Below are 56,540 nucleotides of genomic sequence, written 5' to 3' on the forward strand. Positions count from 1 at the left end.
GCGCCTACACTTATCGGTTGTCTTTTCTGTTAAAGATCAGTTGCTTTCTGAATCAGAACCCGGTAACGTCAGCGGTTTGTTTCGCTTCGTTTCGTCGTCTGCGTCAGCAGCAGAGATGCGAACTATACGCACCACCCCCGAAACCGTCAACACCCTGCAACACACTTTTTTGCAGAAAAATGCGAAAAACACGACAAACCACTGAATTTACAGTGAATCTTTTTTGAAGATTTTTGCAAAAAACTGCACCTACCCGGCGAATTCTCGCAAAACACCGCAGCAAAACTTCTTTCAGCACGGGCAATTTTTTGCTCGAGACGGCAAAAATCGGCAAAACGGTAAGGTTTTGGTTGTCCGACTGCGCGATTTCCCCTCCCGCCGCCGCTTGCCCCTCATTTTTTGCCTCGATATAATCATTGGCACTGGGGACGTAGCTCAGCTGGGAGAGCGTCGCGTTCGCAATGCGAAGGTCGGGAGTTCGATCCTCCTCGTCTCCACCAAACAGAACACCCTTTAAGAGCTGCTCACAAAACTCAGCGCAGCGATCTTGGCCAGGCGTGTGACCGCAGACAGTACAAACAAGTACGGCAAGGTCACACAACAACGCCAGGAGGATTTTGTGAGCAGCGCCAAGCCCGATGCCGCCGCATCGGGCTTTTTCTTGCCCAGTCCCGATTTATTCCTTATATATGTAAAATCCGCCACTCATCGCCCGGCATCGGCCTAATGGGCGATTTTTCCCTTGGCCAGCAAACAGATAGGCGGCTCCACCCCAGCGCCGGGCTGGAGTATACTTGTCGGCTTGACTTTATTTTGCGCTGCACAACAGGACGCACACCCATGATCGAAACTGAAATCCTCAACCAGATCGACGCCAAACTGACTGATCTCGCCGCCCGCAACGACGAGATCCGGAGGTATCTTTGACTACCCTGGCAAGAAGGAACGCCTGGAAGAAGTCTCTCGCCTGACCGAAGACCCGGATATCTGGAATGACGCCAAGCGCGCCCAAGATCTGGGTCGTGAGAAAAAGGCGCTGGAAGATGTGGTGCTGGTGATCGACACGCTGACGCAAACCCTGGACGACAGCCGCGAGCTGTTCGAGATGGGCAAGAGCGAAGAAGACGACGACACCATTCTGGCCGTGCAGGATGATCTGCTGGGGGCGGAAAAAACCCTGGAGACGCTGGAATTCCGCCGGATGTTCTCCAACCCGATGGACCCGAACCACTGCTTTATTGATATCCAGGCCGGCGCTGGCGGCACCGAGGCGCAAGACTGGGCGTCGATGCTGCTGCGCATGTATCTGCGCTACTGCGAGCGCAAGGATTTCAAGGTCGAGGTGCTGGAAGAATCCGAAGGTGAAGTCGCCGGCATCAAGAGCGCCACCATCAAGGTGGATGGCGATTATGCCTACGGCTATCTGCGCACCGAAGTGGGCGTGCATCGCCTGGTGCGCAACAGCCCGTTTGACAGCAATAACCGCCGCCAGACCTCGTTTGCCAGTGTGTTTGTCTACCCGGAAGTGGATGACTCGATCGAAATCGACATCAACCCAGCCGATTTGCGCGTGGACACCTACCGTGCGTCCGGCGCTGGCGGCCAGCACATCAACAAAACCGACTCGGCCGTGCGCATCACCCACATGCCGACCAATATTGTGGTGCAGTGCCAGAACGACCGCTCGCAGCACAAAAACCGCGCCGAGGCGATGAGCATGCTGAAGGCGCGTCTGTATGAGCTGGAGCTGCGCAAGCGCAACCAGGAAAAACAAGCGCTGGAAGACAGCAAGACCGACGTGGGCTGGGGCCACCAGATCCGCAGCTATGTGTTTGACCAATCCCGCGTCAAGGATCTGCGCACCAATGTGGAAGTGGGCAACGTCAAGGGCGTGATGGACGGCGACCTTGATGGCTTTATCGAAGCCAGCCTGAAACAAGGCGTATAACGCCAAGACACCCCAGCGGGCCGGCCCGACGCCGCCGGCCCGTGCCTGACTCTATTGATTGTGACTGACGACATCATGACCGAACCGACGCAAAACCCGGAACAACACCACGACGAAAACCAGATCATGGCCGAGCGCCGCCACAAGCTGGCGGCGCTGCGCGAACAAGGCCCGGCCTTCCCCAATGACTTTCGCCGCAGCCACCAGGCTGGCGCACTGCACGCCGCCTACGACGACACCGACAAGGACGCCCTGACCGCCGAGCCAATCGAAGTGGCTGTGGCCGGACGCATGATGCTCAAGCGGGTGATGGGCAAGGCCAGCTTTGCCACCCTGCAAGACGTCAGCGGCCGCATTCAGCTGTACATCACCAATGACATCACTGGAGCCGACACCCACGCAGCTTTCAAGCACTGGGACATGGGCGACATCCTCGGCGCGGTGGGCACGCTGTTCAAAACCAAAACCGGCGAACTGACGATTCAAGTCACCCAGCTGCGCCTGCTGACCAAGTCGCTGCGCCCGCTGCCGGACAAGTTCCACGGCATGACCGACCAGGAACAAAAATACCGCCAGCGCTACGTTGACCTGATTGTGGATGAACACTCGCGCAGCACCTTCATCAAGCGCTCGAAGATTGTGCAGACCGTGCGCGAATATATGGTGAAGGAAGACTACCTGGAAGTGGAAACGCCGATGATGCACACCATCCCCGGCGGCGCCACGGCCAAACCGTTTGTCACCCACCACAACGCCCTGGACATGCCGCTGTACCTGCGCATCGCCCCGGAACTGTATCTGAAGCGCCTGGTGGTCGGCGGCCTGGAGCGGGTGTTTGAAATCAACCGCAACTTCCGCAACGAAGGCATGAGTACCCGCCACAACCCCGAATTCACCATGATGGAGTTCTACGAAGCCTACTGTGGCTACGAACGCATGATGGACATGACCGAGGGCGTGATCCGCGCGTGTGCGCAAGCGGTGTGCGGCACCACACAAATCAGCTACAACGGCCAGCCGGTGGACCTCAGCAAACCGTTTGACCGCTTCACCATCGTCGGCGCCATCCAGCACTACAACCCGAACTACACCGACGCGCAACTGGCCGACGCCGACTGGCTGAAGGGCGAAATCCAGCGCCTGGGCGGCAAGCTGCCCCCGGCGCCTGGCCTGGGCAGCCTGCAACTGGCGCTGTTTGAAGAATGCGCCGAAGGCCGGCTGTGGAACCCGACCTTCATCATCGACTACCCGGTGGAAGTCTCGCCGCTGGCCCGCGCCTCGGACAGCAACGCCAGCATCACCGAGCGCTTCGAGCTGTTTGTGGTGGGCCGTGAACTGGCCAACGGCTATTCCGAGCTGAACGACCCGGAAGACCAGGCCGACCGCTTCCACAAGCAAGTGGCGCAAAAAGACGCTGGCGACGACGAAGCCATGCACTTTGACGCCGACTACGTGCGCGCCATGGAATACGGCCTGCCGCCGACCGGCGGCTGCGGCATCGGCATCGACCGTCTGGTGATGCTGCTGACCGATGCGCCGAGCATCCGCGACGTGATTCTGTTCCCGCAAATGCGCCTGGAGTGAATCCCCGCTGAGTCAGGGCAAAAAACCGCGCTGCACGGCGCGGTTTTTTTATGGGCGGTCATCACGACGGACAAAGCGCCCCACCCGTCTGAAAGTACTCAAAAATAAAAACGTAACACCCCACACATGCCCAAACTGCATGCCCATACCACAATACGCCGCACCTCCTGCGCAAAATCCCGCTGACAATTTGCGCCCACTGGCAAACCTCCCGTATAATCGACGGTTTTCGCAACCCTTGCCTTCCCGCTACGCATGGCGGAAGGCTGCAAGCCAAAAGGAGTTCACATGCGGCATTACGAAATCGTGTTCATCGTCCACCCTGACCAAAGCGAGCAGGTGCCGGCGATGATCGAACGCTACAAGGGCATGGTGCTCGGTCGTGAAGGCAAGATGCATCGCCTGGAAGACTGGGGCCGTCGTCAACTGGCTTACCCGATCCAGAAAATCCACAAAGCTCACTATGTTCTGATGAACATCGAGTGCGACTGCGAAACGCTGGAAGAACTCGAACACGCATTCAAATTCAACGACGCCGTGCTGCGCCATCTGACCGTGAAGATGGACCGCGCCGTGACCGAACCTTCCCCGATGATGAAGGAAGAGAAGGCCAAGAATCTGCTGGACACCGCCGCCCAAGAAGGTGCTGCCGAAGCCCCGGCCGCAGCCGAGTAACTGGCTGAATCAGGTTGCGCTGACCGGGCTTGCCCGCGTCACCGAGGCCCTGCGCTACACGCCTGCCGGCGTGCCGGTGCTGGAGCTGACGCTGGAACATGGCTCGCGCCAAAGCGCGGGCGGGTTTGAGCGCGACGTGCGTTGCGTGGCCCCCGCCCTGCTGGTGGGCCCCAGCGCCAGCGAGCTGGCCAACCGACTGGATGGCCGGGTGATCACCGCCCATGGCTTTCTGGCCGCCCGCAGCCTGCGCAACCCGAAACTGGTGCTGCATATCCAACACGTTGAATTTGAAAAAGGTAATTAACATGGCACGTCAACTGTTCAAGCGTCGCAAGTTTTGCCGCTTCACCGCCGAAGGCATCAAGGAAATCGACTACAAGAGCGTCGATCTGCTGAAAGACTTCATCGCCGAAAACGGCAAGATCATCCCGGCCCGCATCACCGGCACCAAGGCTCGCTATCAGCGTCAGCTGTCGACCGCCATCAAGCGCGCCCGTTTCCTGGCCCTGATGCCGTACACCGACCAGCACTAAGATTTAGGAGCCAAGCAACATGCAAATCATTCTTCTGGAAAAAGTGGCCAACCTGGGTCAGCTGGGCGACATCGTCAAGGTGAAGGACGGTTACGCCCGTAACTTCCTGATCCCGCAAGGCAAGGCCAAGCGCGCCACCGAAGCCAACCTGAAGGAATTTGAAGCCCGCCGCGCCGAGCTGGAAAAGCAACAGGCCGAAATCCTGGCTGCTGCCCAAGCCCGTGGCGAAAAGCTGGAAGGCGCCACCGTTGTCGTCGCCCAGAAGGCTGGCGTGGACGGTCGTCTGTTCGGCTCGGTCGGCAACGCCGACATCGCTGACGCCATCACCGCCACTGGCGTGGAAGTGAAAAAGGCTGAAGTGCGCCTGCCGGAAGGCCCGTTCAAGGCCATCGGCGAATACTCGGTGGAAGTCGCCCTGCACCACGACGTGGTGGTGACCATCACCCTGCAAGTGACCGGCGCAGCTTAATTCGCGACGCTTCACGAAAAAACCGCCAGCGGACTCCGCCGGCGGTTTTTTTATGCCTGTTCCTGTTCTCTTCGCCATCCCCCTGCCAAAATAGCAGCCTGTCTGTTGCGCGCTGAACCGCTATGCTGAAACGAATTGTTGTAGTGCTGTTGCTCTTGCTGGGCCTGAGCGCCGGCGGCGCCTGGATGGCGCTAAGCCCATACCAAGCGGCCAATCTGCCGGTGGAATTCACCATCCAGCCCAATCAGGGCTTAAGCGACATTGCCCACACCCTGGAAGACAGCGGCGCCATCCGCCATGCCGGACTGTTCATGCTGTGGGCCAAGCTCAGCGGCAACGCCGGCCGGCTGAAAGCGGGCGACTACCGCATCAATCAGGCCATGAGCATGCCGGGGGTGATGGACAAACTGGTGCGCGGCGAAACCAGCCTGCAATCGGTGATCATCCGCGAAGGCTGGACCTTGCGCCAATTCCGCGCCGAACTTGACCGCCACCCGGCGCTGCGCCACGACACCCGCGACTGGAGCGAAGCCGAGCTGCTGGCCAAACTCAAGCTGGACGCCCGCCACGGCGAAGGCTTGTTTTTTCCCGACACCTATATGTTTTTGCGCGGCAGCAGCGATATTCTGGTGCTGCGCCAGGCGGCGCAAAACATGCGCCGCGAGCTGGAGCGCGCCTGGGCGGCGCGCGGCCCCGACCTGCCTTACGCCTCGCCATACGAAGCGCTGATCATGGCCAGCCTGATCGAAAAAGAAACCGGCCAGGCCGCCGACCGGCCGATGATCGCCCGGGTGTTCGTCAACCGCCTGAAGCTGGGCATGCGCCTGCAAACCGACCCCAGCGTGATCTACGGCCTGGGCGAAGCATTTGACGGCAACCTCACCCGCGCCCATCTGCAAACCGACACCCCGTACAACACCTACACCCGCGCCGGCCTGCCGCCCTCGCCGATAGCCCTGCCCGGCCGCGCGGCGCTGCATGCCGCCCTGCACCCGGCCGATGGCGGCGCGCTGTATTTTGTCGCCCGAGGCGATGGCAGCTCGCAATTCTCCCTCACCCTGGAAGAACACAACCGCGCAGTGCGCCGCTATATTCTGGGCAAGAAAGACTGAACGACATGGCCTGTTTCATTACCCTTGAAGGCATCGACGGCGCCGGCAAAACCTCGCACCTGCCGGCGATTGCCGCCCTGCTGGCCGAACACGGCATCGACGCCCTGCTCACCCGTGAACCCGGCGGCACGCCGCTGGGCGAACGCCTGCGCGCCCTGCTGCTGGACCCGGCCACCCAGGCCACCCTGGACACCGAAACCCTGCTGATGTTCGCCGCCCGCTGTGAACATGTGCAAACCGTCATCCGCCCGGCGCTGGCCAGCGGCCGCTGGGTGGTGTCGGACCGCTTTACCGACGCCACCTTTGCTTTTCAGGGCGGCGGGCGCGGCGTGGACAGCGCACGCATCGCCACGCTGGAAGACTGGGTGCAGCAAGGCTTGCAACCCGACCTCACCCTGCTGTTCGACGCCCCCACCGAAGTGGCGCACGCGCGCATGGCCGGCGAACGCCAGCTGGACCGCTTTGAACAAGAAGCCGCCGCTTTTCACCAGCGCGTGCGCGCCGCCTACCTGGCGCGCGCCGCCGCCGACCCCACGCGCATCGTGCTGATCCGCGCCGACCAGCCGCTGGCGCAGGTGCGCGCCGACGCGCTGGCGGCGGTGGCTGCGCTGCTGGCGGCGCAAGGGGCGCGCGCATGAGCCTGCTGCCCTGGCAAGACGCCGACTGGACGCGCTTTGCCGATCAATTTGCCCGCCTGCCGCACGCTTTGCTGTTTACCGGCGCCGCTGGCATCGGCAAGGACGTGTTTGCCCGCCATGTGGCGCAGGCGCTGCTGTGCGAACACCCGCGCGCCGACCAACGCCCCTGCGGCCAGTGCGAAGCCTGCCACTGGTTTGCCCAGGACGCCCACCCGGATTTTCGCCTGCTGCGCCCCGACCACGACGAGCCCGCAGCCGACGGCAAACCCGCCGCGCGCAAGCTGGAAGTGATCAAAATCGAGGCGGTGCGCCACACCATCGACTTTGCCTACCTCAGCTCGCATCGCGGCGGCCGGCGGGTGGTGCTGATCGACCCGGCGGAAAGCATGAACCTCAACGCCGCCAACGCCCTGCTGAAAGTGCTGGAAGAACCGCCGGCCGATGTGGTGTTTTTGCTGGTCAGCGACGCGCTGCAAAAGCTGCTGCCCACGCTGCGCAGCCGCTGCCGGATTTTTCCGCTCACCGCGCCCAGCCAGGCGCAGGCGCTGGCCTGGCTGGACGCCCACGGCGAGGCCGACGCCGCCGTCGAGCTGGCGCACGCTGGCGGCGCGCCGTTTGCGCTGGACGACCCCGCCTGGCGGCCCCTGCGGCGCAAGCTGCTGAGCGCGCTGGCGCAGCCGGGCATGACGGCGATTCTGGACGCCGCCGGCGCGCTGGACACCGCCAAGCTGCCGCTGGCCGCGCCAGTGGGCTGGATGCAGCGTTGGCTGCACGATTTGCTTGGATTGAGGCTGGCCGGGCTGATCCGGTATTATCCTGATGAACGCGCGGCGCTGGCCGCGCTGGCGCCGCGCCTGAATGTCGCCAGGCTGCCGGCCTTCGAGCAGTCCTTGTTGCACGCCTCGCGCTTTGGCCACCACACCCTTAACGTGCGCATGCAGCTGGAACAGCTGCTGCTGGCCTACCAAGGCCTGTTTGCCGCCGCCTGACCTTCACGAGCCCCCTATGCTGGTTGACTCTCACTGCCATCTGAACTTCCCCGACCTGGCCAGCCGCATGGACGACGTGCGCGCCAATATGGCCGCCAACGCCGTCAGCCACGCCTTGCTGATTGGGGTAAACCGCCCGGATTACCCGGCGGTGCGCGCACTGGCTGAGCAATACGACAATTTTTACGCCACCGTCGGCGTGCACCCCGATGTGCAGGACAGCCCGGACTTCAGCGAAGACGAACTGGTGGCCGAAGCCCAGCACCCGAAAGTGGTCGGCATTGGCGAAACCGGGCTGGACTACTACTGGTGCAAAGGTGATCTGGAATGGCAGCGCGAGCGCTTTCGCCGCCATATCCGCGCCGCCCGGCGCAGCGGCCTGCCGCTGGTGATTCACACCCGCGAATCGGCGCAAGACACCCTGGCGGTGATGCGCGAAGCCGGCGCCGAGCAGGCCGGCGGGGTGATGCATTGCTTTACCGAAAGCTGGGAAGTGGCCGAGGGCGCGCTGGAGCTGGGGTTTTATATTTCGTTTTCTGGCATTGTCACCTTCAAGAACGCCACCGCGCTGAAAGAAGTCGCCCGCCGCGTGCCGCTGGAGCGGCTGCTGGTGGAAACCGACTCGCCGTATCTGGCCCCCATGCCGCATCGCGGCAAGACCAACGAACCGGCCTATGTGCGCCATGTCGCCGCCCATGTGGCCGAGCTGCGCGGCATGGCGCTGGAAGACCTGGCCGCCGCCAGCACCGACAACTTTTTTACCCTGTTCGCCAAGGCGTCGCGTGGACATTGAGCTGACCATTCTGGGCTGCGGCTCCAGCTCGGGCACCCCGGCCATTGGCTGCGACTGCCCGACCTGCGCCTCGCCCGACCCGAAAAACCGGCGCACCCGCGCCAGCGCGCTGCTGCGCGCCAATGGCGTCAATTTCCTGATCGACACCGGCCCGGATTTGCGCCAGCAAGCGCTGCGCGAAAACCTGCGCCAGGTGGACGCCGTGCTCTACACCCACCCGCACGCCGACCACCTGAACGGCATCGACGACCTGCGCGCCTTTTGCTACCTCAAGCGCGGGGCGATTCCGCTGTTTGGCAGCCCGTTCATGATGGGCAATATCCGCGAGCGCTTTGGCTACGCGCTGCACGCCGCTGGCGCGCAGTGGGACAAACCGGTGCTGGAAACCCACGCAGTGGAAGGCCCGTTCAGCTTCTCTGGCGTGACAGTCACACCCATCCCGGTCATGCACGGCCCCTGGCCGATTCTGGGCTGGCGGATTGGCGATGTGGCCTACCTCACCGATGTCTCGGCGATTCCCGACGCCAGCTGGCCCTTATTGGCCGGCGTGCGCCTGCTGCTGCTGGATTGCCTGCGCCGCACGCCTTACCCCTCGCACCTGAGCGTGACCCAGGCGCTGGCGCTGGCCGCGCAACTGGGCGCCGCGCGCACCGTGCTGATTCACATGACCCACGAGCTGGAGTACCACAGCCTGAGCGCCGACTGCCCACCTGGGGTAGAAGTGGGCTATGACGGCATGCGCTTGCAGCTATCCTACGGCTGATAAAACCCTCCTGGCTTTGTTGCACGACCTTGCCGTACTGCTTGTACGGTCTGCGCTCACACGCCTAGCCAAGATCGCTGCGCAGGGTTTTGTAAGCGGCAATACAGCACAACCCGGACTGTTTCTGCCTTGCTTGATTAGGTATTTCTACTTAATCTTAGCACGGGTACATTTGAGACATCACTTGCCCAAACGCCAAACCATGCAGATTGACTTGTTGGTTTGACGAGACAATGCCACAAGGCTATGCTGGCGCGCGCATACACAAGTCTCATGCAAAGCAGCCTTGGCTAGCACAGCACAAGCTACGGCTAGGTCACACAACAACACTAGGGCGTTTTGTTAGCTGCTCTTAAGCATGGCTAGCAGCTAGCACGCTACCCCGCCATCAAGCCTGATCCTCTCGGAAAATCAACTATGTTCAATCAAAAACTGAAGCAGGAAATCAGCGCACTGCAAGCCCAACTTCAGGCGCTGACCGCTCAGGAAAGCGCGGTATCACGCGCCATGGCGATGATCCGCTTTGATCGCGATGGCAAGGTGGTCAACGCCAACCCATTATTTCTGCAAACCATGGGCTACAGCCTGGCCGATCTGCAAGGCAAGCCGCACAGCCAGCTGTGCTTTCCCGACTACGCCAATAGCGCGGATTACCGCGCCTTCTGGGATCGCCTGCGCCGGGGTGAGCCGTTCAGCGACCGGGTGCGCCGCCGCACTGCCGACGGCCGGGAAATCTGGCTGGAAGCCACCTACTGTCCGGTGCGCGATGCTCAGGGCCAAATTGAATCGTTCAGCAAATACGCCTCGGACATCACCGCCAGCGTGGAAGCCGAAGCGCACAACCAAGCCCGGCTGAACGCCATCAACCGCGCCATGGCGGTGATTGAATTCACCCCGGACGGCACGGTGCTGGACGCCAATGAGAATTTTCTGAATGTGCTGGGCTACCGGCTGGACGAAGTCAAAGGCCGCCATCATCGCCTGTTTTGCGACAATGAATTTGCCCAATCGCCAGAATACCAGGCGCTATGGCGCCAGCTGGCACGCGGCGAGTATTACTCTGGCCAGATCAAGCGCCAGGCCAAAAACGGCGCGGTGCGCTGGCTGGAAGCCAGCTACAACCCGGTGTTTGCCCCGGACGGCAAGACGGTGATTGGCGTAGTCAAATTTGCCACCGACATGACTGAACGGGTGGAATCGCAACGCCAGGAAAGCGAAAGTGCGCGCTTTGCCTACGAAGTGGCGCAAGAAACCGAAGCGCTGTCCAGCACCGGCGCCGACAATATCCGCAACAGCAGCGACGAAATCGCGCAAATGGCCGGCAGCATCGAAGAAGCCGGGCATAGCGTGCAGGCGCTGGGCGAGCGCTCGCAGCAAATCACCTCGATCGTGCAAACCATCAAGGACATTGCCGACCAGACCAATCTGCTGGCCTTGAACGCCGCCATTGAAGCCGCCCGTGCTGGCGAAACCGGCCGTGGCTTTGCCGTGGTGGCCGACGAAGTGCGCAAACTGGCCGAACGCACTGCCGCCTCCACCGCTGAAATCAGCAAGATGGTGTCCGACATCCAGACGCAAACCCAGGTGGCGGTGCACAATATGAGCGAAATCCGCGAGCAGGCCACGCAAAGCGTCAACCGCACCCGCGAAGCAGGCCAGACCATGGACCAGATCATGGAAGGCGCGCGCTCGGTGGTGAAAGCCATCAGCCAGTACGCCGCCGGCCAGCGCGCATGAGCGCCAGCCTGCGCCTGGCCACCCCGGCCGACATCCCGGCGCTGAGCGCCTTGCTCAGCGTGCTGTTTGCCCAGGAGGCCGACTTTCAGCCCGACCCGGCCAAACAAGCGGCCGGGCTGGAGCTGTTGTTTGCCCGCCAGCTGGGTGACATTCTGCTGGCGGAGGCCGATGGCGCGGTGCGCGGCATGGTGTCGCTGCTGTACACCGTCAGCACCGCGCTGGGCGGGCCAGTCGCCTGGCTGGAAGACATGGTGATCGACCCGGCCTGGCGCAATGCCGGCCTGGGCGGCCTGCTGCTGGACGCCGCGCTGGCGCACGCCCAACAGCAAGGCTGTCTGCGCGTCACCCTGCTGACCGACGCCGACAACCACGCCGCCCAGCGCTTTTATCAGGGGCGCGGCTTTAGCCCATCGGCCATGCAGCCCTGGCGGCGGGTGTTTGCAGCGCCGCCTGCACCTCATCCAGAAAACGGCTGACCTTGGGCGGGGTGAAGCGGCTGCGCGGCCAGGCCGCCCATACCGCATCGCGCAGGGTGTAACGCTCCAGCACCGGCATCAGCTCGCCGCGCGCCAGCGCCTCGTCCACATAGTAATCTGGCAATTGCACCAGCCCCATCCCCGCCAGCGCCGCCGCGCGCAGCGCCACGCCGCTATTGCAGCGCAAGGGCCCGCTGACATGCACCTCCCGCACCTGCCCGCTATCCAGAAAACGCCAGCTTTCCACCGTGCCCACCAGACAGGCGTGCTGGCGCAGCTCGGCCAGCGTCTGCGGCGCGCCGTGGCGGGCCAGATAGGCCGGCGAGGCGCACACATGGTGCACGCGCACCGCCAGCTCGCGCAGCATCAAGGAACTGCCGTCCATCGGCCCCAGGCGAATCCCCAGATCAAAATTTTCCGCCACCAAATCCACCTTGCGGTTATCCAGATTCAGCTCGGCGCTGACCGCCGGGTGATGGGCCAGATACTGCAAGAGCAAGGGCGCAATCACCGTCTCGCCGTAATACACCGGCGCGGTCAGCCGCAAATGGCCGCTGGGGTGGGCCTGGCTGAGCGACAGCGCCTGCTCGGCGGCCAACAGGCCATCCAGCAGCGGCCGGCAGTGCTGGTAATACAACTGCCCGGCCTCGGTGACGCTGACCTGACGGGTGGTGCGATACAGCAAACGGGTGGCCAGCCGCGCTTCCAGCGCCGACACCTGGCGGCTGACCTGCGCCACCGACATGCCCAGCTTGCGCGCTGCGGCAGTAAAGCTGTGCTGCTCGGCCACGGTGACGAACTCAACCACGCCTTCCCAGGGCTGGATTGTTTCCATAGAGTAATAATGTCTTTCCGTAAACGGGGATTATCGCGTGCAGGGCAGAGATTACAATACTGGCATGCTGCGCGCCGCTACGCCCGCGCCCAACCCCTTTGATTGCCTTCGCACAGGATACCGCCATGACCATGATCAAAACCCGCGCCGCCGTCGCCTGGGCGCCGAACCAGCCGCTGACCATCGAAGAAGTGGACCTGATGCCGCCGCAAAAAGGCGAGGTGCTGGTGCGCATCGTCGCCAGCGGCGTATGCCACACCGACGCCTACACCTTGTCCGGCAAGGACTCCGAAGGCGTGTTCCCCTGTATTCTTGGCCATGAAGGCGCTGGCGTGGTGGAAGCCATCGGCGAGGGCGTCACCAGTGTGGCGGTGGGCGACCATGTGATTCCGCTGTACACCCCGGAATGCGGCGAGTGCAAGTTTTGCAAATCCGGCAAGACCAATCTGTGCCAGGCCATCCGCGCCACCCAGGGCAAGGGCCTGATGCCGGACGGCACCACCCGTTTTTACAAAGACGGCAAGCCGATTTACCACTATATGGGCACCTCGACCTTCTCCGAGCGCACCGTGCTGCCAGAAATCGCCCTGGCCAAGATCAATAAAGAAGCCCCGCTGGAAGAAGTCTGTCTGCTCGGCTGTGGCGTCACCACCGGCATGGGCGCGGTGATGAACACCGCCAAGGTGAAGGCCGGCGACACGGTGGCGATTTTTGGTCTGGGCGGCATTGGCCTGTCGGCGGTGATTGGCGCGCGCATGGCCGGCGCCAGCCGCATCATCGGCATCGACATCAACACCAGCAAATTTGACCTGGCCAAGCAACTGGGCGCCACCGACGTGATCAACCCCAACGACTTCAGCAAGCCGATTCAGGAGGTGATTGTCGAGATGACCGACGGCGGGGTGGATTTTTCGTTTGAATGCATCGGCAATGTGCATGTGATGCGCTCGGCGCTGGAATGCTGCCACAAGGGCTGGGGCGAATCGGTGATTATCGGCGTGGCCGGCGCTGGCGAAGAAATCGCCACCCGCCCGTTCCAATTGGTTACCGGCCGGGTGTGGCGCGGCTCGGCGTTTGGCGGCGTGCGCGGCCGCTCCGAGCTGCCCAACTATGTCGAACGCTACCTGAAAGGCGAATTCCGCCTGGACGATTTCATCACCCACACCATGCCGCTGGAAGACATCAATACGGCGTTTGATTTGATGCACGAAGGCAAGTCGATCCGCACGGTGATTCACTTTGACGCCAAGTGAGCCGCCAATGAGCGCCACGCTTGAATTAGTGTCCAGCCAGCGCTGCTTTGGCGGCTGGCAGCGCCGCTTTCGCCACGCCAGCGCCAGCACCCGCTGCGAGATGACTTTTTCGGTGTACCTGCCGCCGCAGGCGCAGGCCGGCGCGCGCGTGCCGGCGCTGTACTGGCTGTCCGGGCTGACCTGCACCGACGAGAATTTTTCCACCAAGGCCGGCGCCCAGCGCGCCGCCGCCGAGCTGGGGCTGGCGCTGGTCATCCCCGACACCAGCCCGCGCGGCGCGCACGTAGCCGACGCCGAGCGCTACGATCTGGGCCAGGGGGCCGGGTTTTACCTGAACGCCACGCAAGCGCCCTGGAGCGAGCACTACCGGATGGAAGACTATATCGTCGATGAGCTGCCGGCGCTGCTGGAAGCCGAACTGCCGATTGGCCCGCTGCGCGCCATCAGCGGCCACTCGATGGGCGGCCACGGCGCGCTGACCCTGGCCATGCGCCACCCTGGCCGCTATGTCTCGGCGTCGGCCTTCGCCCCCATCGTCAATCCGGCCGACACCCCGTGGGGCCAGCAGGCGTTTGCCGCCTACTTGGGCGAGGCGCGCGAGGCCTGGTTGGCGCACGACGCCAGCCAACTGATGGCCACTGTGGCGCATCGTCTGCCCTTGCGGGTGGACCAAGGCGGCGGCGACAGCTTTTTGCCGGAACAGCTGCAACCCGACGTGCTGTGCGCCGCGGCCAAGGCGCATGGCTGGGCGCTGGATTACACCCTGCACCCGGACTACGACCACAGTTATTACTTCATCGCCAGCCTGATTGAGGCGCACCTGCGCTTTCATGCCGGGCATCTGGCCCGGGCTTGAGCCTGTACGGATGACAATCAACCGCCGGCTTGCCGGCGGTTTTTTTATTGCCGCGCGCCCAACTCGCGCACCAAGGCCAACAACGGCGGGGCAATGCGTTCGCGCATGGCGCTTTCGGTAAACAAAAACGCCGGGCCGCTGGCGTTCAGGCTCATCCAGGGTTGGCCGGGGGCCAGCGGCGGCACGGGGGCGGCCACGGCGAACACTTCTGGCTGAAACTCGCCAAACGAGCTGCAATAGCCGCGCTGTTGATAATCCGCCAGCGCGGCGTCCAGGCTGGCGGCAATCTGCGGCCAGTCGGCGCCGTATTGCACCGCCAGCGCCGGCATCAGCGTGTTGCGCTCGGCCGCCGGCATGGCGGCCAGGTAGGCGCGGCCAATCGCCGTGGTGGCCAGCGGCACGCGCGAGCCCACGCTCAGTTGCACCGTCACCCGCGCGCGACTGCGCACGGTTTCCAGATACATCATGTCCAGCCCTTCGCGCACCGCCAGGCTGACCGACACGCCATGCGCCTCGGCAAATTGCTGCATTTTTGGCGCAATCACCCGGCGCGCGTCAAAGCTGGCCAGGGTGGCGGCGGACAATTCCAGCACCGCCAGGCCCAGTTGATAACGGCCACTGGCCGGGTCTTGATCCAGATAACCCAGTTGCGTGAGCGTGTAGGTCAGCCGCGACACCGTGCTTTTGGGCAGGCCAGTGCGGCTGGCCAGGTCTTGATTGGACAATTGCGGCTCGCCGCCGCGAAACGCCGCCAGCACCGCCAGCCCGCGCGCCAGCGCGGTGACAAACAGGCGGTCCTTGCTTTCAGATTCTGTTGATTCCATAGGGTGTCCATACGTCGGGCGCGCTGTGTGGCGCGCGCAAAGTGACCATGGCGCAGGCTGACATCTGCCCGCGCACTTGGCCATGCGTCATCCTGCCACTTTACATCAGGCTAAGGTTTGGCTAAAGTGTTCTGCATTGTAGAACATTATTCCGCAAAGCGGAACAACAACCACCCGATGCGCCAGCACACCCCGCCCGGCGCACCCGACCCGACTGATTGCAAGGAGACCCGTCATGTCCAATTCTCGCCCGGCGTTTCAATGGGACGATGCCCTGCTGCTGGATGCGCAACTCACTGAAGAAGAGCGCATGGTGCGCGACAGCGCCCGCGCCTACTGTCAGGACAAGCTGCTGCCGCGCGTGCTGACCGCCAACCGCGAAGAGCGCTTCGACCGCGAAATCATGAGCGAGATGGGCGAGCTGGGCCTCTTGGGCTGCACGCTGGACAACTGGGGCTGCGCCGGCCTGAGCCATGTGGCCTACGGCCTGGTGGCCCGCGAAGTCGAGCGGGTGGATTCTGGCTATCGCTCGGCGATGAGCGTGCAAAGCTCGCTGGTGATGCATCCGATTTACGCCTACGGCACCGACGCCCAGCGCGACAAATACCTGCCCAAGCTGGCCACCGGCGAGTGGGTGGGCTGCTTTGGCCTGACCGAGCCGGACGCCGGCTCCGACCCGGCCGGCATGAAAACCCGCGCCCGCAAGGTGGACGGCGGCTGGACGCTGAACGGCAGCAAGATGTGGATCACCAACAGCCCGATTGCTGATGTGTGCGTGGTGTGGGCCAAGGACGACGAGGGCGAAATCCGTGGTTTTATTCTGGATCGCGGCATGCCGGGCCTGAGCATGCCGAAGATTCACGGCAAGTTCTCGTTGCGCGCGTCGATTACCGGTGAAATCGTCATGGACAATGTGTTTGTGCCGGACGACAACCTGCTGCCGAATGTCAAAGGCCTGAAAGGCCCGTTCGGCTGCCTGAACAAGGCCCGCTACGGCATCGCCTGGGGCGCCATGGGCGCGGCGGAATTCTGCTGGCACGCCGCCCGCCAGTACACGCTGGACCGCAAGCAATTCAACCGCCCGCTGGCTGCCACCCAATTGGTGCAACTGAAGCTGGCCAATATGCAGACCGAAATCACCCTGGGCCTGCAAGCCGCGCTGCGCGTGGGCCGGCTGATGGACGAAGGCCAGGCCGCGCCGGAAATGATCAGCCTGATCAAGCGCAATAACTGCGGCAAGGCGCTGGACATCGCCCGCGTCAGCCGCGACATGCACGGCGGCAACGGCATTGCCGACGAATTCCACGTCATCCGCCATGTGATGAACCTGGAAGCGGTGAACACCTATGAAGGCACGCACGATGTGCATGCGCTGATTCTGGGTCGGGCGCAGACCGGCATTCAGGCATTTGGCTAAACGCAGCGGCGCCGGTCAGCCGCCAGCGGATTAACCCGAGGCCCGGCCGCCCTTGCGCCGTCGGGCGTCAGCAAGATCATGCGCGGTCGAGGGAGTTCCCTCCATCATCTTTGCCCGGCCTGCCTCAGGTCCGGGCGTTTTTTTCGGTTTTTTTTGCGAGGCTCCCTCATCCCCCTTGGCTAAGAGTGGCGAACAAAACTCAGCGCAGCGTTCCTGGCTAGGCGCACGACCGCAGACAGTACGGGCCGGGCAACAACGCCAGGAGGGTTTTATTAGCCACGCTAAAACAGACAACACGGAGCGGGTGAGTGAGTCTGAAGAGGAGTCACCATGGCTGGAGCATTAGACGGCATCAAAGTGCTGGATTTGTCGCGGGTGCTGGCCGGGCCTTGGGCCAGCCAGTTGCTGGCGGATTTGGGCGCCACCGTCATCAAAGTAGAAAAACCCGGCGCCGGTGACGACACCCGCCACTGGGGCCCGCCCAATCTGCCGGATGGCACCGCTGGGTATTTTCTGGCGGCCAACCGGGGCAAGCAGTCGATCACCGTGGACATCACCCAGCCGGAAGGGCGGGCGATTGTGCAGCAACTGGCCGCCGAAGCCGATGTGTTGCTGGAAAACTACAAAGTGGGCGGCCTGAAAAAATACGGGCTGGACTATCCCACCCTCAAGGCCATCAACCCGCGCCTGGTGTATTGCTCGATCACCGGCTTTGGCCAGACCGGCCCCTACGCCAGCCGCCCCGGCTACGACTACATTGTGCAGGGCATGAGTGGGCTGATGAGCATCACCGGCCCGGCCGACGGCGAGCCGCACAAGGTGGGCGTGGCCGTCACCGACCTATTTACTGGCCTGTACGCCAGCAACGCCATCTGCGCCGCCCTGCTGGCGCGCGAGCGCAGCGGTGAAGGCCAGGCGATTGATCTGGCGCTGTTTGACTGTGCGCTGGCCATGCTGGCCAATATCAATATGAACTGGCTGGTGGGCGGTGAAACCCCGCCGCGCCTGGGCAATGCCCACCCGAACATCGTGCCGTACCAGGTGTTCGCCACTTCCGATGGCCATTTTATTCTGGCCTGCGGCAATGACAGCCAGTTTGCCCGCATTGCCGAGCTGTGCGGCCATGCCGAATGGGCCGCCGACCCGCGCTTTGCCCGCAACGCCGACCGCGTGGCGCATCGCGCCGAGCTGGTGCCGCTATTGGCCGAGGTGTTTGTCACCCGCACCCGCGATGAATGGCTGGCCGCGCTGGACGCTGCCGGCGTGCCCAATGGCCCGATCAATACCGTCGACCAGGCGTTTGCCGATCCGCAAATCGTCGCGCGCGGCATGCGGCTGGATTTGCCGGATGCTCAGGGCGCGCCCGTGCCGCAGGTGGCGTGCCCGATTCAACTGTCCGGCACGCCAGTGGTGTACCATGCCGCCCCACCAGCCTTGGGGCAACACACCGAGGTGGTGTTGACGACCCTGGGGAAAAGCGCCGAAGAGATTGCCCAACTGCGGCAAAACGGCGTGGTGTAGCCCGCGCGCCGCCACGGCGTGACATCCGGCGCGGCCGATGGCACGCGCCCACTTCCCCTGCGTCACCGGCAAGCTGTGGCATGCTTGCCGCACGAGGAACCCGGCTCGGGTCAAATTTCAAACGACCGTTTGACCCGCCGGGCATTTGCATGCATGATTCGCGCAACACACCCTCAAAAAAACAGCTGTTGCGGCGGATGACAAGGAGACTGCGGTGGAACGCGAATATATGGAATACGATGTGGTGATTGTCGGCGGCGGCCCATCCGGACTGTCGGCGGCGATTCGCCTCAAGCAACTGGCCGAGCAACACGGCCGCGAACTCAGCGTTTGCCTGCTGGAAAAAGGCTCGGAAATCGGCGCCCATATTTTGTCTGGCGCCGTGCTGGAGCCCACCGCGCTCAATGAACTGATTCCCGACTGGAAAGACAAAGGCGCGCCGCTGAACACCCCGGCCGGCGAAGACCGCTTTTTGCACCTGACCGAAACCGAGGCCACCCGTCTGCCCACGCCGCCGCAGATGAACAACCACGGCAACTACATCATCAGCCTGGGCAATTTCTGCCGCTGGCTGGGCGAGCAGGCCGAGGCGCTGGGCGTGGAAATCTATCCGGGCTTTGCCGCCGCCGAAGTGCTGTACCACGAAGATGGTTCGGTCAAGGGCGTGGCCACTGGCGATATGGGCGTGGGCCGCGATGGCGAACCCACCGATGCGTATCAGCCGGGCATGGAGCTGTGGGCCAAGCAGACCATTTTTGCCGAAGGCTGTCGCGGCTCGCTGACCAAAACCCTGTTCGAGCGTTTTGACCTGCGCGCCGAGTGCGATGTGCAAACCTACGGCATCGGCATCAAAGAACTGTGGGAAGTCAAACCCGAGCATCACCAGCCGGGCAGCATCACCCACACCACTGGCTGGCCGATGGACAGCAAGACCTATGGCGGCTCTTTCCTGTATCACCTGGAAAACAACCAGGTGGTGGTCGGCTTTGTGATTGGCCTGGACTACGAAAACCCGCATCTGAGTCCGTACGACGAGTTCCAGCGCTTCAAAACCCACCCGGCCATCCGCAAGGTGTTCGAGGGCGGCCGGCGCATCAGCTACGGCGCGCGCGCCTTGTCTGAAGGCGGCATTCAGAGCCTGCCCAAGCTGACCTTTCCGGGCGGCGCGCTGGTGGGCGACACCGCCGGCTTTTTGAATGTGCCCAAGATCAAGGGCACGCACACGGCAATGAAATCCGGCATGCTGGCCGCCGAGTCGATTTTTGCCGCGCTGGGCGAAGACGCCCCGGTGCGCGAAATCAGCAGCTACACCACGGCGTTTCGCCATAGCTGGCTGTTTGACGAACTGTGGCGCGTGCGCAACATCCGCCCGTCTTTCCACTGGGGCTTCTGGCCGGCGCTGGTTTACTCGGCCATCGACACCTATGTGTTCAAGGGCAATGCGCCGTGGACGCTGCACCACAAGCGCGCCGACCATGAGTGCCTGAAGCCGGCGGCAGACATGCCCAAGATTCAGTACCCGAAACCCGACGGCGTGCTGACCTTCGACAAGCTGTCCAGTGTGTTTATTTCCAACACCAACCACAGCGAGGATCAGCCGATTCACCTGCGGCTGAAAAACCCGAATACGCCGATTCAGGTCAATCTGGCCCAGTACGACGCGCCCGAACAGCGCTACTGCCCGGCCGGGGTGTACGAGATTGTCCGCGAGGGCGACACCGCGCCGCGCTTGCAGATCAACGCCCAGAACTGCGTGCACTGCAAGACCTGCGACATCAAAGACCCTACCCAGAACATCACCTGGAGCACGCCGGAAGGCGGCGGCGGGCCGAACTACCCCAATATGTAAAGTGCTGGGCGCATCGCCCCGTCACACCGCGCGCCCGGCCCTGCCGGCGCGCGGTTTTTTCTGTACGGGCAGACGGATGGCAGTGGGATGCTGCGCTGCACTGTCACATCCATGCCATATTGTGGCAAGAATGCAACAATCGGCAATTTACAAAAAAACCAATTTTATTCATAGACTTGTTGATTGACGTCAGCGTAATTCCGCCCTGCGGAAGCCAACTATTCGGGCTGTGTTTGTATTTTCACAACGTCAACGACTATATTCGCCTCCATGACGTCGCCGTCTCTTGCGCGATGCACAGACGTTCTTTCTGGGCGGCCAGGCCGCGACCAACTGAACTTTGACTGACTTGAAAGGATTTTCCCCATGAAAAAACTGATCGCTCTGGCAGTTGCTGCCCTGCCGATGGCCGCCATGGCCGACGTGACCCTGTACGGCACCGTCGAAGCCAGCATCGAAAACGGCAAGGCCCTGACCTACACCGGCGGCGCCAAGAAGTCCACCACCCGCATCGATGACACCGGTTCCCTGATCGGTTTCAAGGGCAGCGAAAACCTGGGCAACGGCCTGAAGGCTATCTGGCAAGTTGAGCAAGCCCTGTCCATCGACGGCACCAACGTCAACGGCAACAACACCTGGGCTACCCGCGACAGCTTCGTGGGCCTGACCGGCAACTTTGGTACCGTGCGTCTGGGTAAGCTGAGCACCTACCTGAACTCCGACATGGAAAAGTTTGACGCCTGGATCTACGGCGCTGGCGTGAACGGTGCTACCGTGACCACCGCCAACACCCTGGACGGCCGTCTGAACAACGCCATCCGCTACGACAGCCCGAACCTGAACGGCTTCAAGTTCACCGCTGCCTACGGCTTTGACGAAGCTCGCACCACCATCAACGGCAACCGCTCCAACAAGGCCGTGTGGAACCTGGGCGCTGGCTACGAAAACGCTGGCTACTTCGTTGACGCTGGCTACGTGGCTTTCCAAGACACCGACGCTTCCGGCTCCAAGGATGGCAACTACTGGCGTCTGGAAGGTGGCTACAACGCCAACAACCTGCTGGTGGCTCTGGCCTACGGCCAATCCAAGCTGTACAGCGGTGCTGTGAACGCCACCAAGGCTAAAGAAGCCGCCCTGACCGTGGGTTACACCATCGGCGCCCTGACCCCGAAGTTCACCTACGCTCACGTGTGGGACACCAAGACCAACGGCGTGAAGGCTGACGACGGCATCAACCAATACGTGATCGGTGTGGACTACGCCCTGTCCAAGCGCACCACCGCTTACACCTCCTTCGGCTATGTCAAGCACGACAACGTGATCGTTGCCGGCACCGACGAGCGCAAGGAACGCACCCTGGCCGTGGGCGTGCAACACAAGTTCTAATTCGGGATTTTCCTGAATCGAACAAAAAAGGTGGCTTCGGCCACCTTTTTTTATGCTCTGCGCCAACGCACCTGAGCACACATCCTGTCCAGCCTGATCGGCGCAAGCCGCCCTCCGCCATTCCTGGCATGACATCCTGCTGTTTACCTTCAGAATCTTGCACCCAGCTATCCGTGTGCATGATCAGTTCTATGCCACACTCAGGCAAAAATCGGCCATTTATCACTAAAAACAAGCAGATACGCTATTTAGCGTATTGACCCATGCCAATCGCTGCCGTAGCGTAAGCGTCCGCGCCATCAGGCGGAATACGTCCTGTGCCAGGCCATGGCCAGAAAACACAATGGCCCACGATCAACATCGTGGGCCATTGGGCACAAAACAGGGGGCGTGTTTCGCGCGAGTCGGCAAGCGCTTGGAGTCGCGAGCATTCGGGACTTACTTTAGAACCCTGCGCAGGATTTGCCAATGTGGCATTTCGTCGCAGCCCCCTGTACTGGCACTGCTTCTGTCACATGTCAATTTTGTGAAGTGTCATCGAAACGAAAGACTCACCATGAACGCCCTGAAAGTTTCCACCCGTCTGTATCTGCTGACAGGCGTACTGCTGGCGGTGTCCGTCGCCATCGCCCTGTTGGGCCTGCGTGGCATGGAACAGGTGGTGGCCGGGCTGGACAGTGTGTACAAAGACCGGGTAGTGCCGCTGCGCGACATCAAACTGGTATCCGACGCCTATCTGGCGCTACCCGGCCGCCTGGTCAGCCAGGTGGAAAGCCGTGAACAATCTGGCCCACAGGCGGCGCAGGCGCTTACCCAGCAACTCAAGCGGGCCCGCCAGCACTGGCATGACTACCTGGCCACCTATCTGGTGGAAGACGAGCAGCGTGAAATCGCCAAGCTCAAACCGCTGCTGGCCGAAGCCGACCGTCAGCTGGATGGCTTGGTGGTGGTGTTGAACCAGCAAAACCCGGCCACGCTGACTGATTTTCCGCATCAGGACCTGGAGCGCACCCGCAACGCCATGCAAGGGCCCTTGGATCGCTTGGTGGCGGTGCAATTGGAAGTGGCCAAAGCCGAGTACGACAACTCGCTGGCCTTGTACCACGCCAGCCAGCGCAACAGCCTGATCCTGCTGGCGCTGTCGCTGCTCTTGGGCGTGGGCTTTGTGCTGTGGATGGCGCGTACCTTGGGCCGGCAACTGGGCGCTGAGCCGCAGGAAGTGGCCGAGGTGGCCGCGCGCATTGCCGCCGGCGACCTGCGCACGCCGATTATCTGTCAGACGCCGGGCAGCGTGATGCAGGCCATGCAGAAAATGCAAAGTAGCCTGCAACACCTGCTCGGCCAAATCCAGTCCGGCGCGGAACACCTGGCCAGCGCCGCCGCCAGCCTGGCAGCCACGGTTGAACAAGTGGCCGGCAGCACCAGTACACAAAGCGAATCCACCGCCTCGATTGCCGCCGCGGTCGAAGAGCTCACCACCAGCATCGGCCATATTTCCACCAGCGCCCAGCAGGCCGCGCACACCGCCAGCGCAGCGGGCGCACTCAGCCAGGAAAGCGGCCAGGCCACTCAGGCAGCCATCAGCGAGGTAAACAATATCACCACCGCCGTGCACCATAGCGCTGGCGCCTTGGCCGAGCTGGACGGCAAATCACGGGAAATCTCGCAAGTGGTGAATGTCATCCGCGAGATTGCCGACCAGACCAATCTCTTGGCCTTGAACGCCGCCATTGAAGCGGCCCGCGCCGGTGAGTCTGGCCGTGGCTTTGCCGTGGTGGCCGATGAGGTGCGCAAGCTGGCCGAACGCACCGCCGCCTCCACTGGCGAAATCAGCGCCATGGTCAACGCCATTCAGGCCGATGTGGAACACGCCAGACAGCGCATGAGCGACGGCGTCAGCCAAGTGGAAAGCGGCGTCGAGCGCGTCGCCACGGTGGGCGAGGTGATGCACAGGCTGGGCGGCGGCATCGACCAAGCGCTGAAGGCCATCCGCGACATCGCCAACTCGCTGACCGAACAAGGCAACGCCAGCAATACCGTGGCGGCCAATGTGGAAAAAGTCGCGCAAATGACCGAAGAAACCTCCGCCGCCGGCCACACCCTGCGCGACGCCGCCGAAGGGCTGAACCAACTGGCCGCCAGCCTGCGCGCCACCGTGGGCCGCTTTCAGCTATGAAGCACAGCGGCGCAGCACGCGCCGCGCGGCGCTTCAACGCTGCCAGTAGGTTTTGACATTGACAAATTCATACAAGCCAAACTCGGACAGCTCGCGGCCATAGCCCGAGGCCTTTACCCCGCCAAACGGCAGGCGCAAGTCCGAGCTGGTGTGGCGGTTGATGAACACACTGCCGACTTCCAGCTCGGCGGCCAGCGCCTGGGCGCGTTCGACGTCGGCGCTGTAAATGCTGGCGCCCAGGCCAAACGGCGTGTCATTGGCCAGGCGGATGGCGTCCAGGTCTGAGTGGGCGCGCAGCACGCTGGCCACCGGGCCAAAGGTTTCTTCGCGCCACACCCGGCAGGCGGGGCTGATCTGATCCAGCACGGTGGCCGGGTAGAAAAACCCCGGCCCGTCGGGCAGTTCGCCGCCCAGCAGGCAGCGCGCGCCGTGGGCGCGGGCGTCGATCACTTGTTGGTGCAGGGCGTCGCGCAGGTCGGCGCGGGCCAGCGGCGCCAGCGTGGTGGCCGGGTCGCGCGGGTCGCCAGACTGCAAGCGGCGGGCGACATCCAAAAACGCCTGCAAAAAATCCTCGGCAATCTCAGGGGCCAGCACCATGCGCTTGGCGGCGTTGCACGACTGGCCGGCGTCCCGAAAACGCGAATGCGCGGCTTCTTCGGCGGCCAGGGCAATATCGGCGTCGGCCAGCACGATGCAGGGGTTGCTGCCGCCCAGCTCCAGCACGCTTTTCTTGATGTGCCGGCCGGCCAGCTCGGCAATGCGCCGGCCGGTGTGGGTCGAGCCGGTAAACGCGACGGCATCCGAGGCGGCAATGGCCGCCTCCACCTGCGGGGTGTCGATCCAGGCCACGTCCAGCGCGTCGATGCCGGCGGCGCGCACCAGCGCCAGCAAACGCTCAGTGGTCAGCGGCACCGACGGCGCCGGCTTGACCAAACAGGCATTGCCGGCAGCCAGCGCCGGCACGGCAAAGCGCAGCACCTGCCACACCGGGTAATTCCACGGCATCACCGCCAGCACCAGACCCAGGGGCTCAAAGCTGACGCCAGAACGGCTGGCCAGGGTGGGGATTTCCTGCGTGGCCAGCAGCTCGGGGGCGAGGTCGGCGTAGTAGTGGCACAGCTTGGCGGATTTTTCCACCTCGGCGCGGCACTCAGCCAACAGCTTGCCCACTTCGCTGGAAATCAGCCCGGCCAGTTCGTCGGCGTGGGCCAGCAATTGCTGACTGAGCGCGCGCAGTGCGTGGCCGCGTTCGGCCACTGGCAAGCGTCGCCAGGCGGGCTGAACGGCGCGCAGGGCGGCAATGCTGGCGTCAAGTTGCGCCGGCGTCCACGCCGGGCGGGAATAAAACCCGACGCCGGTGGCCGGGTTGCAGCTGGAGAAGGTCATGGTCGGAAAGCATAAAACAAAGCCGCCTGATACGCAGCATGTTTAACAAATTAAACAAGTCTGCGCATCAGGCGGCGGTCACGGTCGGAGGGGCGAGATGGCGGGGTTTACGCAGCCAGATTGGCCGGCTTCACACCAGTCAGCAGGTAGTCGATCAGTTCGCGCGCGCTGCGGATGGCGTGGCCAAACGGCAGGCTTTCCGAGCCACGGAAGAACAGGCCCTTGCTGACTTCGCCACGGAAGGCGGAGGACAGTTTCAGGTCGATGCAGAACTGCCCCACCTTGGACAGGCCATCGCGCAGGCCGCACACGCTCAGGCAGTCCAGGCCCTGGGTGCAGCGCTTGGGGTCGGCCTTGGCGTTGGCTTGCAGAATGCTTTCGCGCTTGAGGTAGCTCTTCAGGAACGGCGTCATCACCCCGCGCGCCGGCAGGCCGGCCACGCTCATGAATTCGACGATGTCTTCCGGCTTGGCGTCGGCCAGCACTTTTTTGAAGTTGGGGTGGGCGTCGCCCTCGTGGGTGACGGCAAACGCGGTGCCCACCTGCACGCCGGCAGCGCCCCAGCCCAGATAGGTTTTGACTTTTTCATAGCTGTTGACCCCGCCGGCAACGATCAGCGGAATTTTTTCCCGCTCCAGGCCCAGGGTTTTGAACAGCTCGAAGGTTTCGTCCAGCACGCGCTTGAACTCAAAGCGGTCGTTGTCGATGTCTTCTTTTTTCGCCGCGCCCAGGTGGCCGCCAGCGTACTTGGGGTGCTCGATCACGATGGCGTCGGGCAGGCGGTTTTTCTTCATCCAGCGCTTGATGACAATGCCGATGCCGCGCGACTCGGACAAAATCGGCAGCAGGGCGACATCCGGATAACCCTGCACCATTTCCGGCAGGTCCAGCGGCAGGCCGGCACCCATGGTGATGGCTTGCGCACCCGACTCGCAGGCCTGGCGCACATAGGCCGCGTGGGAATCCACGGCCTTCATCACGTTCACCGACACCATGCCATGACCTTGGGCGATGTCCAGCGCGGCCTTGACCTCACGATCCAGCGCAATCAGGTTCAGACGATCGTAATCGGCTGCTTCGGTGAACTTGGCTGATTCTTCCACCAGATCGGCGTGCAGATGGCGCAAATCGACACTGGCGATAGTGCCCACTCCCCCCTCCTTGGCCACCGCGCCAGCCAGCCGGTGCGCCGACACGCCCACGCCCATGCCGCCTTGGACAATGGGCAAAAGGGTGCGGCCTTTGATGATCAGGGGAGAAAAAGCATGCTCGGTCATGGTGGGTCTGGCTCAAAAAGGAAGTCGCAAGTGTGGCCGGGAAGGCCCCTGGCGCGCGTTGACGTGGGTCAACAGCGCAGACGAATTATAAGGTTAGCCCGGTCGGAAGTCTCAATCGTTCGATTGTTTCATTGCCGGCTTGCCCAGGCACCACGCAGGGTGGAATGCCCCTTGGCGTCAACTTATGCCATCACAATTCAAAAAAACAAACCATATGCTCACGGCACGCTGCAATCACTGCTCCTAACCGCGTCACACTTTACAAGAACTTAACATTTCAAACGCATACTCTATGGCAAACCCCTTCCAGACAGGTGAAGCCATGCGCACACACTCGGCCCTGCGTTCGCACGCCGACATGATCCGTCGAGATCTGCACGAGGCCTGCGAACGACTTGACCAACACCAGCAACGCTTGCGTGATTTGCTCGACGCCATCGGCCATACCGATACCTACACCGACGATGCCAACCAAGAGGAAGATGCCGAATGCGTCTGACCATCCGCCACAAACTGTATATTTTCAGCGTGGTGGCTATGCTGGCGCTGGCCGCCATGGGCGCGCTGGGATTGATGGCCGGCTATCTGGCCGACGCGCAACTGCACCGGCTGCGCCATGATCACGGCCAGGCGCTGGCGCGGCTGAACCAAATGGACAGCGCCTTGCGCGCCACGCCGCAGCCGGCCTGGCCCGTGCTGAGCGAATTAAGCACACAAGCACCCGAGCTGTTCACCGAAGCCACTTTGCAGCCGGCATGGCAAGCCTGGCTCACGGCCGCCACACAACATGATGCCGCAGCTGCCCTACACAGCTGGCGCGCACTGGCACAAGCCACCCAGCAGTTGATCGACCGGGAGCAAAGCGAACAAGACCAGTTGCGCCATCTGTTGTTTCAGGTGATTTTGTGGGGTGGCGCAGCGCTCAGCATCGGCCTGCTGGCGCTGGCGCGCTGGATCATCCGCACCATTGTCCGCCCCTTGCGCACCCTGGAAGCCACCGCCAGCCAAACCGCCAGTGACCTTGACCTGACCCGCCGCTGCCAACTGCGCGGCCATGATGATGAAGTGGCTCACAGCATTCAGGCTTTCAATGCCCTGCTGGATGCCATCGGCGACAGCTTCCGGCTAGCAGAGACAGCCAGCAGCCAGGTGGATGGCAGCGCCGAAGAAGTAGCCGGCGCCTCACAGCAGATTGCCCGCGCTGCCGAAGCACAAAGTGAATCCACCCTGAGCATGGCTTTTGCCATCGAGCGTTTTCAGATTGGCGTACGGCAAAGCCGCGAAGAAGCCCACTTTGCCCTGGAGTCCGCCAGCCTGGCCGAGCGGCTGGCCAGCGAAAGCGATCAAGTGATCGTCAAGGCAGCGTTGGACATTCAGGACATGGTTGCCGCCATCCAGCGCTCGGCCCAGGATGTGTCGCAGTTGGCCGAGCGCTCGGAAGAAATCAACCGCGTGGTGCAATTAATTGCCAATGTGGCCGACCAGACCAATCTCTTGGCGCTGAACGCGGCAATTGAGGCCGCCCGCGCCGGCGAACAGGGCCGTGGCTTTGCCGTGGTGGCCGATCAGGTGCGCATGCTGGCAGAAACCACGCGCAGCGCCACCCGCGAGATTGGCGGCTCGATTCAATGGGTGCAAGAGCAAACCCGCCATGCTGCCGACAATCTGCTGCAAGGTGAAAAACTGGTGAGCTTTGGCGTGGAGCTGATGCACGGCCTGGCCCGCCCACTGGAAGAAATGCGCGACAGTGCCCGCACAGCCCACGACAAGCTGGATCATCTGATGGAAACCCTGGCCCAGCAACAGGAAGCCAGCGATACCATCGGCAAGGACATCGAAGCCTTGACCGTCATCAGCGAACAAAACAGCGCCGCCGCCAGCCAGAGCGCCAATGCGGCACTGACCTTGCACGAAGCGGTGCGCACACTCGGCAGTCAATTGGCGCGCTTCGGGTTTTAAGCGTCGCGCCCAAAACCCGCTGGCGTTGTTGTGTGAACTTGCCGTACACCCATACAGTCTGTGGTCACCCACTTGGCCAGTGGTCGCTTCGCTGAGTTTGCCAAGTCACGCTAAACAGCCACTCACCGCCAGTGACGCGATATTGTCCGGCTTAGTCCCAGGCAAAAAGCCCGTCATGATATCGCGCTGTTTTTTATCTCATTTTGTTGATAATGGTTTTTCTTTTGAATTTTTCTTGCGCCGCTCGGCGTGTGTGCGGCAGATAGTGCTTGCCTTGCTTCATGAAACCGTCTTAACTTGGTTTTACAATTCAGTATTTCTACGGTTTCTTTCTGCAAGAGTAGGTGCAGCCCATGAAGATTTCCCACCGCCTGGCCCTCATTATTTTGTGCGCCGCAACAGGCTTTGTCATTCTCTGCGCCTACTCTTTGTATGTGGTGCGCGACTCGATGATCTCCGAGCGCAAAGCAGCCACTGAAATTCACGTGCGCATGGCCGGTAATTTGATTGCCCAATTCCAGGCCGCCGAAAAAGCCGGCAAGCTCAGCCGGGAAGAAGCTCAGCGCCAGGCGGCACAAGCCATTCGCGGCATGCGCTACCAAGGCGATTACATGTATCTGCGCAGCTTTTCTGGCTTATCTATTGTGCACCCGGACAAGCGCAAAGAAGGCAAGACAGATGGTGGGGGCACCTTGTCAGACGGTCGCACCCTGATGCAGGGATATCGGGATGTGCTGGCAAACAGCGATTTTGGTTACGTGTCTTTGTACACAAAGCGTGTGAACGGCAACGTGGACGTGCCAAAAATCAACGGCGTGCTGAAAATTGCGGATTGGGACTGGATTGTTGGCACAGGGGTATTTCTGGACGATATCGATGCCATCTTCTGGAAGCGGGTATGGCAGTTTCTTGGCATTGGCGTGGTCGTACTGAGCTGCGTCATTGGTCTGGCGGTGTGGATGTCCCGGTCGATCTACCGGGTGCTGGGCGGCGAGCCCGCCTATGCCGCACAAGTGGCGCAAGCGATTGCCGCCGGCACGCTGAATCAGCGCATTGATGGCCAGGCCAGCACCGACAGTCTGCTGGGCGCCATGGCACGTATGCAGGAACAGCTGCGCAGCATGGTCAGCCTGATCCAGCACAATGCCAGCCAGCTGAATCACTCGGCGCATGGCATCAACCAGCAGATGGTTGACATGACCGATATGGCCAATCAGGCCTCGGATGCCGCCACCTCGACCACGGCGGCAATTCAGCAACTGTCGAATAGCGTGTTGCACATCTCGGACAACGCCCAACGTACGCAAACCCAATCCGCACGCGCCGCCACCCTGGCTGCCGACGGCGGGGCGCTGGTCAATGATGCGGCCAGTCACATCCAGCATGTTTCCGAACAGCTGGAGCAGGCATCCAGCCAGATTGCCGCGCTGGATCAGCGCGCGGCCGAGATTGGCGGCATCGCCGGGGTGATCAAGGACATTGCCGACCAGACCAATCTCCTGGCACTGAACGCGGCCATTGAGGCCGCACGCGCCGGCGAACAAGGCCGTGGCTTTGCCGTGGTGGCCGACGAGGTGCGCAAACTGGCCGAGCGCACCACCGAAGCCACCACGCAAATTTCCAGCATGATCGACGCCGTACAGCGCGACACCCGCGAGGTGGTGGGCAGTATGGGCGCCGCCGCGCCGCAGGTGGAAAGCAGCGTCGGCAAGGCGCAATCGGCCGCACGCGCGCTGGAAGAAATCCGCGCCGGCGCGGCGCTGACACTGGACAATATCCGCGATGTGGCCAACGCCACCCAGGAACAAAGCGCCGCCAACCAGAGCGTGGCCGACCATATCGAGCGCATTGCCAGCATGGTGGAACATTCAGCCCGCACGGCTGCGCAGGCCCGGCAGAGTGCCACCCAGCTGGAAGCCTTGGCAGGTGAATTGAATGCCGCCGTGGCAAGGTTTCAGGTGTAAGCGCCACAACCCCCATCCCACTTCACACAACGGCGCGCACCGCTTTGGGCGCGCCGTTTTGCTGCGTCATGCCCCCATCAGATTTCTACTGATTTTTACCCCCCGCCACGTAATAGCACCAAGGCATAATTTGCTTGCCTAAAATCTCGCAGCAGCATTATCATCGCTATGGCACACACTCCACAAAAGCAATAAAAAATTCATTTAAATCAGCACAATAAAACATTTTGACGCATCCTTGACCGGCCATACCCATGTCGAGGAGCCTCATGCACATGCTCATGCACGCCATAAAATCAGTATTTCTACGTAGCATATTTCACCGTGGATGCGTCTCATGAAAATATCCCATCGTCTGGCCCTGATTGTGCTGTTTGCCGCGGCAGGGTTCATCGCCCTTTCGGCCTATTCACTGTACGTGGTGCGCGACGCCATGCTGTCCGAGCGCAAGGCCGGCATCGAAACCCATGTGCGCATGGCCGGCAACTTGATCGCCCAGTTCCAGGCGGCCGAAAAAGCCGGCAAGCTCAGCCGAGAAGAGGCCCAGCGCCAGGCGGCGCAAGCCATTCGTGGCATGCGCCACAAGGGCGACTATATGGTGCTGCGTGATTATTCCGGCCTGTTCATTGCCCACCCGGACAAGCGCAAAGAAGGCAAGATTGATCCGGGCGGCAAGTTGCCGGATGGCCGCACCACCATCGAAGGCTACCGCGAGGTGCTGGAAAAAAGCGACTTTGGCTATGTGCTGTTTTACACCCGCCGACCGGATGGCGATGTGCAATACCCCCGGCTGAATGGCGTGCTGAAAATCCCGGAATGGAACTGGATTCTGGGCACTGGGATGTTTCTGGATGATATCGACGCCTTGTTCTGGAAGCGCGTCTGGCAGTTTGTCGGCATTGGCGCGGCGGTGTTTATCTGCATGGTGGGCATTGGTGTGTGGATTTCTCACGCCATTTACCGCGCGCTGGGCGGCGAGCCTTCGCACGCCACCCGCGTGGCGCAGGCCATCGCCAGCGGCCAGCTGAACCAGCGCATTGACGAGCGGGTGAACGACGCCAGCCTGCTGGGCGCCATGGCGCGCATGCAGGAGCATCTGCGCGGCATGGTGCAGCAAATCCAGCACAACGCCAACCAGCTCAACCAGTCTGCCCATGGGATTAACCAGCAAATGGTGAATATGGCCAGCATGGCCAGCCACGCCACCGACGCCGCCACCTCCAGCACAGCGGCCATCCAGCAATTGTCCAGCAGCGTGCAGAATATCTCGGGCAACGCCCAGCGCACGCAAACCCAATCGGCGCGCGCCGCCACCCTGGCCGAGGACGGCGGCGGCCTGGTGAACGACGCCGCCAGCCATATCCAGCAGGTGTCTGAGCAGCTGTCGCACGCCTCCAGCCAGATTGCCGCGCTGGACCAGCGCGCCGCTGAAATCGGCGGCATTGCCGGGGTGATCAAGGACATTGCCGACCAGACCAACCTCTTGGCGCTGAACGCGGCGATTGAAGCCGCCCGCGCCGGCGAGCAAGGCCGGGGCTTTGCCGTGGTGGCCGATGAGGTGCGCAAGCTGGCCGAGCGCACCACCGACGCCACCACACAAATCGCCAGCATGATCGACGCCGTGCAGCGCGACACCCGCGAGGTGGTGGGCAGCATGAGCGCTGCCGCGCCGCAGGTAGAAAGCAGCGTGGGCAAGGCGCAATCAGCAGCGCGCGCGCTGGAAGAAATCCGCGCGGGCGCGGCGCTGGCGCTGGACAATATCCGCGACGTGGCCAGCGCCACCCAAGAGCAAAGCGTGGCCAACCAACGGGTGGCCGAGCATATCGAGCGCATCGCCAATATGGTGGCGCAGTCGGCAGACACCGCCAGCCAGGCGCGGCACAGCGCCCAGCAGCTGGAAGCGCTGGCTGACGAGCTGAATGCCGCCGTGGCCAAGTTCCAGGTGTAAGCCTGGCCGGTTGGTCCGTCATGCAAAACGGCGCGCCCAGTGGGCGCGCCGTTTTTTATGCTTGATCCCCGCCACCGACTCACGCCAGGCGAAAGTGCGCCACCTCGCCATCCAGCCGGGTGACCACGCCCAGCAGCATATTGGCGGTGTCAGCGGAGCCGCGCGCTACCGCGCCAAACTGTTCCGCCGCGTTGGCCACCCGTTCAACATGGCTGCCGATATGGCGGGCAGCCTGGCTTTGTTCTTCCAGCGCGGAAATCAGCTCGCCCAGCTCTCGGCGGGTGTCGCCTGCGCCTTCGCGCAGTTGGCGCAGCGGATCGACCAGTTCGCGCACCAGCGTCACGCCAAATGTCACCACCTGCTCACCTTGCAATAAATTCTCGGCCGCCAGCTCGGTTTGTTGCTGGATACTGCGGATCATCTCGTCAATTTCGGTCGTGGCGCGGGTCGTGTGCTCCGCCAGCTTGCGCACTTCATCGGCCACCACAGCAAAGCCCCGGCCTTGCTCGCCCGCGCGAGCAGCTTCAATCGCCGCATTCAGCGCCAGGAGATTGGTTTGATCGGCGATGTCGTTAATTACGCCAACAATACGGCCGATTTCATGTGTACGCCGAGCAAGTTGCGCCACATCCTGGGCCGAATTGTCGATGGTGTCGATCATCCGGTTGATTTCAGTGGCGGCCTGACTGAGTAGATGGTCACTATTCCCCGCCAAGGCCTCTGAGCGCTCAGCCACTTCTTGCACACGCACCGAGGTGCTGGAAAGCGTTTCAATATTTCCCACCAATTCTTCTACCGCAGCGGCCATAGTGGCTGTGGACTGGCCTTGTGTCATCGCACCAACAGAAATTTGCTCGCAAGAGGCGGAAAGGTCTCGTGCCGCCGCACCAACTTCCAAGGAAGCGCCATGTACATTGCCGATCAAGGCACTCAAGCCGGCACGCATGGCGGCCAGTTTGCCCAACAAGCTTTCTGGCGCAGCGTTAAGTAAGCTCGCTTGTATGGTTAAATTGCCCGAAGCAATATGCGACATTGCATCACTGACCACACGGGGATCCCCGCCTAGCGGCCGCGTGACACTGCGCACGATCCATATGCCTGCGCCAATCGCCAAAACGGCCGCCGCCACAGACAGCCCCGCCAGAATCGTTTCCAGTTGTCGGGCTTTTTCGCTGGCGTGCTTACCATTAGCATCCAGCTTCTGGTGCTGAATATGCTGGAAACGATCCATGGTTTGTGAATACAAGACCAACGCCGGCAAGCAACGTCGCTGAAACTGATCACGGGCCTGTGGCGTTTCTCCGGTATCCAGATGCTTCAATACCTGCTCGACACTGCTGACAAACTCAGTCCTGCGTCCGGCCAGTTCATTGAGTATCTGCCGCTCTTCTGACTCAGTCACCAACGCCAGCAATTCACTGCGGCGCTGACTCATGATCGACAGTTTTTCGGGCAAGCCTTGTTTGAATTTTTCATAACGCTCGGGCTGATCTTCTTCCACCAAGAGATAAAGTTCAGTCGCCATCTGACTCAAGATAGAAGCGACATCGTTCCCCAGGCTGACCTTGCGGGCATCCACTTGCGCCATGCGCTCAATGGTTGCCCGGTTGTCCCGGACGCCATGCCAGCCAGCCGCAGCCAGCGCCAGCAATAACGCAAATAATGCCGCAATGCCAAGCATCACCCGTTGCTTAAGCGTCAGCGGAGTGAACTTCATGTCGTCTTTACCTTAACGGTTCGTTGGCGATAAAAAAAGCCGACAATGCAGCCGGCCGAAGTAAAACATGCATTTATTTTTCATTGACTACGAGGCACAGAGGGTGCGGGCAATTGCTGACATACACGCGCCATTTCAGCGCGCAAGCTCGCCATCGCTTCGCAGAGGCGAGTCAATTGCAGACTGATGCGCTGAGCACAGAACGGAGCCTGGGCATTCATAAAAGGCTTTCTTGATTGTCGTGGTAACCAGATGCTTGCTATCAAGCAAATTGAGGAATTTAGGCTCATGACACACCATAGTATGCAGAAATGACGTTACAACGGGATGACTCAACGATGGGAGCCTGAGCTCACGCACACAGTCCTCTAGTCTCCTGAGATGCCCATCATTTGTGCACTTCGAGGAGCGCAAATTGACTGAGCGCACCGCGTATAGCACTGGCGATATTTGCGGGTCAACGCACTGACGATGCCTTGCAGGCCATCGCCAGCGTCCATGCATGCGTGCGCGAGGCGGATGCCGCCGGCACCGCACAAGAAATCGCCCTGATGGTGGATCAGCAAGCCACCACCGCCCAAGACATCGCCAGCGGCATGGAAACCGTCAACGCCATGAGCGAGCAAAATCCAAGCGGGGTCCGCCGCATTACCGAGGATGCACGTCAGTTGCGCGGTGCCGCGCAAGCGCTGCATGAGTTGGTGGCGCATGTGGCCGCCTATCCAGCATGACGCCAGCCCGGCGCGCACAAGGCGCGCCGGGCTGGCAAAGGCAGGGCATACGCCCTGCGGGGGAAGATGGCAGGCTTAGTTGACGATCTGACCAAAGCCTTTCCAGACGCTGGTGGTGCTATCGCCACCTTGCACACAAATCCAGCCAGCATAGCCTCCTACAGCGGGGGCCGTGCTGTACACCACATCCCCTTGCACGGCCGGTGCGCTGGCCAACACCGAAGCACCCGGCGTATGGAAATGCTGGATGCGTTGCATCTTGTCACCGCCGCTATCCTTGCCCAGCAAGCGGTTAAAGCGTTGTGGCGGATCGTACACAATGGTTTCGGCACCATTGATGATCAGTCGCCCCAGCACCACCGAACTGGTCAGCGGGTTGCTGCCCGCCGTATCAATGGCGCAGTTGCCCACAAATACAGCCTGGATATTGGATGTCCCGGTGTTGTTGGCCTGGGTCATGCGGGTATCGGTGATGATCATCAAGCCATTGCTGTAGCCCAGCTTGGCCGTGACGGTGTCCACCTGGCACTCGGTCAGCTTGACGCCCGCACTGTTATTGCCAAAGTCCAGCAGATACCAGCTTGAGTGGGTGTACACCTGGCCGTTGTAGTCCAGGGCATCGGTAAAACGGCAACGGGTAAACTGGGTGGCACGACCACGTTCGGTGGTGGTTTCGGCAAACGGGGTCACCACTTGTCCTGCCAGGGTGCAATCCGTGAAATGCACACGCGGGCTATTGGGCTGGGCGGCGTAGGACGAGGTGCCGATGAGCGTGCTGGAATAAATCGACAGATCCGAGCTGTTGGTGCCGGTGGAATAAAAACCGGGGCCAACGTTGTCGATCATTTCGCAGTCCATGAACACCCCTTGATTGACAAAGGATGTGCTGTCCGGCACCACGGCCACCCCGGCCGACACGGCAGAAGCAAACACACCACGGCCACTGAAATTAAACTGGCAATTCATGGCGGTCAGGCCACTGCCGCCCTCCAAACGCAGACCATTGCGCGCATTGCGCAGACAGCGCACATCGTGCAGCGTCACCGGCTTGCGCAGGGTTTCCTGAGTGGCATTGGTGGCAGCCACCGAGACGCCATCCAGGCCTTGGTCATGAATGTGCAGGTTTTCCAGCAAGATGGATGCGTTATCCTTCAACCACACACCGGTAGCATTCAGACTGCGACCCACTTGAGTCCCCCACTGCCCCCCCAAGATCAGTTGGTCGGCATTGCCATCCAGCTCAAGATCGCTGACTGCGACCCCACCAGTATTGCCTTCCAGATGAATCATCCGATAGGCATGGCCGGCATGATCGGCATCGGTATAAGGCAGCGAAGGCGTCACCGCGATACCCGTCACCGGGTCAAAAGCCCCCAGCTTCAGGCCGTTGGCAATGGAGAGCACGGCGCCATTGCCTTCAATAATGACCGGCTGGCTGCAATTGGTAATTTTGATGATGGGGTCAGCTCGATAGGCGTAGCCCAGCCCGGTCTGGCCGGCCAGGGTTTGTGCACCAACCACATAATGCCCGGCCGGGATACGCAAGGTTCCCCCTCCTTGCGCGCTTAGCGCCAGACTGGCAGCGGCAAATGCGGCAGTGTCATTGGTGACGCCATCACCCACGGCGTTGTACGGCGCATCTTTGACATTGATAATGTTCTGCATGATTGAACTCCAGAAATAAATCATGAAAGGCAGTGAGAGACAGCTCAGCTGGCAATGGTGGCAAAAGCTTTCCAGGTGCCCGGGCTACCGCTGCTCACGCACACCCAGCCAGCCGGCGCGCCGGAAACCGCATCGGAATTGAACACGATGTCGCCAAGCTGCGCGCTGTTGCTGCCCAGGAAATCTGCCGGGCTGGAGCCATAGCCGATATGTTGCTGGCTGCCACCGCTGCCGTTATTGGCCCAGAGTTGTTGACGGCGCTGCGGCATATTGGTGGTTTGCGGATATTCAGTGCCATTCCAGCTGGCACGCCCCAGCACCACGGATTGATCCAGCTGTGCCAGCGACCCGCTATTGAGCACGGTATCGCCCACGCAGATGGCGCGGAAGGCGCTCTCCGTGCCACTGCCGGTGACTTGCTGATAAAACTGGCAATTCGTTGCGGTCACCGTGCCATAGTTGGACGAGTAACCAATGCGAGTGGTCGCGGCATCAATCACGCAGGCATCCAGCTTCACGCCGGCGCCACTGACGCCAAAATCCACCAGATAGCTGGTGCTGCCGGGCGCATATACCTGGCTGTTGTATTTGAGCTTGTCAGTGAACAAGCAACGGCTGAACTGGGTGGCGTAACCTTTGCTGTTGACGGGGTCGGCATAAGCCCGCACGGTAATACCCGAGAAAGTGCAATCGGCAAAGTGCATGCGCGGCTTGCTCGGCCAGGCGCAATAGTAGGTTGTCCCCAGGAAAGTGCAGTTGATAAAGCTGACATCCGCAGAATCCCCACTGTCGGCGCCCATGCCCAGACCCACGTTATTGATCATCTCGCAGTTGATGAACAAGCCATTGCGCACCAGCGCACCACCCGAAGCTTCGATATCCACCCCTGCCTGTGGTGAAGAGCCGAAGGCTGCACGGCCGGTGTGATTGAACTTGCAGCCAATGGCAGTCACCCCGCCGCCGCCCACCCAGGAAAAGCCCTGGCGAGCATTAAATTCGCAGCGGACATTGATCAGCGTGGCAGGCGTGCGCGGCGTGGTGGCCGTGGCATTGGCTGGCGACTGAGCGATGTAAAGCCCATCCAGGCAATGATGATGGGAGTACACATTGCTGACGCGCAAATTGGGGCAATCCTTGGTGTACAAACCGTAGGCTGCCAGTTGATAACCCTGATCCCCCCAGCTTCCGCCCAGTACAGCACTGTTGATGCTGCCGTCCAGCTCCAGATTGCGCACCAACACCTGTGACGAGTTATTCGACAAGACGACCATGCGACCAATGCCGGCTGCGTAATTGACATTGGTAAACGGCATGCTCGCCGGATAGTAAGGATTGCCGGTGATCGGGTCGAAGCTACCGAACTTCAGATTCGGCACAATGCGCAGCACCGCTGCACTGCCTTCAATAATGACCGGCTTGGTGCAATTGCTGATCGTGATGATGTCGGTGGCGCGATAGGCATAGCCCTGATTGGCCTTGCCGGCAAAATCCTGCTTGCCCACCATGTATACCCCGGCCGGAATCAGCAAGGTGCCACCACCTGCCGCAGTCAGTGCTGCACTGGCGGCAATAAATGCATTGGTATCATTTTGAATACCATCACCGTACGCGCCATAGTCTTTGACGTTGAAAATAGCCATGAGATTGCCTCTGTCAATATCGTGATTTCAAAGTGTGAGCCAGGATTGAAGAATCAGCTGGCAATCAGACCAAACGGCTTCCAGGTCCCTGGCGTGCCAGTCACTGTGCACACCCAGCCCAGATAGCCCCCAGGGGTGGGTGCGGTGTTGTACACAATGTCGCCTTTGGTCCCGCCACCGAATGCACTGGCAAATGCGGTGGCGCTGTAGCAATAGCCCACACTCTGCATGCGGCCGCCGCTGCCGGTATTGGCATAAAAACGCAAGCGACGCTGCATTTGGTCGTATTGCAGTTGCTCAGCGCTATTAAACAGCATGCGACCCAGGATCAAGCTGGTGCTCAGATCGTTGCTACCGGAAGTATCAAAGATGGTGTCGCCATGAAAATTGGCCACAATCGCAGAAGCCCCGCTACTGGTCTGGCGGAAGCGGCAGTTGCTGGCAGAGATGGCGCCATTGGTCTGGCCAAGCACGCCGGTGGCTACCTCAACCGAACAACGATCCATCTGCACCCCCAGGCTGCCGGCGCCCCAGTTCAGCAGATTGCCACCCGTGCTGATAAACACTTGATTGTTGTACTTGTGCAGATCTGTCAGCCAGCAGCCGCTAAAACGGGTGGCATCGCCATCAGCCTGGGACACACCAGCACGCACCACACTGCTTTGACCTGCCAGGGTGGAATCCACAAAGTGCACACGGGCGGCCGATACGGCAAAGGGTGCTGCCGTGGTGCCCACCAGCGAACAGCGCTCGACCTTGATGTCGGCAGCAGTGCTGGAGGCCAGCACCCCTTCACCCACGTTGTTCAGCATTTCGCTGTTCAGGAAATGGCCGTTGCGTGCCCCCTCCTTGATCATGACACCCACTGCCGGCGCGGTGGCAAACGTGGCCCGGCCGCTGTGACTAAACTTGCAATCCACCGCTTGCAGGCCGTTCCCCCCCTGCCAGAACAATGCCGCACGTGCGTTGTATTCACTACGGCACAGCAAGAGTGACAGCGGAGCGCGCGGACTGTTGGCACTGGCCGTCACACCATATGCGGCCAGGCCATCATGGCCATGGTGGTGGCTATAGATGCGTTCCAGGGCAACCTGATCGGCATTCTCGACCACGATGCCATCAGCAGCCAGATCATAACCACTGGAGCCCCACTGGCCACCCAGCGACAGTGCGCTGGCGTTGCCATTAAGCTCCAGGCCTCGCACCACCACATGGCCCGGATTGTCTTTCACCACCAGCATGCGCCCGACACTGGCGGCATAGTCTGCATCGGTAAACGGCAGGCTGGCCGGGGTATAGGCCGTTCCGGTAGACCAATCAAAACTGCCAAATTTCAGACCGTTTGCCAGGGTCAGGGTCGCACCGGTGCCTTCGATCACCACAGGATGGCTGCAACCGCTCAGGGTAATGATGTCCTCACCCAGATAGGCATAACCCTGATTGCTTTGGGTGGCACGGACTTGTCGGCCCACCGTGTAAGTGCCAGGCGGAATCAACAAGGTGCCGCCCCCGGCAGCACACAGCGCGGCACTGGCATCAATGAAAGCCTGAGTCGCATTGCTGACGCCTGTGTTGTCTGCCGCATATGGTGCAGCCGTCACATCAATCGTGATGGGAATAGGAGTGGTCATGGCATCCTCCTTTCAGGATGGAAACAAAATAGAGAGCGTTGCCTCCAGGCAAGCCCAGAAAAATCAACAAATCACCATGGATCGCAGATCATCATTCCACAGAGAGATTTCTAACCCGATGCTGAGCAATGTCAGCATCAAGCCGGTGCAGCAAAAAAACTCAGGCTAAATCACAGGGCAATCGGGCCAAACGGCTTCCAGATGCCAGGACTGCCGGCTTCTACGCAAATCCAGCCGGCATAGCCTCCCGGCGCCGCGTAGGGGTTGTAGACAATGTCGCCACGATTGGCCTGGCCGGCGCCCACAGCGGCTTCTGGAGAGTAGGCATAGGCAATGCTCTGACGGACGGCATATGCACTGCCGTTATTACCTTGCAGACACTGCTTGCGCTGGATGCCTACGTATTGCGGCGCTTCTTCGCCGTTGACCAGCAATTGCCCCAGCACACGCGCCATGCCCGTGGTGAAAGCACCAGGCGGACTGAAGGCCAGGTTGTAGCCCACATAACACGCACTGAAGGTGCTCTCGTGGCTGGTGGTCTGCGTCAACCGGCAGTCGCGCAGGGTGATTTCTCCAGCGGTGTAGATCAGCGGGCCGTGCTGGGTATCCATGCTGCAACGATCAAACATCACCCCCTGACTGCCACCGCCCAGATCCAGCAAATACCAGCCGGGATACAAATGAACCTGACCATTCCAGTTGAGCTGATCGGTAAAGCGGCAGCCGGTAAAGCGGGTGGCATTGCCGTCGCCAGGCGTTTGCTCGGCGTAGACATTCACCAATTGGCCGGCAATGGTGCAATCCAGAAAATGCAGACGCGGCTTGCGCGGCCACAGCGGGTAGTTAGTGGAGCCAATAAAGGTGCAACGCTGAAAGGTAATATCCGCGCTGTCACCGCTATCCGCCCCCATGCCGGGGCCGACGTTATTGATGACTTCGCAATTGATAAACAGCCCATTGCGCACCACGCCATCCTCGGCCTCGATGTCGATGCCGGCAGCGGGCGAGGACGACAGCGCCCCCCGGCCGGTGTGATTGAACTGGCAGTCAATCGCCGTCAAACCATTGCCGCCGGTCCAGCTCAAGCCTTGACGGCCGTTGTATTCGCTGCGCACACGAATCAGCGTGGCTGGCGTGCGCGGCGACTGCGCGGTGGTGCCCACCTGCGACACCAGGATGCCGTCCAGGCCATGGTGGTGGGTATGGACGTTTTCCACCTGCAAGGTGTTGTTATTCAGTGCATACACCCCATAGGCGTTAAGCTGACGGCCGAGATCCCCCCAGCCGCCGCCCAGAATCAGCGTGTCCGACGCGCCATCCAGTTCCAGATCGCGCACCAGCACATGGCGGTTATTCGCCAGCACCAGCATGCGATAAGCGCCGGCAGCGTAATCCGGATCAATAAACGGCATGGCGGCCGGGGCATAGGGCTCGCCCGACACCGGGTCGAAACTGCCGTAGCGCAGGCCTGGTGCCGCACGCAGCACGGCATGGTTGCCTTCAATCACCACTGGCTGCTGACAATTGACAATCGAAATGATGTCCGTGCTGCGATAGGCATAGCCCAGGCCAAGCTGCCCAGCCAGTGTTTGCTCGCCCACCACATACACCCCTTGCGGAATGCGCAACACACCCCCACCGTGGGCACTCAGCGCCGCACTGGCGGCGATAAACGCCTGGGTATCATTACTGACACCATCGCCCAATGCGCCGTAATCCTTGACATTGAATTCCATGTGCTATCTCCAAAAGCCGGCATACCGAGCAAGCCCCGCTCACTGTCGATCAGACACATGGCATGCCGGCGCCATGGCGGGACAACACAGCATGCAGGCCGACACCACCGCCGCGCAGTTGACCGGGGTCAGCCACCGGCAGGTGCACTGTCAAGCATTCTTCACACAAATTTGCGGCACATCGCTTGTCGCCGTTGCCCGGCTCAAGGAAAATCGCCGCCACGCGCGGGCCCACCGCGCGACGCAACCCTGAACAAGAAAAAATGATCGACGACTACCCCGCCCCGAATACCCGTCCCCACCTGAGTAAATGGCTGTTGATCGCCACAGATCTGGCCATGCTGCTGCTGGCCAACCGGCTGGGCTTCTGGCTGGCCGAACGTGTGCGCATCTGGCGTGACCTGCCGGCCTTTGTCGCCAGTGCCGACAGTGGCCTGCGGCTGACCGTCTGGCTGATGCTGGTGCTGGCCGCCATCAGCTGGTTCTGGCTGGTGCGCGGCCATTACACCCAGCGCCGGCCGTTCTGGGACGAAACCCGCGATGTGGTCATCGCCATGCTGGTGCTGGCGGTGGTGGACGCCGCGCTGATGTTCATGCTCAAGTCGCCGTTCTCGCGGCTGTGGTGGGTGGCCACCTGGGCGGTGTCGCTGTTTGGCGTAGTGCTGGGCCGGGTGCTGGCCCGACGGCTGATGATCTGGCTGGGCTGGTGGCAGCGCCAGGTGCTGGTGTTCGGCTTTGGCGAAAACGCCCGCGAAGCGTTTGCCGCGCTGAAAAGCGAGCGCTGGCTGGGCTATCAGGTGGTAGGCTTTGTTGCCCCGTGCGCCGATGTGCGCGACGCGGAAAACCTCGACGACCAACCGATCTGCGGCAAACCGCTGCTGCCCTATCTGCTGGAAGAACCCGCCCCACGCTTTCTGGAACGCTTTCACCAGCCGGCCATTCTGATTGCGCTGGAAACCGAACAACTGGACGTGCAACAACAGCTGGTGCAGCGCTTCAGCATTGCCGGCGCCGACGTCAGCATTGCGCCGCCGCTGAAAGGCCTGCCGCTGTATGGCGCCGAGCTGACCCATTTTTTCAGCCACGAAGTGCTGCTGCTGCGCGTGCGCAATAATCTGTCGCGCCGCGCCTCACGCTTTATCAAGCGCACTTTTGACATTGTCGCCGCCAGCCTGCTTCTGCTGCTGCTGGCCCCGCTGCTGCTGAGCGTGGCCTGGCTGGTGTCGCGCGACGGCGGCCCGGCCACCTTTGGCCACACCCGCATCGGTCGTCACGGCAAACCGTTTCGCTGCCTGAAATTCCGCTCGATGGTGATCGACGCCCAGGCGCGGCTGAGCGAGCTGTTGGCGCGCGACCCGGAAGCCCGCGCCGAGTGGGAGCGTGATTTCAAGCTGAAAAACGACCCGCGCATCACTCCGCTGGGCAATTTCATCCGCAAGACCAGCCTGGACGAGCTGCCGCAGCTGATCAATGTGCTGCGCGGCGACATGAGCCTGGTCGGCCCGCGCCCGGTGATTGCCGACGAAGTGGAGCGCTACGGCGAAGACAAGGTGTTTTACCTGATGGCGCGCCCCGGCATCACCGGCCTGTGGCAAATCAGCGGCCGCAACGATATCGACTACGACAGCCGCGTGGCGCTGGACTGCTGGTATGTGCGCAACTGGTCGCTGTGGTACGACATTGTGATTTTGATCAAAACCATCAAAGTGGTGCTGGCGCGCGACGGCGCCTACTGACCCACGGAGCCCGTCATGCGCGACCTCACCCCCTTCAGCAATCGGCTGAGCAAAAACCACCGCCACCTGGCCAAATGGGCCAAGCGCCAGGACACCGAGTGCTACCGGCTGTACGACCGCGACATCCCGGAATTCCCGGTGATTGTCGATGTCTACGGCGCCAGCGCCCACATTCAAGAAGTGGACACCGGCTGGCAAATCGACGAAGACAGCCACGCCGCCTGGCTGGACGCCATCCGCCAGGCGGTGGCCGAGGTGCTGGCCATCGCCGTGGACGACATTGCCCTGAAAACCCGCCGCCGGCAAAAAGGCCTGGCGCAATACGAAAAAACCGGCGAAACCGGCCGCGAGCGCATCGTCAGCGAAACCAGCCGCCGCTTTATCGTCAATCTGGAAGCTTATCTGGACACCGGCCTGTTTCTGGACCACCGCAACACCCGCCGCGTGGTGGGCGAACACGCCGCCGGCAAGCGCTTTTTGAATCTGTTTGCCTACACCGGCAGCTTCACCGTGTACGCCGCCACCGGCGGGGCCATCTCGTCGGTGACGGTGGATCTGTCCAACACCTACCAAGACTGGTCACGGCGCAATTTCGAGCTCAACGGCCTGGACCTGAGCCGCCACAGCCTGGTGCGCGCCGATGTGTTCCGCTACCTGCAAGACGCCGCCGCGGCAGACGAGCGCTTTGACCTGATCGTCATGGACCCGCCGAGTTTTTCCAACTCGAAAAAAATGCTCGACATCCTCGACGTGCAACGCGACCAGCAACGCCTGGTGGACGGCGCCATGGCCCTGCTCGCCCCCGGCGGCGTGCTGTATTTCTCTAACAACCTGCGCGGCTTCAAGCTCGACCCGGCACTGGCTGAGCGCTATCGGGTGGAAGACATCAGTGCCAAATCGGTGCCGGAAGATTTTCGCAACCGCAAGATTCATCAGTGTTTTCGGGTGACGGCGCGATAAGGCGACAAGCACTCGCCCAGCGCTGGGGAGTTGGACATAATTACTTGATTATAAATAAAAAAGCCATACAAACCAAATATTCATGCAGCGCTGCCGTCCTGCATGATCAGGTCGCGCTTAGCTGGTTTTTTTCCCGTTAAGCGTGCCGAGCATCGCAGAAAGTCAGGGGGCAGTCCGGCCCGGCTAAGCGGCAGCGCAGCTGACGCGCCATTTCGGGACGGCCCTGATTTTTGAGAAGCACAGGGCAGTCAGCGCCGCAGGCGCTGACCACGCGCCCGGGTCGCCTTTCTTTGCCTACTTTCTTTGGCGAAGCAAAGAAAGTAGGGCGCGTACGGGGCGCATCCCCGTCTCAATTCAGTCCGCGCGCAGCGCGGCGCCAAATCGCACATTTGCCATCTGGATTCGCGCCGTGCTGTTGCGGCAAAGCAAACACACCCTGGCCTTGCCCAAGGTGCGTGACTTGAAGGAGCTGAAAATGACCCTGGCGGAACGCTTTGACCAATGGGCACAACAATACGAGCAACGCGGCAAGCAGGAAGGCCTGCAAAAGGGCCTGCAAAAGGGCCTGCAAAAGGGTCGGCAGGAAGGTCGGCAGGAGGGGCAACAGGAAGGCGAAGCCCGTTTATTGCTGCGCTTGCTCACCCGTCGTTTTGGTGAACTGCCCGCCGACACGGTGACCCGTATTCAACGCGCCGATCTCCCCCAACTGGAAGCCTGGAGCGACCGCGTGCTGGATGCGCGCAGTCTGGCCGAGGTGTTCCAGCCCAGCTAGCGCCAGAGCATGGATACAGCCGCGCTTTTTGGTAACCAGATGCGCGCGGTGACAGACCGTTTTGCGCCCTCGCCATTCACCCCGCCAACATCACCTCACGCAGCGCCATCACCGTCGGACTGTCCACCCCCGCCCGGCGCACCAGCAGGGTGGGGGCTGGCGCGTGTTCAGCCGGCAGCGGATGCACCGACACCGCATGGCTGGCCGCCATGCCGTCCAGCAGGCTCAGCGGCGCCAGCGCAATGCCCATGCCGGCGGCCACACAACCGAGCATGGCGTGGTAGGACGCCAGCTCAATCACCCGCTCCGGCAGCACGCCGTCGCTGGCCAGCCATTGCTCCAGCCGATGGCGGTAGGCGCAGCCGGGGGCAAAGGTCAGCAGGGTGAGGGGGCGCACGTCGCGGGCGCGGGTAATCGGCGGATGGCCCGCCGGGGCGATCAGCGCCAGGGTTTCCATAAACGCCGGCTCGGCACACAGCCGGGCGTCGGCCACCGGGCCGCACACCAGCACGCAATCCAGCTCCCCCGCGCGCAGTTGCGCCAGCAGCGGCGCGGTGGCGCCGGTGTGCAGTTCCAGCTGCACGTCCGGGTAGCGCTCATGAAACGCCGCCAGCCGGGTAGGCAGCCGCGCAGCCGCAGTGCTTTCCATCGAGCCCAGACGCAGGCGGCCGCGCGGCGCGGCGTCGGCCACGGCGGCACGCGCCTGGTCGGCCAGCTCCAGCAGGCGCTCGGCGTAATCAGACAACACCGCGCCCGCAGGGGCCAGGCTCAGCCGGCGACCTTCGCGCACAAACAGCGGCACGCCCAGATGCGCTTCCAGCTGGCGGATGCGGGTGGTGACGTTGGATTGCACCCGATTAAGCCGGGCTGCGGCGCGGGTGATGCCGCCCTCGCGCACCACCGCCCGAAAAATACGCAAGTCGTCCAGGTCCATGTTCTGTTTTTGAGATGGATTTTATCAGGATTATTCATTTTACAGGATGATTTGCCACGCGCTACAGTCAAGCTCCCTGACCGCCCGAAAGCGCCCGCCATGCACACTGCTTCTCGTCCGCCCTGGCAGGGCTACGCCGCCGCCCTGGGCGTGGTCTGCATCTGGACTGGCTTTATTTTGATTTCCCGCTGGGGCGGCAAAAGCCCGCTGACCGGCTACGACGTGCTGGCGCTGCGCCTGGGCGCGGCCTCGCTGTTGCTATTGCCCTTCTGTCGCGACTTGCCGCGCACGGTGTGGCGCGAGCGCCGGCTGTGGACGCTGGCAGCGATTGGCGGCGTGCTGTATGGCGTGGTGGTGTACACCGCCTTCAAATACGCCCCGGCGGCGCACGGCGCCATCCTGCTGCCGGGCATGCAGCCGTTTTTGGTGACGGCGCTGCTGTGGCTGGCGCTGGGCGAACGCCCCACCCGCAACCGACTGATCGGCCTGACGGGCATTGCCTTGGGCGTGCTGTGTGTGGCGCTGCCGCTGCTGCAAGCTGGCGACTGGCGCACGCTGCCGGGCGACGCGCTGATGCTGGTGGCCTCGCTGACCTGGGCGGTGTACAGCGTGCTGGTGCGGCAATGGGCGTTTTCGCCGTGGGTGCTCACCCGCTTTGTCGCGCTGGGCTCGGCGCTGCTGTATCTGCCGGTGTACGTGCTATGGCTGCCCAAGGGCCTGGCCGAGGCCAGCGCCACCCAGCTGATCACCCAGGCTTTGTATCAGGGCATTGGCCCGACCATCATTGCCATGTGGCTGTTTTTGCTGGCGGTGCAACAGCTGGGCGCGGCGCGCACTGGCGCGCTGATTGGCCTGGTGCCGGTGCTGGCCGGGCTGGCCGCCGTGCCGCTCTTGGGCGAGCCGCTGACCGCCAGCCTGCTGCTAGGCTTGTGCGCGGTATCGGCTGGCGCCTGGTATGCCGCGCGGCCGGGTCGGGTGGCGTAATATCGGGGTTTTTCTGCTGCGCCCCTGACCATGGCCTACCGTTTACTGATGCTGGATTTTGACGGCGTGCTGGCCGACAGCTTTCCGTTTTTCCGGCACACCTTCAATCAGCTGGCCGCCCACCATGGCTTTCGCCCGGTGGCGGCCGACGAACTGCCGGCGCTGCGCCGCTGCGGCCCGCGACAGATTGCCCGCCATGTTGGCCTGCCGTGGTGGAAGCTGCCGCGCGTGGCGCGGCACTTTATGCAATTGATGCAGGCCGCGCCGGACAGCGCGCCCTTGTTTGCCGGCGTGGCGGACTGGCTGGATGCCCAGCTGGACGCCGGCCAGCGGCTGGCGCTGGTCAGCTCGAACAGCCGCGCCAATGTGGCGCGCAGCGTGGGCGAGGCGCGACTGGCGCGCTTTGCCGCGGTGGAATGCGGCAGCGCGCTGCTGGGCAAGGCGCAGCGGCTGCGCCAGGTGCTGCGCCGCCTGCACATCGCCCCCGAACACGCCGCCTATCTGGGCGACCAGCCCGCCGACGGCGACGCCGCCCAATGCGCCGGGGTGGACTTTATCGCCGTCGGCTGGGGCTACGCCAGCCTGGACGGCCTGCGCCCCTGCCAGCCGGCGCTGACCCTGACTCACCCGGCCGAACTATTCAGCCTGTTGCCGCCGCCCTGACGCCCGCCACGGCAGGCCGGCCACGAATACTGCTGTTTTACTCACCAAAAGGAGCCCGCCATGCCCTACGTCAACATCAAAATCACCCGCGAAGGCGCCAGCGCCGAACAAAAAGCCACGCTGATTGCCGGCGTCACCGCGCTGCTGCGCGACACCCTAGGCAAAAACCCGGCCACCACGGTGGTGGTGATTGACGAAGTGGACACCGACAACTGGGGCATCGGCGGCGAAGCGGTCACCACGCTGCGCGCGCGGGCCGCCGCGCAAGCCTGAGCCGCTCACGCAGGCCAGACGGCTGCTCAACCCTGCCGCGCCAGTCGCCAGTTACGCCAGCGACGGTGCGGCCACCAGGAAAACGCCCAGGCCAAGCCCAGCGCCAGCAGCGAACCGACTATGATTTCCGCCGCGCGCAGCCCGGCCAGATTCAGCGCTGCCGAGGCTGGCAGGCCAATGCCACTGCCCAGCAGAATGGCCACGGTGATCGGGGTAAGCCGCCAGCTGCCGGGGTAATGGTCAATGGTGCGCGCCAGCACCACCGACACCGCCAGCGCCGCCGCCAGCGAGCCCAGATGCGCGCCCACCGTCCACACGGTCAGCAAGGCCACCACACAGCCAATCAGCGTATTGCTCACCCGATCGCGCACCAAGTCCGCCGTCGCGGTGAGCTTGGGGTCGCTGACGGCAGCAATGGTCACCACCGCCCATACCGGCTGCTCGATGCCCAGCCAGGTGAGCAAAGGCCAGGCCAGCAAAGTGGCCAGGGCGATTTTGAGCGCGAACAACAGAGAAGCGCTTAAAGACATGATGAAAGAGGGCATGGGGTCAACAGCCTAAGCTTAACGGCAGGCGATGACAAGCAGATTGCATGCCACCAGGCAAGGCATTGAGGCCTGGTGGCGCAGGGGGGGGCATTACGGCGTGGTCTTGAACAAATTGAACTGATTGCTCAGCTGTTCTTTCAGCACCTGCTGTTTTTCCAGGATGGTCTTTTTGTCCTTGACCAGGGCGTTGAAGTCCAGCGCATAGGTGGGGGCGTTGAGTGCACCGGTGATTTTCAGCGGCACGTTCATTTCTTTGGTGTTGGTGAACACCAGGATATTGGGCTGCACGCGCATGGCGTAGTCAATGATATTGCCGACCAAATCCACCTTGCCGTGGCCTTGCAGGCTGAACAGGCTGGAGTTCAGCCGCAGGTCGTGATTGCGCGCCACGCCGTTGCTGAAGTTGAACTGGGCGGACAGGCTCTGAAAATCGGTGCGCTTGCTGGGGTCGTCGGTCAGCCGCGCCAGCTCGGTGGGCAGGCGCTTGATGGCTTCCACCATGTCCACCCCCATCAGCGCGCCTTCGGTCAGCCCGACGCGCACGGTGCCGTTCAGCGATTTGCGCAATTGGGTGAAGGTTTGCCCTTCGGCGGTCAGCGTGGCTTCCAGCCGGCCTTTGCCGTCCAGCCGGTCGATGTCGAACAGGTCGCGCAGCAGCGGGCGGATGCGCATGCCGCTGAGGGTTTCAAACATCACCAGCTTGGGTTGCTCGCCGGGGGTGAGTTCCAGTCGGCCATTCAGGTTGCCGCCGTAGATCAGCGCGGTGACGTCTTCCAGCAGCAGTTTTTCCGGGCGCATGCTCAGCTTGGCGCCAATCTGCTGCATGGCAAAACGGCCAGCGGTGAGTTCGGCAATGCGCAAGTCTCCAGAGAGATTCAGTGCGTTCATCCAGTCGAAGTCGAATTTACGCTGGCCATAAAACAGGCCGACCTGATTGCCGGTGGATTCGGCCAGATAGCGGTTAAGATCGAGTTTGCCCAGGCTGAGATTGACGGTGTGCGCCGGGGTGATAAAGCCATCCTGGCGGGCATTGAAGTCAAAACGCTGGCCGTCGATCTGGCCATTGAGCTTGCTGGTGACTTGCTGGCGGGCCAGATTGGCCACCAGCTCACCCTTGGCGGCAGCCTTGAGTTGGCCACGCGGCAGCAGCGGGGTGGCCAGCGTAGTGTCCACCGTCACCGGGGTGAGGCGGAAGATTTCCCAATTGCTCAGCGTCACTGGCGCCTTGAGTTGGGCGGTCAAGGTGTGTTCGCCGGCTTTCCAGCTCATCGCGCCGGTCAGTTCGGTGGCGGCCAGCGCCTGCCAGTTGCCGGAAATATCCTTGAGCTGGCCAGAAAAACTATAGCTGGAGCCCTTGTTGTTCAGCGCGGCGTTGAAATCCAGCGAGGGCGCCTGAAAACCGGCCTTGCCCTGCGACCAGTCGGCACTGGGCATCCGCGCGGTCAGCGAAACCGACGGCTCGCGGCTGCTCAGGCTGGCTTGCAGGTTTTCGGCGGTCATCTGCCGCGACACCAGGTTGACGCGCACGGTGCCGGTCAGCTCGGCACGGCTGTCGGTCAACCCGGCCACCAGGCCAGTGGCCGTCAGCTTGAAGGGGTCCAGCGTCAGTTGTTCTTCGGCAACGTTCAGCGGGCTTTCCAGTACCACGGCAGCTTGATGCTCGCCGCTTTTGAGCAGACCGGCCAGGCTCAGCTGGGCATTGCCCAGCATGCCACTGGCCTCCATCGAGCCTTCGCTCAGGCTGAATTCGCGCTTGAACACCCGGTCGTCCACCGTGGCGTTAAGATCAGCCAGTTTCAGCGAATCGAGCTTGACCACCAGGGAAGACGCGGTTTTCTGCTCCAGCAGGTCGGCAAAATTCCAGCGTCCATCCGCCTCGCGGCGCAGGTTCAGGCGCACACCGTCCAGCTTGATGGCGTGCACCACTTTTTGTGCCTGCAACAGCGGCAGCCAGGCCAGGCGGATTTCGGCGCGGCGCAGGGTAAACAGCGGGCCGTCGCCATCCGGGCTGGCATTGGGGGCGCTCAGGCTGATTTGATCAATCTTGATGCCGGGACGGGGAAACACCGCAGGCGAAATCTGCCCGATACTCAAGGTGCGGCCATCGGTCTGCAAGGCATCAGCCAATTGCATGCGCACTTGTTCAGGGTCGAAGCGGGCGTAAAAAACCGACAGGGCGGTGATGAACACCAGCACCAGCAGGGCAAGCAACACGCCCAGCATTTTAAGGCGATAGGGAGTCAGCCGGAGAAGACCAGATGTCCATTTCATGGGGCAATCAAGCTCCGTGAGGCGGCAGTGCGCCAGGGGTCAAAAGGGCCACGGGTGGGGCAGAAATCAGGCCGACTGGCGGGCTGGAGCGGGTGAAGGGAATCGAACCCTCGTCGTAAGCTTGGGAAGCTTCTGCTCTACCATTGAGCTACACCCGCACAGGAGTCAGGCATTGTCACCGAAAACGTTGGCTTTGGCAATTGGCCAAAGCCACGCCAATGACATTTTTCAGCGGAAGGGCACGGGGCGGGGCGTGTCGGGTGCATTCCAGAGGCATGCGCCATCGTGACTACAGCACAGCACGATACTGGCGGACAAAGCGGGCAAAATCCTCTGCCGGCAAGGGCTTGCTGAAGAAATAACCCTGCGCCTGGTCGCAGGCGTGTGCGCGCAGGAAAGCCACGACTTCGGCGTCTTCCACGCCTTCGGCGATAGTAGCCAGATCCAGGCTGTGCGCCATCTGGATCACCGCGCGGATGATGGCGGCGTGCTGGTCGCCCAGGTGCAGCTGACGGACAAAAGACTGGTCGATCTTCAGCGTGTCCACGTCAAAGCGGGTGAGGTACGACAGGCAGGAGTAGCCGGTGCCAAAGTCGTCGATCGACAGGCGCACGCCCAGCGCTTTCAGCCGCTGCAAGGTGGAAATCACGTTTTCCACATCGTGCATCAGCATGGACTCGGTGAGCTCCAGCTCCAGGCAGGTGGCTGGCAGGCCGGTGCGCGCCAGCGTGTGGGTGACGCTTTCCACCAGATAGCCGCGCTTGAACTCCACGCCGGAGAGGTTGACCGCCACCACCAGATCGCCCAGCCCTTCTTCGCGCCATTGCGCCAGCTGGCGGCAGGCTTCGTGCAGCACCCATTCGCCAATCGGCACAATCAGGCCGCTTTCTTCTGCCACCGGAATGAATTTGCCCGGCGGCACCATGCCTTGTTCGGGGTGCAGCCAGCGCACCAAGGCCTCGGCGCCGACAATGCGCCCGGTGGTCAGGTCCAGCTGCGGTTGATAGTGCAGGATGAATTCATTGCGCAACAGCGCATTGTGCAGGCCATTGCGGATCAGCAATTGCTCGGCAGCCTGGCCGCCCTGCTGGCCGGTAAAAAAGCGGAAGGTGTTGCGCCCGGCTTCTTTGGCGGCGCGCACGGCAGTTTCGGCTTTTTGCAGCAGCGCGTCGTAATCGTCGCCATCGTCTGGCGCCAGCGCCACGCCAATCGACAGCGTGGAGTGCAGTTGCTGGCCGTTGATGTCAAACGGCGCGGCAAACGCATTCAGCAGCAGGCTGGCCAGCTCGGTGAGCTGACGCGGTTCGCGCACATGCGGCACCATCAGCAAAAACTCATCTGCGCCGTGACGCGCCAGCATTTCCTGGCTTTGCAGCAAGGTTTGCATGCGCTGGGCAGCCGCCTTGAGCAATTGGTCGCCCATTGCCTGGCCCAGCGAATCATTGATGGTCTTGAAATTATCCAGATCCACATACAGCAGGGCCACGCCTTCCCCGTCGTCCTGACGGCGGGCAATCGCCTCGTTCAGGCGGTTTTTGGCTTGCAGGCGGTTGGGCAGATCGGTCAGTGGATCGTGGTGAATCAAATATTCGGCGCGCGCCTCGGCGGCCTTGCGCTCGGACAGATCAAAAAACAGCCCGACATAATGACTCAGCACACCATTGTGGTCGTGCACCGCCGACAGGCTCAGCCATTCTGGAAACACCTCGCCATTCTTGCGCCGGTTCCAGATTTCGCCATGCCAGTGGCCCTGCTCAAGCAGGCTGGCCCACATGTGCTGATAAAAAACCTGATCATGAATGCCAGAGGCCAACAGGCGCGGGGTTTGCCCCAGCGCCTCGTCGCGGCTGTAGCCCGTCATGCTGACAAATGCCGGGTTGACCGACACGATGCGCGCCTGGGCATCGGTGACCAGAATACCCTCGTTGCTGTTCTCGAACACCTTGGCCATCAGCCGCAGATTGTCTGCCTCGCGGCGACGCTCCAGCACGATGCCAATGATCGACGCGCCGATTTCCAGCAGCTTGTGGTGAAACTCGGTGGGCGCGCGTCGCTCAAAGCTGGACAGCGCAAAGGTGCCGATAATCTCGCGCCCGGCGCCGTATATCGGCATCGACCAACACGCCAGCAGATTGAAATCCACCGCCAGATCGCGCAAATCGGCCCAGCGCGGGTCGGTCAGTGTGTCGCTGACAAACACCGGCTCGCCCCGGTACAAGGCATTGCCACACGAGCCAGAATTTGGCCCCGGACACAGCAGGCGCAGGCGCTCCACGCCCTCCGGCGGCACACTGGGCGCAGCGTAGACGTTCAGCTTGCCATCCTCATCCAGCAACATCACCGAGCCCACGGCATTGGGCAGCAGCCGCTCTTCCAGGCGGCAAACTTCGTTGATGATGTCCAGCGGGTCGTGCCCTTGCGCCACCGATTCGAGAATGGCCTGTTGCAGCAACAGGATATCCTGCTGCTCGGCATGGCTGAGCAGCTGTAGGTTGGCAACGCCAGGATCATCGACCAGGCAAGAACCGGGATTCATGACAGCTCCGGAAAAGGATGTATTTTCAGCTTAACGGATTTTACCGATGCTTGACATCCATCCGATACAGTCTATCGGTGAATTCACCTATTTTTTTTCAACGCCGGCCCAGTAACTGGTTCACCGCCAGCATGGTGGCCCACACCACCCAACCCGACCACAGCGTATGTGACAGAAAGTGCGCACCGCGCAATTGCTGGCCCACGCCCATCAGCAGGCCAAACGCCAGCCCGCCCCACAGCCAGGCTTGCGCCAGACGCGGACGCTCACCCGCATAAACAAAATACAAGGCCATCAAGACAAAGCCACCCGAGGCATGCCCGGCCGGAAAACACTTGCCCGCTGACACCCCCGCCGGCAAAGATGCCAGCAGCGGCACATACGGCGCGTGGCCGCCAAACTCCAGCAAATCCCATGGGCAGTGATACGGTGAAGCCTGTTTGAGCAAAGATACACTCAGACTGCCGACCACCATCGCAGCACAGGCCAGCCGCCAGCGCCTGGCAGCCTCGGCATCCAGGCCAAAACGTGGGCCAAACACCCCCAGCCCCAGCGCGGCCACGCCAATCACAATAGATACGTCTTTCAGCCAGACATGATTGACATACTCCAGCCACCAGTTGTGCTGTAAGGGAAAGTGCTGGCTGAGCGGATCAAAGCTGAACGCCGCCAGCCAGTGATCCAGCCGGCCATCGCCCAGCACGGCGTAAAACAGCGCCGCCAGCACGGCCAGTAAAGCCCATTGCCGCCGGTAAAATGCCGCAGGCAGCAAGGTCGCGCGCGGGGCGCGCCAGGGCAGGGTCAAAAGCTTCATGGTGTGGGCGCAGGTCCAAAATGGTAAAAGTCCCGCGATGCTGCGCGCGCAAGCTTAAGCCAACCTGAAGCCGGGCTGATGCCCAGCCATCACGTATAATCAGCTTTTTGAAGGACCTTTCCCCATGCAACAAGACTTTACCCTGACTGGCGAATACATCGCCCTCAACGACCTGCTGAAAATCTGCGGCGTGGCCGACAGCGGCGGCGCCGGCAAGGCGCTGGTGGCCAGCGGCGCAGTTAGCGTCGATGGCACGCAAGAGCTGCGCAAAACCTGCAAGATTCGCGCCGGCCAAACCGTCAGCGGCGACGGCTTCACCATCCGCGTGGTGGGCGCATGAGCCAGTCTGACGACCTGTTCGACCCAGAGCCGGAAGCCCCCGAGCCGCCCGCCGACGGCGCTTGCTGCGGCAGCGGTTGCGACAACTGCGTGCTGGACGTCTACCAGGCTCAGCTCTCTGATTACCGGCTCAAGCATTGGCAGTGGACGCAGCGGCAAACGGCCTCTAGCGAGGCCGAGCGCAACGCCCCGGCAGCGCGCCAAGCAAGCTGGTAAACTTATTGCTTTGCCCGAGTATGCGCCATGGCCAAACTGGATTTGCATTGCCACTCCACCGCTTCTGATGGCGCTTTGCCGCCTACCGAGCTGGTGGCGCGTGCGGCGGCGCGCGGCTCGCGCATGCTGGCGCTGACCGACCACGATTGCACCGCCGGCCTGGCCGAGGCCGGCGAGGCGGCGCGTGAGCACGGGCTGGACCTGATTCGCGGCGTAGAGATTTCCGTCAGCTGGCGCACGCGCACCATTCATATTGTCGGCCTGGACATCGACCCGGATTGCCCGGCGCTGGCCGCTGGCCTGCGCGCGGTGCGCGAAGGGCGAGTGGAGCGGGCGCGGCGCATGGAAGCCGCGCTGGCCAAAATCGGCATCCATGGCGCGTTTGACGGGGCGATGGCCTTGTGCGGCAACCCGGAAATGATCGGCCGCACCCACTTTGCCCGTTTTCTGGTGGAAAGCGGCGAGGTGAAAAACGTCGCCACCGTGTTTCGCAAATATCTGGTCAAGGGCAAACCCGGCTATGTGCCGCACCAGTGGGCCGAACTGGCCGATGCGGTGGGCTGGATTCGCGCCGCCGGCGGCGTGGCGGTGATTGCCCATCCGGGGCGCTATGAGATTGGCCGCCAGTTGCAAGAAGAGCTGGTGCAGGATTTCAAAGCGGTGGGCGGCGAGGCCATCGAAGTGGTCAGCGCCAGCCACACGCTGGATCAAACCCATAAATTTGCCCTGCTGGCCGCGCGCATGGAGCTGCTGGCCAGCGCCGGCAGCGACTTTCATGCCCCTGGCGAAGGCGGCCGCGACGTGGGGCTCACCCAGGATTTGCCGCCAGTGTGCGTCCCGGTGTGGAGCCGCTTCACCCCGCCGCGCGCCACGCCCGTGGCGGCCAACTGAAGACCATCATGTCCCAACTGTTTCACATTCACCCCGAAAACCCGCAGGCGCGGCTGATCCGCGAAGCGGTGAAAATCATCCAGCAAGGCGGCGTCATCGCCTACCCGACGGATTCCTGTTACGCGCTGGGCTGCCATCTGGGCGACAAGCGGGCGATGGAGCGCATCCTGGCCATCCGCCAACTGGACTTGCGCCACCATCTCACCCTGGTGTGCCGTGACCTGTCCGAACTGGGCAGCTATGCCCGGGTGGACAACGCCCAATACCGGCTGCTGAAAGCCATCACCCCCGGCGCCTACACCTTTATCCTGCAAGCCACCAAGGAAGTGCCGCGCCGCACCCTGCACCCCAAGCGCAACACCATCGGCCTGCGCGTGCCCGACCACCCGGTGGCGCTGGCGCTGCTGGAGGCGCTGGGCGAGCCTTTGCTGTCGTGCACGCTGATGCTGCCTCACGAACCGATGCCGCCCAGCGACCCATTTGAAATCCGCGACCTGCTGCAAAGCCAGCTGGACTTGGTGATCGACGGCGGCTATTGCGGCATCGAGCCCACCACAGTGCTGGACCTCACCGACGGCGCGCCGCAACTGATCCGCGCCGGCGCCGGGCCGCTGGACAAACTGGGCCTGGCCTAGTCAAACTCGAACGTCATTGAACCCGCGCGCTGACGCCGGCTCCAAGCACCTAGCCCGCGTCGCCGACGCGGGCGCGCTGAACGCCGCTCACAAAATTCTCCTGGCGTGGTTACTTGCCGTGCTGCTTGCACTGAAGTTCTGTGAGCGGTTTTTATTCTGAATCGGGACACGCATGGACGAACTCAACCTTATTCAAAAAATCTCGGTGTTCGCCCTGCCGGTGATTTTTGCCATCACCGGCCACGAGGCGGCGCATGCCTATGCTGCCCGCCACTTTGGCGACAACACCGCCTATCTGGAAGGGCGGATGACGCTTAACCCGCTGCGCCATATCGACTGGATCGGCACGGTGCTGCTGCCGCTGGTGTGCGTGGCGGTGGGCGGCTTTATTTTTGGCTGGGCCAAACCGGTGCCGGTGCGCTTTGGCAATCTGCGCCATCCCAAGCGCGACATGCTGTGGGTGTCGGCGGCCGGGCCGGG

54 protein-coding genes and 2 tRNA genes (1 of these 56 running past the window's edge) are annotated in these 56,540 nt (G+C 62.1%); 41 read left to right on the forward strand and 15 right to left on the reverse strand.

Annotation, left to right across the window (positions count from 1 at the left end; genetic code table 11):
- The 16 genes from DFR34_RS17365 to DFR34_RS08475 form a co-directional block, all read left to right on the forward strand.
- The coding region (locus DFR34_RS17365) for a hypothetical protein (protein WP_211309342.1) at positions 1–205 on the forward strand (205 nt) is incomplete at its 5' end.
- Between the two features lie 219 nt (positions 206–424).
- A tRNA-Ala gene (locus tag DFR34_RS08410) sits at positions 425–500 on the forward strand.
- A gap of 226 nt (positions 501–726) precedes the next feature.
- Positions 727–927 carry a hypothetical protein gene (locus DFR34_RS17270; protein WP_170121691.1) on the forward strand — a complete coding sequence of 67 codons (201 nt, stop codon included), beginning with the start codon at positions 727–729 and terminating at the stop codon, positions 925–927.
- A protein-coding gene (prfB, locus tag DFR34_RS08415; RefSeq protein WP_110390799.1) for a peptide chain release factor 2 occupies positions 844–1,948 on the forward strand; the annotation gives its coding sequence in 2 pieces (ribosomal slippage) (positions 844–924 and positions 926–1,948; 1,104 coding nt in all). The genes DFR34_RS17270 and prfB overlap by 84 nt, the downstream gene beginning before the upstream one ends.
- A 75-nt stretch (positions 1,949–2,023) precedes the next feature.
- Complete coding sequence (lysS, locus tag DFR34_RS08420; protein ID WP_110390708.1) at positions 2,024–3,532, forward strand: lysine--tRNA ligase; 1,509 nt, start codon at positions 2,024–2,026, stop codon at positions 3,530–3,532.
- Positions 3,533–3,820: 288 nt separating this feature from the next.
- Positions 3,821–4,207 (forward strand): 30S ribosomal protein S6, encoded by a 387-nt coding sequence (gene rpsF / locus DFR34_RS08425; RefSeq protein WP_110390800.1) that lies wholly within the window; start codon positions 3,821–3,823, stop codon positions 4,205–4,207.
- The gene (gene priB, locus DFR34_RS08430) at positions 4,176–4,511 is read left to right on the forward strand and encodes a primosomal replication protein N (protein ID WP_245906846.1); all 336 of its coding nucleotides are present in this window, start codon (positions 4,176–4,178) and stop codon (positions 4,509–4,511) included. The genes rpsF and priB overlap by 32 nt, the downstream gene beginning before the upstream one ends.
- Before the next feature lies 1 nt (position 4,512).
- On the forward strand, positions 4,513–4,740 hold the full coding sequence (gene rpsR / locus DFR34_RS08435) for a 30S ribosomal protein S18 (RefSeq protein WP_077296439.1): 228 nt from the start codon (positions 4,513–4,515) through the stop codon (positions 4,738–4,740).
- A gap of 19 nt (positions 4,741–4,759) precedes the next feature.
- Positions 4,760–5,209 carry a 50S ribosomal protein L9 gene (rplI, locus tag DFR34_RS08440; protein ID WP_110390709.1) on the forward strand — a complete coding sequence of 150 codons (450 nt, stop codon included), beginning with the start codon at positions 4,760–4,762 and terminating at the stop codon, positions 5,207–5,209.
- A 122-nt stretch (positions 5,210–5,331) separates the two neighbouring features.
- Positions 5,332–6,321: an endolytic transglycosylase MltG gene (mltG, locus tag DFR34_RS08445; protein WP_110390710.1), complete on the forward strand. Its 990-nt coding sequence runs from the start codon at positions 5,332–5,334 to the stop codon at positions 6,319–6,321.
- A gap of 5 nt (positions 6,322–6,326) precedes the next feature.
- On the forward strand, positions 6,327–6,959 hold the full coding sequence (gene tmk / locus DFR34_RS08450) for a dTMP kinase (RefSeq protein WP_110390711.1): 633 nt from the start codon (positions 6,327–6,329) through the stop codon (positions 6,957–6,959).
- Positions 6,956–7,948 carry a DNA polymerase III subunit delta' gene (gene holB, locus DFR34_RS08455; RefSeq protein ID WP_110390712.1) on the forward strand — a complete coding sequence of 331 codons (993 nt, stop codon included), beginning with the start codon at positions 6,956–6,958 and terminating at the stop codon, positions 7,946–7,948. The genes tmk and holB overlap by 4 nt, the downstream gene beginning before the upstream one ends.
- Before the next feature lie 16 nt (positions 7,949–7,964).
- Positions 7,965–8,741: a TatD family hydrolase gene (locus tag DFR34_RS08460; RefSeq protein WP_110390713.1), complete on the forward strand. Its 777-nt coding sequence runs from the start codon at positions 7,965–7,967 to the stop codon at positions 8,739–8,741.
- Positions 8,731–9,504 (forward strand): MBL fold metallo-hydrolase, encoded by a 774-nt coding sequence (locus DFR34_RS08465; RefSeq protein ID WP_245906847.1) that lies wholly within the window; start codon positions 8,731–8,733, stop codon positions 9,502–9,504. Before DFR34_RS08460 ends, DFR34_RS08465 begins: the two co-directional genes overlap by 11 nt.
- Positions 9,505–9,921: 417 nt before the next feature.
- A complete protein-coding gene (locus DFR34_RS17755) occupies positions 9,922–11,241 on the forward strand; it encodes a methyl-accepting chemotaxis protein (protein ID WP_110390715.1) in 1,320 nt (439 codons plus the stop codon).
- Positions 11,238–11,717, forward strand: a complete 480-nt coding sequence (locus DFR34_RS08475) for a GNAT family N-acetyltransferase (protein ID WP_110390716.1) — start codon at positions 11,238–11,240, stop codon at positions 11,715–11,717. Before DFR34_RS17755 ends, DFR34_RS08475 begins: the two co-directional genes overlap by 4 nt.
- On the opposite strand, the gene DFR34_RS08480 is transcribed toward DFR34_RS08475, so the two are convergent.
- Positions 11,644–12,552 carry a LysR family transcriptional regulator gene (locus tag DFR34_RS08480; protein ID WP_211309343.1) on the reverse strand — a complete coding sequence of 303 codons (909 nt, stop codon included), beginning with the start codon at positions 12,550–12,552 and terminating at the stop codon, positions 11,644–11,646. The genes DFR34_RS08475 and DFR34_RS08480 overlap by 74 nt on opposite strands.
- Before the next feature lie 131 nt (positions 12,553–12,683).
- On the opposite strand from DFR34_RS08480, the gene DFR34_RS08485 reads away from it, so the two are divergent.
- Both DFR34_RS08485 and fghA read left to right on the forward strand, forming a co-directional pair.
- Entirely contained in the window at positions 12,684–13,805 is a 1,122-nt protein-coding gene (locus DFR34_RS08485; protein WP_373277951.1) for an S-(hydroxymethyl)glutathione dehydrogenase/class III alcohol dehydrogenase, read from the forward strand.
- A 7-nt stretch (positions 13,806–13,812) separates the two neighbouring features.
- Positions 13,813–14,661: an S-formylglutathione hydrolase gene (gene fghA / locus DFR34_RS08490; RefSeq protein WP_110390718.1), complete on the forward strand. Its 849-nt coding sequence runs from the start codon at positions 13,813–13,815 to the stop codon at positions 14,659–14,661.
- Positions 14,662–14,705: 44 nt separating this feature from the next.
- Here fghA and DFR34_RS08495 read toward each other — a convergent pair whose 3' ends face one another.
- The gene (locus DFR34_RS08495; RefSeq protein WP_110390719.1) at positions 14,706–15,485 is read right to left on the reverse strand and encodes an IclR family transcriptional regulator; all 780 of its coding nucleotides are present in this window, start codon (positions 15,483–15,485) and stop codon (positions 14,706–14,708) included.
- A 235-nt stretch (positions 15,486–15,720) separates the two neighbouring features.
- Between DFR34_RS08495 and DFR34_RS08500 the strand changes: the two genes are divergently transcribed.
- The 5 genes from DFR34_RS08500 (at position 15,721) to DFR34_RS08520 (ending at position 23,834) form a co-directional block, all read left to right on the forward strand.
- Positions 15,721–16,902: an acyl-CoA dehydrogenase gene (locus tag DFR34_RS08500; RefSeq protein ID WP_110390720.1), complete on the forward strand. Its 1,182-nt coding sequence runs from the start codon at positions 15,721–15,723 to the stop codon at positions 16,900–16,902.
- A 330-nt stretch (positions 16,903–17,232) separates the two neighbouring features.
- Entirely contained in the window at positions 17,233–18,423 is a 1,191-nt protein-coding gene (locus DFR34_RS08505) for a CaiB/BaiF CoA transferase family protein (protein WP_110390721.1), read from the forward strand.
- Positions 18,424–18,652: 229 nt separating this feature from the next.
- Entirely contained in the window at positions 18,653–20,272 is a 1,620-nt protein-coding gene (locus DFR34_RS08510) for an electron transfer flavoprotein-ubiquinone oxidoreductase (protein WP_110390803.1), read from the forward strand.
- Positions 20,273–20,638: 366 nt separating this feature from the next.
- Positions 20,639–21,658 (forward strand): porin, encoded by a 1,020-nt coding sequence (locus DFR34_RS08515; protein WP_110390722.1) that lies wholly within the window; start codon positions 20,639–20,641, stop codon positions 21,656–21,658.
- Between the two features lie 556 nt (positions 21,659–22,214).
- Positions 22,215–23,834, forward strand: a complete 1,620-nt coding sequence (locus DFR34_RS08520; protein ID WP_158281773.1) for a methyl-accepting chemotaxis protein — start codon at positions 22,215–22,217, stop codon at positions 23,832–23,834.
- 33 nt (positions 23,835–23,867) lie between these two features.
- Here DFR34_RS08520 and DFR34_RS08525 read toward each other — a convergent pair whose 3' ends face one another.
- The gene (locus DFR34_RS08525; protein WP_110390724.1) at positions 23,868–25,220 is read right to left on the reverse strand and encodes an aldehyde dehydrogenase family protein; all 1,353 of its coding nucleotides are present in this window, start codon (positions 25,218–25,220) and stop codon (positions 23,868–23,870) included.
- A gap of 107 nt (positions 25,221–25,327) precedes the next feature.
- The gene (locus DFR34_RS08530; protein ID WP_110390725.1) at positions 25,328–26,497 is read right to left on the reverse strand and encodes an NAD(P)H-dependent flavin oxidoreductase; all 1,170 of its coding nucleotides are present in this window, start codon (positions 26,495–26,497) and stop codon (positions 25,328–25,330) included.
- 322 nt (positions 26,498–26,819) lie between these two features.
- Here DFR34_RS08530 and DFR34_RS17110 point away from each other — a divergent pair, with 322 nt between their 5' ends.
- The 4 genes from DFR34_RS17110 to DFR34_RS08545 all read left to right on the forward strand — a co-directional run bounded on the left by DFR34_RS17110 (position 26,820) and on the right by DFR34_RS08545 (position 32,368).
- Positions 26,820–26,996 carry a hypothetical protein gene (locus DFR34_RS17110; RefSeq protein ID WP_158281774.1) on the forward strand — a complete coding sequence of 59 codons (177 nt, stop codon included), beginning with the start codon at positions 26,820–26,822 and terminating at the stop codon, positions 26,994–26,996.
- Entirely contained in the window at positions 26,987–28,456 is a 1,470-nt protein-coding gene (locus DFR34_RS08535; RefSeq protein WP_110390726.1) for a methyl-accepting chemotaxis protein, read from the forward strand. Before DFR34_RS17110 ends, DFR34_RS08535 begins: the two co-directional genes overlap by 10 nt.
- Positions 28,457–28,809: 353 nt before the next feature.
- Positions 28,810–30,420 (forward strand): methyl-accepting chemotaxis protein, encoded by a 1,611-nt coding sequence (locus DFR34_RS08540; RefSeq protein WP_110390727.1) that lies wholly within the window; start codon positions 28,810–28,812, stop codon positions 30,418–30,420.
- 337 nt (positions 30,421–30,757) lie between these two features.
- The gene (locus tag DFR34_RS08545) at positions 30,758–32,368 is read left to right on the forward strand and encodes a methyl-accepting chemotaxis protein (protein ID WP_158281775.1); all 1,611 of its coding nucleotides are present in this window, start codon (positions 30,758–30,760) and stop codon (positions 32,366–32,368) included.
- Positions 32,369–32,447: 79 nt separating this feature from the next.
- Here DFR34_RS08545 and DFR34_RS08550 read toward each other — a convergent pair whose 3' ends face one another.
- Positions 32,448–34,085 (reverse strand): methyl-accepting chemotaxis protein, encoded by a 1,638-nt coding sequence (locus DFR34_RS08550; protein WP_110390729.1) that lies wholly within the window; start codon positions 34,083–34,085, stop codon positions 32,448–32,450.
- A 476-nt stretch (positions 34,086–34,561) separates the two neighbouring features.
- On the opposite strand from DFR34_RS08550, the gene DFR34_RS08555 reads away from it, so the two are divergent.
- Positions 34,562–34,816 (forward strand): hypothetical protein, encoded by a 255-nt coding sequence (locus DFR34_RS08555; protein ID WP_110390730.1) that lies wholly within the window; start codon positions 34,562–34,564, stop codon positions 34,814–34,816.
- Positions 34,817–34,891: 75 nt separating this feature from the next.
- Here the strand turns inward: DFR34_RS08555 and DFR34_RS08560 are convergent, their stop codons facing one another.
- Genes DFR34_RS08560 through DFR34_RS08570 form a run of 3 tightly spaced genes read right to left on the reverse strand, consistent with a single transcriptional unit; the run spans position 34,892 to position 39,752 of the window.
- Entirely contained in the window at positions 34,892–36,481 is a 1,590-nt protein-coding gene (locus tag DFR34_RS08560) for a right-handed parallel beta-helix repeat-containing protein (protein ID WP_158281776.1), read from the reverse strand.
- A 44-nt stretch (positions 36,482–36,525) separates the two neighbouring features.
- Positions 36,526–38,121 carry a glycosyl hydrolase family 28-related protein gene (locus DFR34_RS08565; protein WP_110390732.1) on the reverse strand — a complete coding sequence of 532 codons (1,596 nt, stop codon included), beginning with the start codon at positions 38,119–38,121 and terminating at the stop codon, positions 36,526–36,528.
- 53 nt (positions 38,122–38,174) lie between these two features.
- The gene (locus DFR34_RS08570; RefSeq protein ID WP_110390733.1) at positions 38,175–39,752 is read right to left on the reverse strand and encodes a right-handed parallel beta-helix repeat-containing protein; all 1,578 of its coding nucleotides are present in this window, start codon (positions 39,750–39,752) and stop codon (positions 38,175–38,177) included.
- On the opposite strand from DFR34_RS08570, the gene DFR34_RS17115 reads away from it, so the two are divergent.
- Entirely contained in the window at positions 39,751–39,921 is a 171-nt protein-coding gene (locus DFR34_RS17115) for a hypothetical protein (RefSeq protein WP_158281777.1), read from the forward strand. The two genes, DFR34_RS08570 and DFR34_RS17115, sit on opposite strands and share 2 nt — an antisense overlap.
- A gap of 1 nt (position 39,922) precedes the next feature.
- Here the strand turns inward: DFR34_RS17115 and DFR34_RS08575 are convergent, their stop codons facing one another.
- Positions 39,923–41,488, reverse strand: a complete 1,566-nt coding sequence (locus DFR34_RS08575; RefSeq protein WP_110390734.1) for a right-handed parallel beta-helix repeat-containing protein — start codon at positions 41,486–41,488, stop codon at positions 39,923–39,925.
- A gap of 91 nt (positions 41,489–41,579) precedes the next feature.
- Between DFR34_RS08575 and DFR34_RS17120 the strand changes: the two genes are divergently transcribed.
- The 4 genes from DFR34_RS17120 (at position 41,580) to DFR34_RS17760 (ending at position 44,956) form a co-directional block, all read left to right on the forward strand.
- On the forward strand, positions 41,580–41,741 hold the full coding sequence (locus DFR34_RS17120) for a hypothetical protein (protein ID WP_158281778.1): 162 nt from the start codon (positions 41,580–41,582) through the stop codon (positions 41,739–41,741).
- A 10-nt stretch (positions 41,742–41,751) separates the two neighbouring features.
- Complete coding sequence (wbaP, locus tag DFR34_RS08585; RefSeq protein WP_110390736.1) at positions 41,752–43,224, forward strand: undecaprenyl-phosphate galactose phosphotransferase WbaP; 1,473 nt, start codon at positions 41,752–41,754, stop codon at positions 43,222–43,224.
- 15 nt (positions 43,225–43,239) lie between these two features.
- A complete protein-coding gene (locus DFR34_RS08590) occupies positions 43,240–44,184 on the forward strand; it encodes a class I SAM-dependent methyltransferase (protein ID WP_110390737.1) in 945 nt (314 codons plus the stop codon).
- Between the two features lie 409 nt (positions 44,185–44,593).
- A complete protein-coding gene (locus DFR34_RS17760) occupies positions 44,594–44,956 on the forward strand; it encodes a DUF4351 domain-containing protein (RefSeq protein ID WP_110390738.1) in 363 nt (120 codons plus the stop codon).
- A 76-nt stretch (positions 44,957–45,032) separates the two neighbouring features.
- Here DFR34_RS17760 and DFR34_RS08600 read toward each other — a convergent pair whose 3' ends face one another.
- Positions 45,033–45,890: a LysR family transcriptional regulator gene (locus DFR34_RS08600; protein ID WP_110390739.1), complete on the reverse strand. Its 858-nt coding sequence runs from the start codon at positions 45,888–45,890 to the stop codon at positions 45,033–45,035.
- A gap of 99 nt (positions 45,891–45,989) precedes the next feature.
- On the opposite strand from DFR34_RS08600, the gene DFR34_RS08605 reads away from it, so the two are divergent.
- From DFR34_RS08605 to DFR34_RS08615, 3 genes are read left to right on the forward strand one after another with little or no spacing between them, the layout of a single operon-like run.
- Positions 45,990–46,874 (forward strand): DMT family transporter, encoded by an 885-nt coding sequence (locus tag DFR34_RS08605; protein ID WP_110390740.1) that lies wholly within the window; start codon positions 45,990–45,992, stop codon positions 46,872–46,874.
- Positions 46,875–46,904: 30 nt separating this feature from the next.
- Entirely contained in the window at positions 46,905–47,537 is a 633-nt protein-coding gene (locus DFR34_RS08610; RefSeq protein WP_110390741.1) for an HAD hydrolase-like protein, read from the forward strand.
- 60 nt (positions 47,538–47,597) lie between these two features.
- Positions 47,598–47,810, forward strand: coding sequence for a 2-hydroxymuconate tautomerase family protein (locus DFR34_RS08615; protein WP_110390742.1), 213 nt, complete (start codon positions 47,598–47,600; stop codon positions 47,808–47,810).
- Positions 47,811–47,836: 26 nt separating this feature from the next.
- On the opposite strand, the gene DFR34_RS08620 is transcribed toward DFR34_RS08615, so the two are convergent.
- From DFR34_RS08620 to DFR34_RS08640, 5 genes are all read right to left on the reverse strand, one after another.
- Complete coding sequence (locus DFR34_RS08620; RefSeq protein WP_110390743.1) at positions 47,837–48,355, reverse strand: FUSC family protein; 519 nt, start codon at positions 48,353–48,355, stop codon at positions 47,837–47,839.
- 93 nt (positions 48,356–48,448) lie between these two features.
- Entirely contained in the window at positions 48,449–50,629 is a 2,181-nt protein-coding gene (locus DFR34_RS08625; RefSeq protein ID WP_110390744.1) for an AsmA family protein, read from the reverse strand.
- An 84-nt stretch (positions 50,630–50,713) separates the two neighbouring features.
- Positions 50,714–50,787, reverse strand: a tRNA-Gly gene (locus DFR34_RS08630).
- A gap of 131 nt (positions 50,788–50,918) precedes the next feature.
- The gene (locus DFR34_RS08635) at positions 50,919–53,165 is read right to left on the reverse strand and encodes a bifunctional diguanylate cyclase/phosphodiesterase (RefSeq protein ID WP_110390745.1); all 2,247 of its coding nucleotides are present in this window, start codon (positions 53,163–53,165) and stop codon (positions 50,919–50,921) included.
- A 97-nt stretch (positions 53,166–53,262) separates the two neighbouring features.
- Positions 53,263–53,979 (reverse strand): phosphatase PAP2 family protein, encoded by a 717-nt coding sequence (locus tag DFR34_RS08640; protein WP_110390746.1) that lies wholly within the window; start codon positions 53,977–53,979, stop codon positions 53,263–53,265.
- A gap of 124 nt (positions 53,980–54,103) precedes the next feature.
- On the opposite strand from DFR34_RS08640, the gene DFR34_RS08645 reads away from it, so the two are divergent.
- The 5 genes from DFR34_RS08645 to DFR34_RS08665 form a co-directional block, all read left to right on the forward strand.
- Positions 54,104–54,319: an RNA-binding S4 domain-containing protein gene (locus DFR34_RS08645; RefSeq protein ID WP_110390747.1), complete on the forward strand. Its 216-nt coding sequence runs from the start codon at positions 54,104–54,106 to the stop codon at positions 54,317–54,319.
- On the forward strand, positions 54,316–54,534 hold the full coding sequence (locus DFR34_RS08650) for an oxidoreductase-like domain-containing protein (RefSeq protein WP_110390748.1): 219 nt from the start codon (positions 54,316–54,318) through the stop codon (positions 54,532–54,534). Before DFR34_RS08645 ends, DFR34_RS08650 begins: the two co-directional genes overlap by 4 nt.
- 27 nt (positions 54,535–54,561) lie before the next feature.
- Positions 54,562–55,425, forward strand: coding sequence for a 3',5'-nucleoside bisphosphate phosphatase (locus DFR34_RS08655; protein ID WP_110390749.1), 864 nt, complete (start codon positions 54,562–54,564; stop codon positions 55,423–55,425).
- Positions 55,426–55,433: 8 nt separating this feature from the next.
- The gene (locus tag DFR34_RS08660) at positions 55,434–56,060 is read left to right on the forward strand and encodes an L-threonylcarbamoyladenylate synthase (protein ID WP_110390804.1); all 627 of its coding nucleotides are present in this window, start codon (positions 55,434–55,436) and stop codon (positions 56,058–56,060) included.
- Positions 56,061–56,232: 172 nt separating this feature from the next.
- Positions 56,233–56,540 carry the 5' end (the start) of a site-2 protease family protein gene (locus tag DFR34_RS08665; RefSeq protein ID WP_110390750.1) on the forward strand. It continues 331 nt past the right edge of the window, so 308 of the gene's 639 nt are visible here — the first part of the coding sequence; the start codon lies at positions 56,233–56,235; the stop codon falls past the right edge of the window.

Source organism: Rivihabitans pingtungensis (assembly GCF_003201855.1).
In the GTDB taxonomy this organism is placed as follows: domain Bacteria; phylum Pseudomonadota; class Gammaproteobacteria; order Burkholderiales; family Aquaspirillaceae; genus Rivihabitans; species Rivihabitans pingtungensis.

Excerpts from the sequence above, each read along its gene's own strand:
- mltG (WP_110390710.1), top strand. The coding sequence starts at position 5,332 with ATGCTGAAACGAATTGTTGTAGTGCTGTTGCTCTTGCTGGGCCTGAGC.
- DFR34_RS08520 (WP_158281773.1), top strand. The coding sequence starts at position 22,215 with ATGAACGCCCTGAAAGTTTCCACCCGTCTGTATCTGCTGACAGGCGTA.
- DFR34_RS08610 (WP_110390741.1), top strand. The coding sequence starts at position 46,905 with ATGGCCTACCGTTTACTGATGCTGGATTTTGACGGCGTGCTGGCCGAC.
- DFR34_RS08525 (WP_110390724.1), bottom strand. The coding sequence starts at position 25,220 with ATGACCTTCTCCAGCTGCAACCCGGCCACCGGCGTCGGGTTTTATTCC.
- DFR34_RS17120 (WP_158281778.1), top strand. The coding sequence starts at position 41,580 with ATGCAGGCCGACACCACCGCCGCGCAGTTGACCGGGGTCAGCCACCGG.
- DFR34_RS08660 (WP_110390804.1), top strand. The coding sequence starts at position 55,434 with ATGTCCCAACTGTTTCACATTCACCCCGAAAACCCGCAGGCGCGGCTG.
- DFR34_RS08535 (WP_110390726.1), top strand. The coding sequence starts at position 26,987 with ATGCGTCTGACCATCCGCCACAAACTGTATATTTTCAGCGTGGTGGCT.
- holB (WP_110390712.1), top strand. The coding sequence starts at position 6,956 with ATGAGCCTGCTGCCCTGGCAAGACGCCGACTGGACGCGCTTTGCCGAT.
- DFR34_RS17115 (WP_158281777.1), top strand. The coding sequence starts at position 39,751 with ATGGCATCCTCCTTTCAGGATGGAAACAAAATAGAGAGCGTTGCCTCC.
- tmk (WP_110390711.1), top strand. The coding sequence starts at position 6,327 with ATGGCCTGTTTCATTACCCTTGAAGGCATCGACGGCGCCGGCAAAACC.
- DFR34_RS08545 (WP_158281775.1), top strand. The coding sequence starts at position 30,758 with ATGAAAATATCCCATCGTCTGGCCCTGATTGTGCTGTTTGCCGCGGCA.
- rpsF (WP_110390800.1), top strand. The coding sequence starts at position 3,821 with ATGCGGCATTACGAAATCGTGTTCATCGTCCACCCTGACCAAAGCGAG.
- DFR34_RS08625 (WP_110390744.1), bottom strand. The coding sequence starts at position 50,629 with ATGAAATGGACATCTGGTCTTCTCCGGCTGACTCCCTATCGCCTTAAA.
- DFR34_RS08505 (WP_110390721.1), top strand. The coding sequence starts at position 17,233 with ATGGCTGGAGCATTAGACGGCATCAAAGTGCTGGATTTGTCGCGGGTG.
- DFR34_RS08495 (WP_110390719.1), bottom strand. The coding sequence starts at position 15,485 with ATGGAATCAACAGAATCTGAAAGCAAGGACCGCCTGTTTGTCACCGCG.
- DFR34_RS08510 (WP_110390803.1), top strand. The coding sequence starts at position 18,653 with ATGGAATACGATGTGGTGATTGTCGGCGGCGGCCCATCCGGACTGTCG.
- DFR34_RS08485 (WP_373277951.1), top strand. The coding sequence starts at position 12,684 with ATGATCAAAACCCGCGCCGCCGTCGCCTGGGCGCCGAACCAGCCGCTG.
- DFR34_RS17110 (WP_158281774.1), top strand. The coding sequence starts at position 26,820 with ATGCGCACACACTCGGCCCTGCGTTCGCACGCCGACATGATCCGTCGA.
- DFR34_RS08650 (WP_110390748.1), top strand. The coding sequence starts at position 54,316 with ATGAGCCAGTCTGACGACCTGTTCGACCCAGAGCCGGAAGCCCCCGAG.
- DFR34_RS08615 (WP_110390742.1), top strand. The coding sequence starts at position 47,598 with ATGCCCTACGTCAACATCAAAATCACCCGCGAAGGCGCCAGCGCCGAA.
- wbaP (WP_110390736.1), top strand. The coding sequence starts at position 41,752 with ATGATCGACGACTACCCCGCCCCGAATACCCGTCCCCACCTGAGTAAA.
- DFR34_RS08620 (WP_110390743.1), bottom strand. The coding sequence starts at position 48,355 with ATGCCCTCTTTCATCATGTCTTTAAGCGCTTCTCTGTTGTTCGCGCTC.
- DFR34_RS08655 (WP_110390749.1), top strand. The coding sequence starts at position 54,562 with ATGGCCAAACTGGATTTGCATTGCCACTCCACCGCTTCTGATGGCGCT.
- DFR34_RS08500 (WP_110390720.1), top strand. The coding sequence starts at position 15,721 with ATGTCCAATTCTCGCCCGGCGTTTCAATGGGACGATGCCCTGCTGCTG.
- DFR34_RS17270 (WP_170121691.1), top strand. The coding sequence starts at position 727 with ATGGGCGATTTTTCCCTTGGCCAGCAAACAGATAGGCGGCTCCACCCC.
- DFR34_RS08460 (WP_110390713.1), top strand. The coding sequence starts at position 7,965 with ATGCTGGTTGACTCTCACTGCCATCTGAACTTCCCCGACCTGGCCAGC.
- DFR34_RS08570 (WP_110390733.1), bottom strand. The coding sequence starts at position 39,752 with ATGACCACTCCTATTCCCATCACGATTGATGTGACGGCTGCACCATAT.
- DFR34_RS17755 (WP_110390715.1), top strand. The coding sequence starts at position 9,922 with ATGTTCAATCAAAAACTGAAGCAGGAAATCAGCGCACTGCAAGCCCAA.
- DFR34_RS08575 (WP_110390734.1), bottom strand. The coding sequence starts at position 41,488 with ATGGAATTCAATGTCAAGGATTACGGCGCATTGGGCGATGGTGTCAGT.
- DFR34_RS08565 (WP_110390732.1), bottom strand. The coding sequence starts at position 38,121 with ATGGCTATTTTCAACGTCAAAGACTATGGCGCGTACGGTGATGGTATT.
- DFR34_RS08480 (WP_211309343.1), bottom strand. The coding sequence starts at position 12,552 with ATGGAAACAATCCAGCCCTGGGAAGGCGTGGTTGAGTTCGTCACCGTG.
- DFR34_RS08530 (WP_110390725.1), bottom strand. The coding sequence starts at position 26,497 with ATGACCGAGCATGCTTTTTCTCCCCTGATCATCAAAGGCCGCACCCTT.
- DFR34_RS08645 (WP_110390747.1), top strand. The coding sequence starts at position 54,104 with ATGCAACAAGACTTTACCCTGACTGGCGAATACATCGCCCTCAACGAC.
- DFR34_RS08475 (WP_110390716.1), top strand. The coding sequence starts at position 11,238 with ATGAGCGCCAGCCTGCGCCTGGCCACCCCGGCCGACATCCCGGCGCTG.
- rpsR (WP_077296439.1), top strand. The coding sequence starts at position 4,513 with ATGGCACGTCAACTGTTCAAGCGTCGCAAGTTTTGCCGCTTCACCGCC.
- DFR34_RS08515 (WP_110390722.1), top strand. The coding sequence starts at position 20,639 with ATGAAAAAACTGATCGCTCTGGCAGTTGCTGCCCTGCCGATGGCCGCC.
- DFR34_RS08635 (WP_110390745.1), bottom strand. The coding sequence starts at position 53,165 with ATGAATCCCGGTTCTTGCCTGGTCGATGATCCTGGCGTTGCCAACCTA.
- rplI (WP_110390709.1), top strand. The coding sequence starts at position 4,760 with ATGCAAATCATTCTTCTGGAAAAAGTGGCCAACCTGGGTCAGCTGGGC.
- DFR34_RS08640 (WP_110390746.1), bottom strand. The coding sequence starts at position 53,979 with ATGAAGCTTTTGACCCTGCCCTGGCGCGCCCCGCGCGCGACCTTGCTG.
- DFR34_RS08560 (WP_158281776.1), bottom strand. The coding sequence starts at position 36,481 with ATGCAGAACATTATCAATGTCAAAGATGCGCCGTACAACGCCGTGGGT.
- fghA (WP_110390718.1), top strand. The coding sequence starts at position 13,813 with ATGAGCGCCACGCTTGAATTAGTGTCCAGCCAGCGCTGCTTTGGCGGC.
- lysS (WP_110390708.1), top strand. The coding sequence starts at position 2,024 with ATGACCGAACCGACGCAAAACCCGGAACAACACCACGACGAAAACCAG.
- DFR34_RS08550 (WP_110390729.1), bottom strand. The coding sequence starts at position 34,085 with ATGAAGTTCACTCCGCTGACGCTTAAGCAACGGGTGATGCTTGGCATT.
- DFR34_RS08605 (WP_110390740.1), top strand. The coding sequence starts at position 45,990 with ATGCACACTGCTTCTCGTCCGCCCTGGCAGGGCTACGCCGCCGCCCTG.
- DFR34_RS08590 (WP_110390737.1), top strand. The coding sequence starts at position 43,240 with ATGCGCGACCTCACCCCCTTCAGCAATCGGCTGAGCAAAAACCACCGC.
- DFR34_RS08600 (WP_110390739.1), bottom strand. The coding sequence starts at position 45,890 with ATGGACCTGGACGACTTGCGTATTTTTCGGGCGGTGGTGCGCGAGGGC.
- DFR34_RS08540 (WP_110390727.1), top strand. The coding sequence starts at position 28,810 with ATGAAGATTTCCCACCGCCTGGCCCTCATTATTTTGTGCGCCGCAACA.